Source organism: Nocardioides sp. NPDC127514 (assembly GCF_040302125.1).
Taxonomy (GTDB): Bacteria; Actinomycetota; Actinomycetes; order Propionibacteriales; family Nocardioidaceae; genus Nocardioides.
Map to the genome: position 1 here is coordinate 57672 of NZ_JBEORF010000024.1, position 55206 is coordinate 112877.

The following is a 55206-nucleotide window of genomic DNA, read 5'->3' on the forward strand; positions in this document are numbered from 1 at the left end:
CAGATCGGCGCACGTACGACGGCGCGGGTCCGCAACAGCCGGGACACGACCGAGTCGACCATGGACGCCACCGAACCGACCTTACTCACCGGCTTGGTCGATCCAGCCCGATCGCGCAGCGCCACGAACTACGCTCCAAGCATGGCAACGCTCCAAGACGTGGCTCGGATCATCGGTGAACTGCCGGAGGTCACCGAGGGCGAGCGCCACGGACACCCGACCTGGTCCGTACGCGGCAAAGGCTTCGCCTGGCTACGCCAGTTCAGCAAGGCCGACCTCAAGCGCTTCGGCGACCAGACCCCGCCCGATCCCCCGATCCTCGCAGTCAACACCGCCGACCTGCACGAGAAGGAAGGCGTCCTCGCTGCCGGCATCGACGGCGTCTTCACCATCGAGCACTTCAACAACTACCCCGCCGTGCTCATCGAGCTCAGCGTCATCGCCCCAGGAGACCTCCGCGATCTTCTGGTGGATGCCTGGCTAGCCGCCGCTCCGGCCGAGCTGGTCGAGGCGTTCGACGGCTGAGGCACTGAGTCGAACGACGATCGACTGTTCTCGGCATCGAAGCCTAGCTGTCGCCAATCACTTCTGACCTCATCGCATCTAGCAGGGCCGATTGCGCATCGTCGAGCTCTATCAATCTCCCGGTCAGTTCGGCGTCCAGCGAGTCTCGTCCAGCGGCCAACTCCGCGAGTGGCTTCGGGTCAGGGGAATCGACACCTGAGACGAGCTCAAGGGTTTCAAGTTGCGCGCGGAGACGTCCCGCGGTCGCGTGGACGCGCCCGGCGGCCGCAAAGAAGCTGTGACGAAGGTGCTTGACGCGATCAGAGACGTAGAGCTCCCATTGCTCGGGCCTGGGCTCCGGCCAGTTCTCGTAGTCGACTTCCTCGGCGCCTCCATGCCGACCTTGCTCCGCCTGAAGTCGGGAAGCTAGGGACACGGCTCGAACCCACTGCAGGGTCACCTCGTACGTCCCGCGCCTGGCTTCGTGCGCCGCTTGGAACTTGAGTTCCTGCAACTTCCGACGGTACGACCACCGAGCTCCTAGCCACGTTGTGACCGACCCCGCTAAGAGACCTAGCAACGTCGTCAGCAGCACTTCGGAGAGGTTCATCGACTAGCTCCTATCGTGACCGCCGCGTGGGTCAGGATGGCCTTAGCGCTCTCAAGTGCTAGGGCCAGGATGCGCACTCCGAGCACCTCGTTCGCGCGGCCGAATCCTTGCGTCGGCGAGGCCTGCCCATGGTCACGTCAATCGCGTCGAGATCCGTGGAGCCACGTGCTCGATCGCCCAAGTTGGGGATCCCTGGTCCCCCGGTCTGAGAGGACACTGGCCCTAAGGGGAGTCCTTTGAGACGAGGAGCCGAGGATGAGTCGCCAGATGACCATCACGATCCACGATCCTGATGTGGAGCGTCTCGATGAGCTCAGTTCGGTCTTGCGCCGGGAGTTGCTGGACCTCGGCGTCGATGATGTCGAACGCGCGAGCGCGGGCGAGGCGCCTGCTGGCACCCGTGGCATCGACGTCGCGGCCATCGGGGTTCTGCTCGTGGGCTTCCAGGAGTCGCTGGTCGCCGTGACCGCCATCGTGGGGGTGATACGGGGGTGGATGTCCTCTACTCGCGGGGCCAACGCGGTCGAGCTCACCATCGGCGACCAAACACTCAAGATCGACTCGGCGTCGCGGGAGCAGCAAGATCGACTCATCGATGAGTTCGTCGCAGCGCTGCACGGGTCAGGGAAGCCGGAACCACCTACGTCCTCACCGGTGCCATGACCGCGGGTCGGCGCAGCGCACTGGTGGTCGCGAACGACACTTACGACGACCAGCGGTTGAGCAGGCTTCGCGCGCCCGCCACCGACGCCGAGCAACTGGCACGCGTGCTCCGGAACGCCGAGATCGGGGGCTTTGAGGTCGAGGTGTCACTCAACGAGCCGGAGCATGTGGCCCGACGCAAGGTCTCTCGGTTCTTCGATGACCGCGGGCCTGACGATCTCCTCCTGCTGCATCTTTCGTGCCACGGGGTGAAGGATGAGGACGGGAGGCTCTACTTCGCTACGCCGGACACCGAGATCGACCACCTGGACGCCACGTCCCTGCCTGCCGACTACGTGAACAGGCAGATGACGAGGAGTCGATCCCGGCGCATCGTGCTGTTCCTGGACTGCTGCTACAGCGGCGCGTTCGCGCGCGGGATGATGAATCGCGGCGACGAGCGCATGGACATCATGGAGCGTTTCGATGGCCGCGGGCGGATCGTGCTTACGGCGTCGAGCGCGATGGAGTACTCATTTGAGGGCGACCAACTCGCCGGCCAGGGCAAGCCGTCGGTGTTCACCTCGGCTCTGGTCGAGGGTCTGGCCACCGGCGAGGCGGACCGGGATCGTGACGGTTTCGTGTCAGTCGACGAGTTGTACGACTTCGCCTTCGACCGGGTGCGGACCGCCACGCCGTCGCAGACTCCGGGCAAGTGGGTCTTCGACGTGCAGGGCGACTTCTACATCGCCCGCAGCAACCGCCCACCTGAACCGGTGGACCTGTTGGCCGACCTGCGTGGTGCCATCTCGAGTCCGTTCACCAATGTGCGTCTCGGCGCAGTGGAGGAGCTGGCCGCGTTGCTGGACGATGCGGACTCCGCTCGCGCCGCTGCGGCCCGCATGGCGCTGGACGACATGGCTGAGCATGACAAACAGTCTGTCGTGCGAGGGTCGGCCGAACGAGCTCGCAGGCCCGCCGAGGCCCCGCCCGAACCGACACCGGCCGCCCCGGAGCAGCCGACAGTCGTGCCGCCCCTACCGGACACATCCACACCGGCGGCTGAAGCCGCTGTCGCGCGCGAGCCCGAGCACAGCCCGCGGCCGGTGGCAGCGACCGAGCCCCCGCCGCCCGCGTGGGTGCCGGCCGTCGCGTCAATAGCTGCCGTGGGGCTCCTGGCTGCGATTCCGTTGCCGTTGCTGGCCGAGACCCCGTCGTCCTGGGACTCGTTCGCGGTCGTTGCGCCCTTCGAGGCAGCGCTTGCCGCCCTTGCTCTCCTCCTCGCTGCGTTCCGGCTCCGCCTTCAGCAGTTGGCCACCGCCGACGCGGCAGGACTGTTCATCGTGGTCGGGGTCCTCATGGGCGCCGCCGGTATCGGGCTGGCGAAGTTCTCCCTCGAGGAAATCGGCGCGATCGGTGTTGTTCTGAGTCTTGTTGTCGTGTGCGGCGGGGTGGGGGCTGTCGTGGCAGGCCGGGCGTGCTTGAGCGTGTCATCGAGGGATCGCGACCTTGGTCCTGTCGAGCCCATCTGGCTTATATCGGCCATGGCGGGCGCTGGACTGGCCACCCTCGCGCTGTTCATCCCCTACGACGGCTTCAGCTCGTTCTGGACCGAGGTCGAGGAAGGCGCAAGCGCCGAGTTCATCTTCGAGCCAGTGGCAGTGGTCGGTTGCCTGGCCGTCGGCTTGCTGTCTCTTTCCTCCCGGCGCCGGTTCGCCACCGCCGTCCTGATCTCTGCCGGTGGCCTCACCGCAGTCCACTACATCGGGGTCGTCATAGCGGCTTGGCAGGCGATCGGCGAGGAAGGCGAGGTGCGTGCCGCCGGGTGGCTCGGCATTGCCGGGGGCCTGCTGATCGCCTTCGCCGCATGGCAGGTCCAGCAGACACTGACACGGGGCGGCGCGGTGATAGAACGGAGCTAGGCACCCGAGACGGGAGACAGGACATGCCAGGTCGAGTCAGGGTCGGCAGCGTGGCGGACTTCGCCGATGGGAAGCTGCACGCCGTAGATGCGGCGGGGACGTCGATCGTGGTCGGTCTCGCCGGAGACTCGTTGTGCGCGGCGCGCAACCGCTGTCCCCACCTGGGCTTCTCCCTCACCGCGGGGCCAGGTGGTCTGAGGTACGCCGACGGCCAGGTCGTCTGCCCGTGGCACAACTCCCGCTTCGACCTCGCGTCGGGCGAGAACCTCGACTGGACGCCCGGGTTCGCCGGGAGGGACATGCCCCGCTGGTCGCGGAGGATGATCGCGCTCGGCAGGAAGCCGTCGCCGCTGACTACGTACGACGTCATGATCGAGGGCAATGACGTGTACGTCGAGCTCTGAAGAGAGCTGTTCAGCACCATCATGATGGGCCGGGGTGCGCTGGCCCGAGGTAGGCCCGGGACCCGACGAAAGGGCTATTGCATCCTCGCGCCGGAAGGCGTAGGCAGGGAATCAACCGGCAGTGCCGGACCGGGCGCTGCCCTGTCCCGAGAGGAGTGGGCCGTGTACGCACGCTCCACAACGTTCCAAGGCAGGCCCGCCAACATCGACGCGGGCATCGCGTTCATCAACACCGAGGCCGGGCCCATGCTCGACCAGATCGAGGGCTGTCGCGGTCTCTCGCTGCTGGTCGACCGCGAGACCGGACAGTGCATCGCAACGAGCTCCTGGGAGGACGAGGCGGCCATGCGCGACAGCGATGAGCGGCTCCGCCCGCTCCGCGACCGCGGGCGAGACATCCTGGGCGGCCCCATGCAGGTCGACGAGTGGGAGATCGAGGTCATGCACCGCACCCACCACGGCGAGTGCTGCCGAGTCAGCTGGGTCCAGGGCGACCTCGACGCCATGACGGAGACCTTCCGCGTCGGAATCATGCCCGAGCTCGAGCGGACTCCCGGATTCTGCAGCGCCAGTCTGCTCCTGAACCGGTCGAGCGGCCTGGGCTGCGCGACCACAGCCTGGGAGACCCGCGCCGCGATGGAGGCCAGCCGCGCGTCGACTGACGAGATGCGCAAGCGGGCCGCCAGCGACGCGGGCGGCACGATCGTCGACGTACACGAGTTCGACCTCGCCTACGCGCACCTGCACGTCCCCGAGATGGCCTGAGGACCTCCTCAGCCGGCCGAGCCCATCCGCGGGCGGGCTCGGCCATGACCATGGGCATTCCTCGGATCACAGGTCGATCTCGCGCCCGACGCCAGCCTGCTACTGCGTCGGTAACGCCAAATCCTGAGTGCCGAAGGGGTTGATCGCGCCAGCACGTCGGCGCATGCTCGGAGAAGGAGGTTGCGATGAAGCCCTCACGCATTCCCGACGGCATCCCGGTTCTGTCACGTGGTCGGCATCGAACGCCACGACGCGGCGCATGCTTCATGGAGCTCGCCTCGGTACTCGCCGGTGAGCGGTGGAGCGATCATCCCTCCTGCACTCATCCCTTGCTCGCGGATCTGGCAAGGCTGGTGAACGATCACACCAGCGACGACGGACGCCAGCAGCTGGTGCCACTCATCCCCTCGGTCGTGGGCCGGCGCGGGAACGACCGGACATGGCTCACGGTCGCGGTGGCGGTAGCGGCGCAGACCATCCTCGACGTCCCCGAAGGGACGCAGCGCGCGCTGGCAGCTGGCCTGCTTCAAGCTGAACGCTTGTGCGCGGAGGCCGAACCCGACTTGGCGGCCACCCGGCGGGATGCCCAGTTAGCCCTCGGGATGGTCCCTGGCGCGGTTGCCTGGGTCGATCGACTTCGGATCAGACGCCGGATCGACGCAAAGACCTTCGCCAAGCGTTCCGCGCCGACGATGGTCAGGTGCGCCGTCAACGGGGTCGTGGCGAGCGCCAGTCCCGACCGTGACAGACGGCTAGCCGCTTTGCTCGAGGCCGGCATCGCGGCTTGTGCCGCACCAGACTCCGAGAGCGACGCACCTACTTCGGGTCGGCTGGCTCAGGCAGTGCCGACCAGCCCGCACTAGTTCGCTCCCAGCGGGCGCGACTGGGAGCGATCAGTGACGTGCGACGGCAGCATCCGTCAGACTGATCGTCGCCACCTCTTCGATCTCGACCGGCTGGTCGCCGCGGACGCGATGGATCTTCACCACGACTTCGGTGGGTGAGGTCTCGAACTCGAGGAAGTGCTTGAAGAACGGGGGCTCGTCGAGGGAGTAGATCTCGGAGACGAACTTCTGGATCGGCCCGAACGGCGGGTTCAGTCCGGGGAAGGCGATCTGCGCCCGACGTCTGGTCCGCCGGCCGACGCCCTCGACCAGTGCCGCTTGGCCACCCTCCTGCTCGGCCTCGATGATGGCCGTCGCGTCCGCCTCGCTGATGAAGTCGTAGTGCGTCGGGCCGCCCGGGCGATAGCGGGGACTCACCCACGCCTTGGGGTCCACGATCAGCGAGTACGCACCGATGAACACCAGGTGGGCGAGGAGGGCGGCGGCGCCGATGGCGACGGCGGTGAAGACGGCCGCGCCGACCGCCATGGCCGGCCACCACGTCCTGAGCTCGTTCGCGAGCCGGCCGGGCGCCTCGAAACCGGGCATGTCGAGCAGGCCCGGCACCGCCGCCCCCAGCAGGAGCAGCCCGAGGGCGAGGACGGCGAGGACCAGCAGCGGCATGTACAGGCGCTCGTGCTCCCGACGCACCCAGTCGATGACCAGCATGCCGATCACAGTCACCGTGATCAGCGCCGGCAGGGCGAAGGCGGCCCGCATGCAGGCGGAGTCGACGGCGTCGGCAACCCACGCCCAGAGCACCAGCGTCACCGGCGCCGCGAGGAAGACGAGGGGCTGAACCAGCCAACGCCGCCAGCGGAGCCACGCTTGCGCCCGGCGTACGGGCTCAGCGTGCAGGCGGCGGGTGAGGAGGCCCGGGGCCAGGATGGCCGCCAGCACCACCACGGCGATCACCGCCAACGGCACGAGCCCGAGCAGGCCGCTGAGGAACAGCAGGGTCAGGCCCTCGCCGCTCATCACGCGCAGCATCTCGCCCGCCACGACGGCGGCCTGGGCGAGCACGGCCCACACCACCGAGCGCTCGAGCCAGCTCGCGGCCCGCGCGCCGTTCACGGTGGTGACGATCCGTTTCCGCCACCCGATGATCGCCAGGACGGCGTACAGGTCGACCGCGACGACGAGGACCCAGGACACCGTACGTCCCTCGTCCGAGCCGCCCGCGTCCAAGACCATCGGCAGCAGCGCCAGGATCACGAGAGCCGCCAGCACGCACCCGAACGCGACGTGATGCCAACCGGGCACCCGCTCGACGGGGCTCCACCACCTCGACCACCGCACGCACCAGGCGTTGAGGCAGATCCACAGGGTGCACGACCCGAACAGCACCAGCAGCTCTCCGGCCGCATCCGGCAGGTAGTGGTACAGGAACAGCGTCGCCAGCACCCCCGCGACCAGCGCTTCGAGACGCAGGAGCAGGCGGCGTACGAAGTGACTGCGCCCGGGACGCTGCGGCATCAGGTGCAGCAGCATCAGCGCGATCATCGCGGCGATGGCCACACCCCCGGACCCGGTGCCGGCGAGCGAGTGACCCAGGACCACTCCCCCGCCGAACAGCACGACGGTCAGCAGCAGCCGCCAGATGCTGGGGACCAGCTGCTGGGCGAAGTACGACAGGGACTCGGCCGAGCGCGGAAAGAGCTTGGTCGGCCGGAATCGCAGGTCGCTCCGTGCGTCCGCGGTGGCCGTCCGGATGGGATGGGTGGCGTGGGTGTACGCGCCGCCACCGCCGCTGACGATGTGCCACAGGCCGTCGCGCGAGCTGTCCGCCACCGTCGGGTCGTACAGCTGGAAGTTGTGCGTGTCGCCGCCCACCGTCGCGACGTAGCCGCGCTTCTCGTCGGCCACGATGTCGTACACGGTCTCGTCAGGGCTTCCGGACACCCTTCCCTTCCGGCGCTCACCGTTGACGAACAGCGGCTTGCCGGTCATCAGGATCTTCGGATTCTCACCGCCGAGCGAGCTCAGCCAGGCGAACTGCCGGCCGTCGATGGTCCCGTCGATGCCGGTGTCGATGCACACCAGGTCCACATGCTTTGTCTTGATGACGAAGTACGGCGCCGGCTGCAGCGTGGCTTCCGGTGCCGGCGTGCCGTCCGAGGCTGGTTCCCCCCACCGCGCCGGGGCGGACCTGTCCGATGGCTCGCTCGGTGTGCGCCACATGATGCGGCCGAAGCGGTCCCGGATCAGCTGCCATCGCCCCAGCGGCTCCCCGAACGACGGCGCCAAGACCTCGCTGGGCCAGGTCGGTGGCGCGTCCGCCGGATAGAGGAACTGGTGGGCGAAGCCGTAGAGGCCGTCGTACCAGTCGTGATTGCCCGGCATCGCGTAGACCGGGACGTCCTCCGGAAGCGCGAACCTGTCCCGTACGTCAGCGGGCGCCTTGAGGCCCTCGACCCGGTTCGACCGGTACGGCTTGTAGAAACCGTCCACGTAGTCGTTGACGTTGCCGGACGGGTAGATCACATCGCTCAGGACGAGCACGAAGCCGGCCTGTTCCGCGGCTCGCGCCAAGGCGGGCGCGACGACGTACTGCGACGCGTCCTGCTCGCCGGTGTCGCCGATGACCAGGAACCTCGAGACCTCGGAGCGGTCGATCGTCGGCTCGTCCGACTTCGTCCAGCGCGCACGCAGGTCCTCGACGAGCCCCTGCGTCCCGCGTCCCAAGACGTCGTTGACCGAGTCGATGAGGGTGCGCGCGGCGATCCAGGAGAGGCTGTCCCACTTGGTCGGGTCGTTCTGCAGATAGTCCCGCGTGCGAGCCCAGTCCTCGCTCCCGGTCTCGGTGTCATCGCCCAGAGTCATGGACATCCCCTTTGCAGGACGGACCGGCCGCCGGACCCGCGCGACCGCATGCAACAGGTGTAGACAGATCCCGGCACGGCGCGACGGTAGCGCAAGCCAGCTACCCAAGACGCGGTAGTGGCCCTATTCCTTCACCCGCTTGGTCTCGTACGCCCACATCGCGACCTCGACGCGGTTGCGGGCGCCGAGCTTGTTCATCAGCGCGGCGACATGGGACTTCACCGTGCTCAGGGTGATGTTCAGCTCCTTGGCGATCTCGGCATTGGTGCGGCCGCGCGCGACGGTGAGCAGGACCTCCTCCTCGCGCTCGGTGAGCGGCTCGATCGGCTGGGCCGGCGGGGTGGCTCGCTCCAGGCCGGCTAGCGTGGTGAGGAGGCGGCGGGTGATGTTGGGCGAGATGAGCGCGTCGCCGTTCGCGGCTGCGTGGATCGCCTGGACCAGCAGCTCGGGGCCGGCGTCCTTGAGGAGGAAGCCCCGGGCGCCGGCCTTGAGAGCACCATGGACGTACTCGTCGAGGTCGAAGGTCGTGATGACCACGATGGCGAGGGGGTCCTCGACGCCGGGGCCGGCGAGCCGGCGGGTGGCCTCGACGCCGTCGATGCCGGGCATCCGGATGTCGAAGAGGCAGACGTCGGGACGCAGCTCGCGTGCCACGGCCACAGCCTCGTGACCGTCCGTGGCCTCCCCGACGACCTCGATCCCTGGCTGCGCGTTGAGGATCATCGTCAGGCCGGTACGAACCAGGAGCTGGTCGTCGGCGACCACCACCCGGATGGTCATCGCGAGACCTCGCGCGGCAGGGTCGCCTCGACGGTCCAGCCACCAGCCGGGTCCGGCCCGGCCTGGCACACGCCGCCGAGGAGCTTGGCCCGCTCCGCCATCCCGAGCAGGCCATAGCCCACGCTGGCCGGAGGGCGGGTCGCTTCTCCGTCGTCGTGCACACGCAACCGTACGACGCCGGCCTCGCCCCGGACCTCCACACTGACCCTCGTGGGGTAGAAGGCGTGCCGGATCGCGTTGGTGACCGACTCCTGACAGATCCGGTACACCGACATCTCGACCGGCTGCGGCAGGTCGGAGAGATCGCCCACGCACTGCACCTCCACCAAGGGGCTCATCCGGGTCAGCTCGTCCAGGTCGCCGATGCCCCGCTGCGGTGCGTACTCGACCGGCGCTGCGTCGGCCGCCTCGCCATCGCGGAGCACCCGGACCATCGTGCGCATCTCGGACAACGTCTGGGAGGCCTCGGCCTCGATCACGGCCAGTGCCTTGACGGCCGCGGCCGGGTCGGTGGCCGCCACCGCCCTCCCTGCCTGCGCCTGGATCGCGATGGCGGAGACATGGTGCGCGACGGTGTCGTGCAGCTCGCGGGCGAGCTCACCGCGCTCGAGCGTACGGACCTGCTGGACCTCGCGCTGGCGCGCGACCGCGCGGTAGCGCATCGCTGCCCCCAGGGCGAAGGACGCGACCACCACGGTGGCGCCGCCGATCAGGTCCCCGAAGGTCTCGGTCGCGGCGAGTCCCAGAGTCACCGGCACAGCGACGATCGCCGTACCGATCAGAGCCTCGCGTCCCGACGCCCAGCGGTAGAGGGCGTAGGGCAGCATCAGGACGCAGACCATGGTGTAGAGCCCCGCATCGACGACGTCGTCGACGATCAACGGGATGTGCAGCACCATCGCGCCGCCGAAGCCGACCGCGGTCGCCAGGAGCGGATGCGTACGCCGCCAGAGCAGGGCCGGGATCACCACGAGCGCGACCACGGTGGCCAACGCCCGCCACGGTACGTCGGGGCGGAAGATCGCCTCGACCGCGGCCGTGACCAGCAGCGCGCCTACCAGGGCCCAGTCCCACCACGCCCGCGCCGGCGGGTCCGGGGCACGGGGCTCGGCCAGGACTGAGCGGACGAAGGCGGTCACCACCCCTCGACCCTAGCGAGCGGACAGCCTCGCCGTACGGGGCACAAGCACGAGCGTCTCCTCGTACTTTCGGCCGAGGAGCCCACTGCTCCTTGGCCCGATGTGGATCGCTCCTCGCCCGGCCACGGTAGAGACATGTCTGAACTCCTCTACCGGCTGGGCCGGTCCGCCGCGACCCGTCCCTGGACCGCCATCGGCGCCTGGGTCGTTCTCGCGCTCGTCGTCATCGCCTCCTCCGCCGCCTTCGGGCGCGAGCTCGAGGAGAGCTTCGAGGCCCCCGGCCTCGACTCCTACCAAGCCGCGGAGCTGCTCGCCGAGGCCCAGGCCGACGAGGGCGGCGTCACCGCCCACGTCGTGCTCCAAGCGCCGGACGCCACGACGCAGGTGGTGCCTGTGGAGGCGGCCCTCGCCGAGCTCCCGCACGTGCAGGGCACGACGAGCAGCGTCTCGCAGGACGGCGATATCGCGCTCGTACGGGTGCAGTACCCGGCGATCGAGCACCTCGAAGCCTCTGACCTGGACAACCTCAAGGAGGCCGTCGCCGACCTGCGTGAGGATTCGTCGCTGACGCTGGAGACCGGCGGCGACCTGTTCTTCGCGTTCGAGGAGGCCCCCACCGGGCTCGGCGAGGTCGCGGGGATCGTGGTCGCGATGATCGTCCTGCTGATCGCCTTCGGCTCCTTCGTCGCCATGGGGCTGCCGATCGGGATGGCGCTGTTCGGCCTGGTCGTCGGCATCACCTCGATGAAGCTGGTGACGTACCTGATCGACATCCCGGCGTGGGCGCCTGAGCTCGCGGCCATGGTCGGTCTCGGCGTCGGCATCGACTACGCGCTCTTCCTGGTCACCCGGCACCGCGAGAACCTGGCTGCGGGGATGGCGGTCCCCGAAGCGGTGGGCCGCGCCCTGGCGACCGCGGGACAGGCGGTGATCTTCGCCGGCGGCACGGTCGTGGTGGCGATCCTGGGGCTGCTCGTCGCGGGGATCCCGTTCGTGACCGGCGGCGGGGTCGCCATCTCCGCGATGGTGCTCGTGATGGTGCTCGCCTCGGTCACCCTGCTGCCGGCCCTGCTCGGACTGGCCGGGCACCGGATCAACGGACGCCGGCGACGGGGCGCGGACGGGGCGCGCCGGCCCAACCATCGACCCAGCACGGGTTGGTACCGGTGGGGCGCTCACGTGACCCGCAACGCGACCGCGTACCTCGTCGGAGCAGCGGTCCTCATGATCGCCCTGGCCGCACCCGTGCTCGCGCTCGACCTGGGCTTCCCCGACGACGGGACCAAGCCCGAGTCGAGGACCGAACGCCGCGCCTACGACCTGATCGCCGACGGATTCGGGCCCGGGGCCAACGGGCCTCTGGTGATCGCCGTCGACATCTCGCAGGACAAGTCCGTCGTGGCGCCGCTGGCCGAGGCGGTGGCCGCCGACCCGGGCATCACCGCGGTCGGCGAACCGGCCATCGATGACTCCACGGGCGTGGCCACGCTGGTGGCGCAGCCGACCACGTCGCCCCAGGACGTCGCCACGCAGGAGACCGTCTTGAGGCTGCGTGGCGATGTCATCCCGGCCGTCCTCGACGGCAGCTCGGCGACCGCCCACGTCGGCGGACAGACCGCCACTTTCGCCGACCTCGGCGACCGGGTGCAGGAGCGGATGCCGCGCTTCGTGGCGGCCGTGCTGCTGCTGTCGTTCCTCCTGCTCGCCGTGCTGTTCCGGTCCGTGCTGGTGCCGCTGAAGGCGGTCGTGCTCAACCTGCTGAGCGTCGGTGCGGCGTACGGCGTGCTCGTCATGGTCTTCCAGTGGGGCTGGGCCGCCGACCTGATCGGCGTGGAGTCGACGGTGCCCATCGTATCGTTCATCCCGCTGTTCATGTTCGCGATCCTGTTCGGGCTCTCCATGGACTACGAGGTGTTCCTGCTGTCGCGGGTGCGCGAGCAGTACCGCCGCCACGGCGACAACACCCGCGCCGTCATCGAAGGCATCGCCGGCACCGGTCGCACCATCACCGCAGCCGCGCTGATCATGGTCGCGGTCTTCTCGGGCTTCGTCCTCGGCAGCGACCCGGTGGTGAAGATGATGGGCGTGGGCCTGGCCACAGCAATCTTCCTCGACGCCACCGTCGTACGCCTGATGCTGGTCCCCGCGACCATGAAGCTTCTGGGCAACGCGAACTGGTGGCTGCCGCAGTGGCTGAATCGGCTCCTCCCGGAGCTCGACTCCGCCCCGGTGGAAGAGCCGGTGGAAGTGGGAAGCCCCCAGATTGGCGTATAGCAACACGTCCAGGCCGGACTGATGATGAAAGTGCAAGCCCACACGACATCTCGGCCTTCCTGGCCATTCGGTTCGGTGCCACGGCAGGTCAGGTCAGGGGCATCGAAGACGGAAGGAACAGAGGTCATGAAGCTGTTGATGAAGAGCTGTGCCATCGCGGCGGGGCTCGTGCTGGCCGGAGCCGGTGCCGCGAGCGCGGCAGAGGTGAACGGCAACGGCGACGACATCCCCGCGCCGGACCGCGCCTCCTCGGAGTGCGTGTTCTCGGGCCAGGACACCGCAGACGCCATCGAGGGCAACCCTCCAGGTTTCGATGACGACGCGCTGGGCGAGCGCGGCAACCAGAGCCCGGGAGGCAACGACCGCTACCACGGGGTGCAGAGCTACGGCATCTTCGTACGCGCCGGACTCAAGGAGTTCGTGCCGTCACCCGGCGAGGCATGCAGGGGCAACTGACACCCCCAGCAACGCGGGATCACATCTGTCCGGCTGGGCGAGGCAACGCTCAGGGTGCCTCGCCCAGCCGCTCGCACGTGTCGTCGCTCAGCTGATGCCGAGCATGGCAACATCCAGCTCGGGCAGGCTGGACATCTCCGTGGCGACCTCAACCGCGCGGGCTCCGACCGTGTCAGAGGCCATCGTCTCGGCGACGAGCATCCGCAACCTGTCCACCTCACCGTCCTGAGGAACGTGGAACGCGGCGCCTCCGGAGTCGACCAGGGCGGTCCCCAAGCCTGCCTTCATGACGACGGCGCCGTTCGCGCCCTGATCGGCGAAGAGGGGCACGATCACCTGCGGGACGCCGGCGCCGAGGGCGTCGAGCACCGTTCCCGAGCCGCCGTGGTGGACGATCACCGCCGCACGGGAGAGAACCTCGGCGTGCTCGGCCCAGGTTTCGATCCGTACGTTCGGGGCGGCTGCGATCTGTGCGGGGTCGAGGTCGCGGCCGACGGTGAAGACGGCGTCCACCGGAAGCGCGCCCAGGACCTCGACGACGATGTCGAACCACGGCCGCATCGGCGGCATCGTGGGCGCGACGGTGCCGAGGGTCGCGTAGACGAAGCTCGGATCGACCTCACGCGTGCGGGGCTCGCCGATCCGGTATCGGGCCGTGGCGGCGAACGGCGAGGGGTCGAGGCTGGCCGGGAACCTGGTCAGGATCGGCGACTCGACGATCTCGCGGTGCAGGCCTGACCGCCAGTCCTCGAGGACCGGCGCCGCCACGCTTTCGAAGAACGCGATCTCCGAGCACAGGCTGACGCCGAGCCGTACCTGGGGAACGCCCGCTTCGGCGGCCGCCAGTGCCGATGCGTACTCAGCGGGATCTCGCAGCACCAGGTCCGGGCGGAGATCGTCGATCGCTGCGCGCACTGCCGGGATCATCGCCCCGGAGTTGATGCGCGCGAAGAGCTCCCGCAGCACCAGATCCCGCGCCACCTCCATCGGCGATTCGGCCACTCGCTGCCAGATCGGTGCGACCGACGCGGGGTCAGGCGCGGCGCCCTCTCGGAAGTCGAACCCCTTCGCGGCCGCCGCCAACCCGGGCGGCCCCACCACGGTGACCTCGTGCCCCTGGCCGGCGAGGCGCTTCAACCAAGGCTTCATCGGGTTGAAATGGCCGGCGCCCGCCGTCGATACCCCCAGGATGCGCATGCTGCGCACTGTGCCTGCGCCGGCCGGACCCGGCAAGCGCCTTGTCCCCACATTGCCCAGACGACGGTACGTCCGGGGCGCTCATGACGTGCCGACCGGGCACCACCAGTCGGGGATCGTGGGGCTGGTGTGGCCCTCGAGCAGGCCGGGATCCGCGAGCACCTCGTCGCGATGCATCCCGGGCACGATCCGGAAGTCGATCGACCCCGGCTCGCTCACCAGCGCGAGCACCCTCCACAGGGACCGGGCGTAGTTCTCGGCGAGGTCTGCTCCGTCCCACTCGTAGAAACCCCGATAGCGCCCCTGCTCGTCGGCGGCGAGCCAGAGCTTGGAGACGAATCCGGGGAACCCCACGAACAACGGGGTGTTCAGCCAGCTCTCCCACCGGAACAGCAGGTGGCCGCGACCCCGGACCCGGCGGAGCCGGAAGCACACCACCAGAACGCACGGCTCGGCAGGTGGCAGTGCGACCGCGGTCTCTCGGTACACCTGACCGGTGGTCCCGTCGGCGAACCGGAGTCGGCGCCCCACGTTGACGCGCGGCCAGTGCACGACCCCCGTGGCCAGCATTCGCGCCGAAGCGACGACACAGCGAGCCACCGCACGCCACGCCTTCGTGGCTGGCAGCGGTCCTGCTCGAGAGCCGTCGCGGTCAGATCTCGGCTCGTTCGTGCTCATCGGCGGATCCTCTCGTCCGAAGGGTGGCGACCTGGTGCTTCCAGGCAACCCGACGGCGTCGCGGCCGACGAGGGGCCTTCGTCCTCGCACTCGGTGACGGACGCCCTCGGACCATCGGACGGGGCCGGCCCTTCCGACCGTTCAGGCACTCAGGAGCAACGCGCCGTCGGGCACCGTGGTCCAGCCCTGCGCCTCGGACAGCTTGCGGGCGCTGCGTCTGAGCACATCGAGACCGGGATGGTCGAGATCCGCGCGCCAGCGCATCGTCCAGGGAAACAGCGCGACGGGATCGACGAGCGGACGCGTGACGATGCCGTCGAGCGGCGCCTGGCTCTCCAAGGCGAGCCCGGGCGCACCGTGCAGCCGCAGGTGCGCGGCGAGCTCGGCGCCGCCGAGGACATGGGGATGCCCGTCCCCCGGGTCCACGCCGAACGGCGCGAGGAGCTGAGCCATCGCCCGGGCCCATGCGGGAGTCACGTGGTCGCCGGAGCGCGTGCACACCCGGGCCGTACGGAGAGCCTCGAGCGGTACGGCGTCGAGCACGGTCAGCTCGTGATCGTCGGGGAGCAGCACGATGACCCGCTCATGACGGACCGCCTGCGCACGCGGGGCCGAGACGCCCTGTGGGGTGGCACCGAAGCCGACGTCGGCCCCGACCACCGTGTCCGCGGATCCGCCGCCGTAGCGGACGATGAACTCGATGTCAGGGGCCGTACGCCGAGCCGCGTCCAGGACACGAGCAGGCGTCGTTCCCGGCGCGACGGCGTCGATGACCAGGCTGCCGGTGTCGGCACGCAGGTCGCGTACGGCGCGGTCGTGCAGCGCGATGAGCTCGCGGGCTCGGTCCAGGAGACGCCGGCCCTCCGGCGTGAGTGCGACGCGGCGCGAGGAACGGTCGAGGAGGCGGACGCCCGCGGCGTCCTCGAGCCGGCGTACGTCTCGGCTGAGCGCCTGCTGGGCGATGAAGAGCCGGTCGGCCGCGCGCCCGAAGTGCAGCTCCTCCGCGACCGCCACGAAACGGCGCAGGAGCCTGATCTCGAGGTCGCCTGCCACGGGCCCATTCTGTCCGGTCGGCGAACGTGGCGAGGGCGGATCGACAACAGAAGTGCGTCGATCCGCGCTGCACCGGTGTTGGACGCGCATCCGAGGCCGCGAGCAACCTGGAGGCATGTCCTCGTCGAGCCCCGCGCCGGAGAGCCCGTGCGTGATCACCGCGCTGCACGGAGGAGTGGGCATGCTCACCGCGGTCTGGGGCGCGGGGCTTCCCGTCCTCGACGCCCGAGTCGGTCTCGGCCCCACTCGACTCGGGCTCCTGCTCCTCACCCTCGCGCTGGGCGCGGCGATCGCGATGCCGTTGGCGGGACACCTCGCCCACCGCTGGAGCGACGCCACCGTGCTCCGCGTCGCCCTCCCCACGGCTGCGCTCCTCCTCGCCACGATCAGCGCGATGACTGCCGCCGAGCCGATGATCGCCCTCGCCGCCGTCTTCGGCCTCTGCTGCGGCGCCATCAACGTCGGGCTGACCTCGCAGGCGACGGCGGCCGAGCGCGCAGCGGGACGACCCGTGATCGCCCGGATGCACGGATGCTGGACGCTCGGCGCCGTCCTGGGATCGTCCGCACTGGCGGCCGCGCTGCGTGCCGGCGGGGACAGCCTCCTGCTCCTGCCCGCCGCCGCACTGAGCGCCGGCGCCCTGCTCGCTCTGCTGGCGCTGCGGCTTCCGGCCGGCCGCGCCGGCATCGAGCCGGGCACCGCCGCGAACGCGGCAGCTTCTCAGGGGCCGACGCGCGCGCTGAGCCCCATACTCATCGGCGCCGGTGCTGTGGCCGCTGCCGCCTTCGTGGTGGAAGGCGCGGCCACCGACTGGGCGGGGATCCACACCACTCGCGTCCTCGGCGCCGAACCGGCCGCCGGAGCGACGATGTACGCCGCCTTCTTCGCTGCGATGACCGTGGTCCGCTTCGCGGGAGACCGTCTGCGCGGCACGGTCGCCGCACCGATCCTGGTGGCGGCGGCCGCCGGGGTGACGCTGCTCGGATTCGTACTCGTCCTCCTCTCCCCCATCGTCGCGGAGGGTGCGCGGGTCGTGGTCGCCGCCGGAGGATGGGCGCTCGCCGGCGCGGGCACGGCCCTCGTCTGGCCGATCGTGATCGGCAGCCTGGGCGCGTCCCGGATCGATCCGCGGCGGCTCTCGGTCGTCACCACGATCGGATATCTCGGCGGGTTCGTGGGGCCGGTCCTCATCGGCGGGCTCGCCGCAGGGGTAGGGCTGGCCGGCGCGATGGTGCTACCCGCCGCGCTCACCGTCCTGCTCGCGGCCGCCGCGCCGCCCCTCGTCTCCAGGCTCCTGCGCCTGGCCCCGACCCGACCATCACCGACACCGACACCAAGGAGAACGCCATGTACGCACCCGTCCAGATCGACCTGCCCGAAACACGCCTGAGCTACGAGCTACGCGGATCCGGGCCCACCATCGCGCTCGTCGGGTCTCCGATGACCGCCGAGGAGTTCGCCCCGCTCGCCGAGGCGCTCGCCGCCGACCACACCGTCCTCACCCACGACCCGCGCGGCCACGGCGGGAGCGTTCTGGCCGATCGGTCCGTCGGCTCCACACCCGAGCAGCGCGCGGACGATCTCGCCGAGCTCGTACGCCGCACGGGCCTCGGCCCCGTCGCCATCCTCGGGTCCAGCGGCGGTGCGGTGACGGCCCTCGCCTTCGCTCAGCGTCATCCCGAGCTCGCCACGACGGTCGTGGCGCACGAGCCCCCGCTGCTGGAGCTTCTCGACGACCGGGAGGAGCAGCGCGCCCTGACGGAGGCGATGAGACGTCGCTACGCCGACGGTGACGTGGTCGGCGCATGGGGCATGTTCTTCGACCAAGCGAACATCGTCGTGCCGGACGGCATGCTCGAGGCCATGTTCGGCGGCGAGCGCAGCCCGAGCGCTCTGGCGGAAGAGGCGTTCTGGTACGCCCAGGAGCTGCCGGCCTCCGTGCGGTGGGAGCCGGACGAGGAAGCGCTGCGCCGCGGCCCTCGCATCGTCCTCGGCATCGGCGAGGAGTCCGCTGGTCAGCTGTGTGAGCGTACGACCGAGGCGCTCGCCACGCGGCTCGGACTCACCGCCACCCGGTTCCCGGGCGACCACACCGGTTTCGTGGACCACCCGAGTGCCTTCGCCGCCAGGTTGAAGGAGGCGTTGGGCCAACCTCAAGCGCTCCGCTGAGCAGCCGGGCGAATGACGATCTCGTTGACATCGACGCCGGCCGGCTGGGTGATCGCATAGCTGACAGCACCCGCGATGGCATCCGCGGGGATGCTGGCGGCGCGGTACGCCTCCATCGCGGCTGACGCGACTGGATCCGTGATGTGCTCCGCCAGCTCGGTCTCCACTACTCCGGGCGAGATCGTGGTGACTCGGATGCTCGGATCGGACTCGAGTCGTAGGCCCTCGGTGAGCGCCCAGGCCGCGTACTTCGTGGCCGAATAGACCGCCGAGGTGGGAACGACCTCATGGGCACCGATGGACGCGATGGTCACCACATGGCCGCCGCCCTGCGCCTTGAAGTGCGGGAGGACGGCAGCGATGCCGTGCAGAAGGCCCCTGACGTTGACGTCGAGCATGCGGTCCCACTCGTCGACCAGCAGCGCGTCGAGCCGCGACAGCAGCATCACGCCGGCGTTGCCGACCAGGACATCGAGGCGTCCGTGGCGCGCCACGACGGAGTCGACCAGACCGGCAACCGCAGCCCGGTCGCTGACGTCGAGACCGTGGGCCTCCGCGCTGTGTCCGCTGTCGCGGAGCTCGGCGGCGACCATCTCGAGGCGCTCCGTACGCCGAGCGGTCAAGATCACGTGGTGGCCCTCGGCAGCAAGCCGCCGAGCGGTTGCCTCACCGATTCCACTGCTGGCTCCGGTGACGAGGACCGTCTTGGATGTCTTCGTTTCTGTCATGCGTCAACCGTGCTGCCTTCAACGGCCGCCATGAAGGCCGCGCTGTCCCTGGGAGCACCGCACCCACCCATCGATGACTCGTTCGCCCTAGCATCGAAGCCGTGGCCTCTACTCCCCTTGGTGACTATCTGCGCAGTCGGCGCGCCCTGGTGAGCCCCGACGACGTGAACGTGCCCAGCATCGGAGTACGCCGTGTCCCGGGTCTGCGTCGGGAGGAGGTTGCGATGCTGGCCGGAATGAGCGTCGACTACTACGTCCGCCTCGAACAGGGCCGCGAACGCAATCCGTCGGCCCAGGTGCTCGACGCCCTCAGTCAGGTCTTCTGCCTCGACGACGAGGCCCGGTTGCATCTCTACCGGATCGCCGGCCTGGCACCGGCGTCCTCCCGTGCGATCCTCCCCGAGCGCGTCGATCCCCAGCTGCTCCAGCTGCTGGACATGTGGCCGGACACCCCCGCCCTCGTGCTGGGTCGTGCCTACGACGTCCTGGCCGGCAACCGTCTGGCCTACGCGCTCTTCGACGGGTTCCGTCACGACGCCAACCTGGTCTTCAAGCTGTTCCTGGATCCCACAGCGCGTACGTTCTACCCCGACTGGGAGCAGGCTGCGGCGAACACGGTGGCGGGCTTCCGTCTCCTCCACGGCGACGCCCCGCACGACCCGCGCATCCTCGAGGTACTACGCACCGTCAGCGAGCAGAGCGCGGACTTCGCGCGTTTGTGGGCGCGGCAGGATGCCCGCGGCAAGCGCCATGAGTCAAAGCGGTTCCACCACCCTGACGTCGGCGAGGTGACGCTCCGGATGGAGGCCTTCGACGTCCGCTCCAGCCCCGGGCAACAGCTCGTCGTGTACCACGCCGACGTCGGCTCACCCAGCGCCGAGGCGCTACGACTGCTGGGCACGCTGGATGCAACCAGAGCTGAGGAACAGAAGACCAACTGACCTCCGCGACCAACTGGTCGACGGCCGAAGCGCTAGTTCGGCGGGGAGTTCCGGAACTGGAACTGCACTCGTACGTCGTCATCGAGCCGGACCAGGATGCACCGTCGCACGCTGCGTCGGTCGGCTCGAAGACCTCCGGCTCGACCTCGTAGCCGGTGACGGTGACCGAGACGCCCTCGGGCACCGACGGGTCGTCACCGCTCGGCCAGAGCCAGCTGACGTCGGCGCAGACCACACCGGGGCTGCCGTCGAGCGGGTACGACCCGCCGCCGATCGGCAGCGTCGGCACGGCCACAGCCGGCTCGTCGGGATCGGTGGGATCGTCGGGATCAGGATCTCCCTGCCCGGTCTCGGCAGAGCTCGCATCCGTGACGTCCACCTCCGACTCTCCGTCGGACGATCCGCACGCGGCGAGGAGCAGGAGTGCGCAAGGGATCACAGCGAGGAGCGAACGGTTCAACACCATGATGAACACCTCCTGAGATCAAGGAGGTACGGCCGCTCACCACTGATACCCGTCCGAGGTGGCAGGTGACGGGCATCCGGGCCGCTCATCACGCGCTCAGCTCAGCTGGGCCAGCTGCGCGAGAGCAGGCTTGGTGTGCTTCGCCAGCCGTTCGCGAGCGTCGTCGAGGGCGGCCGACGCGGGATACCCGGGCGGGACCCGAGCCGGGTTGAGCGCGACCCCGTCCGACCACGCCTTGATGTCCGGTTCGGACGAGAACGACATGGCCGCCTGGGTGCCCAGGACGTTCATCATCGCCCAGGTCGCCATCGTGTCGGGGAACGGGCTCGGCGGGCAGAGCCGGTTCTTCTCGGTGTCGGCGTCGCGGGTGGCCTCGACGTAGCCGGTGACCGCGGCGCCGAAGCACGGGAAGCCGGCACGGATCGGCTGCAGCGTGATCGCCTCGGGGCGCCAGACCGGGAGCAGGGGCGGATACTTCAGGCCGTCCGCGGCACAGTGCACGACCAGGGCGTCGTCCGCGACGGCGAGCGATCCGTCGGCGAAGGTGAGGCTGCCGCGGTCGACGTGCTGGATGTGGCCGCGGCGTACGACGTTCTCGAGGGTACGCAGCTGCTCGAGCTCCCACGTCGCCAGCGTCGGCGCCTTGGCCATCGTCGGCATGACCGTTCGATCGATGCGGAGCATGATGCCGGCGTCCTCCAGCCCGAGGAACAGCTCCTCGGGCGACGTCGACCTCTCCGCGATCTGCATCATGTCGGCGGCCATGCCGAGGAAGATCGCGGGATCGGGCTGGATGAGGGCCCGGTTGAGCATCCACGGATCGCGCGGCCGCACCCAGCAGATCGCGTCCGGGTCGACGCCGCGCGACAGCAGCCAGATGCACGCGTCGGTCGCGGTCTTGCCGGAGCCGACGATGACGTACTGGCTCGGCGCCTCCTCAAGGCGCGCGAGCTCGTTGACCGGCAGCACCCGGGCGCCGTCCGCGACCCCGAACGGCGGCGGCTTCTCGGCGGGGATGCTGGGCGCCAGGTAGCGGGCGTCGACGATCCGGGCTCCGGGCATCTCGAAGCGCTCCCCCGAGATGTGCGAGACGACGGTGCCGTCGCCGACGTACTCGCTGTTCGGGAAGAACTCGACCTTGCCCGACTCCACCATCTGCTCGAGGATCCGGGCGTAGTAGGCGCAGATCTCCGCCTGGGTGGCGCGCTCCTGAAGGCCCTTCTCAGGCCCTCGCTGCTGCAGCTGCCCACCACCCAGCAACGTCGAGGCGACGCCGTAGAAGGCGGAGGCCTGATGCAGGCGTACGAACGGGTACGCCTCCAGCCAGTGCCCGCTGACACCATGGCGCCGGTCGGCCAGTGCCACCCGCACGTCGGCGTGCTCGATCAGAGCGTCTGTGAACGCCATCCCCATGGCGCCGGCACCCACCACCAGGTAGTCGACATCGACCGTGCGGCTCATGCCTCCACGAAAGCACGCCGAGGACCTTCGCGGTCAAGAGGCAGGTGGAGCTATACCCGGTCTCGGGCACACGCGATGAGCGCTCCGAGGTCGAGGCCATAGGTGGGACCGCCACCCTGTTCGTACGTCTCCAGCCGTCGCGCTGCGCGCTCGATCAGGCGTGAGGCCCCGACGGCGTTGCCGCGCTCGTGGTGGGTCAGGCCGACACACAGCTGCGCCAGCCCCTGCCACAGCTCACGCTCCTCCTCCGGGCACGACTTCCACCGCACCTCGAGCGCCTCGTGGGCCGCGAACGGGCGCCCCGCGTCCAGGAGCTCGCGGGCGTACGCCAGGGTCTCGGCCGGTGGACGCGGCTCCTCGGAGATCGGCTCGACGCCGACCTCGCCATAGGGCAGCGGGCGGCCGAGCGCGTCGCGCGGGCGGGCCTGCTGTGCCCGCCCTTGCTCGTTTCGGTCGCGATCCATGTCAGCCCTCCTCGGCTCCCACCCTAGGACCCGATGAGATGAACCGACGCGTGCGCCTCGCTCCGTAGCGGTCGCCGTCGCACGCGATAGCCTGGGCGCATGACCGGCACACCAGGGATCAACGTCGCTGCCCCGCCCTCCGGCACCGGATGCGCCGAGTGCCTCGCGAGCGACTCCGGATGGTGGTTCCATCTTCGGCGGTGCGCCGAGTGCGGGCACGTCGGCTGCTGTGACAGCTCCCCGGCGCAGCACGCCAGCCGCCACTTCCGCGAGACGGGCCACCGCTACATGCAGAGCTTCGAGCCCGGCGAGACGTGGTTCTGGGACTTCGAGAACCAGGAGGCGCTCCAGGGTCCGGCGTTGGCCGAGCCGATGAGCCGGCCCGAGTCTCAGTCCGCACCGGCGCCCGCGGATCGCGTCCCGCAGGACTGGCAGGCACACCTGCACTGACCGGGTCGCCGGACGCACGAAGGGCCCCGACCGCAGTTGCGGTCGGGGCCCTTCGTTGAAAATCAGGCGACGCGGACGTTCTCGGCCTGCGGGCCCTTGGGGCCGGCGGTGACGTCGAACTCGACCTTCTGGTTCTCGTCGAGCGACTTGTAACCGCTGGTCTGGATGGCGGAGAAGTGAACGAACACGTCCTCGCCGCCGCCGTCCTGCGCGATGAAGCCGAAGCCCTTGTCAGCGTTGAACCACTTGACGGTGCCCTGAGCCATGATCTTTTTCCTCTGTTCGGTGCAAGGGACACTGTGTCCCAAGCCGCTGAAGACATCCATCTGTGCTGATGTCCAGCGAACCGAAAACCAGATAAAAGATACAAGCCGCGACGTGGTGTGCGGCCAGGATGGCTTACAGAGCCATCCCTTCAACGAGATCAACAGTACGCCATCGGGCCCGGGATCGTGGTTTCCACGAGATCCCGGGCCCGGCGCGTCAGACGCGCACCGACTCCTCGCGCGAGCCGTCGGCGTCCAGCAGCCGGATCGCCTCGTCGAACTCGGCCTCGATGGCCGGGTTCGCCCGGTAGGTCACCAGGCTGACCACCACCGCGACGACGGTGTTGAGCACGAAGCCCGGCACGATCTCGTACATCTGCGAGCTGAGCGCGTCGATGTTGCCCCACACGACGACGGTCACCGCACCGACCACCAGGCCGGCCAGCGCGCCGGCCGCGGTGAGCTTCCGCCACCACAGCGCCAGCAGGATGATCGGGCCGAAGGAGGCGCCGAAGCCCGCCCAGGCGTACGCGACCAGGTCGAGCACGGTCCCGCTCTTGGGCCAGGCCAGGACAGCGGCCACGACGGCGATCCCGAGCACGGCGAGCCGGCCGAACAGGACCAGCTGGCGGTCGGAGGCGTCGTTCTTGAAGACCGCCTTGTAGAGGTCCTCCACCAGCGCGGAGGAGGTCACCAGGAGCTGGGAGGAGATCGTGCTCATGATCGCGGCGAGCACGGCGGCGAGCATGATGCCCGCGACCAAGGGGTGGAAGAAGATCTGTCCCAGGACGATGAAGACCGCCTCCGGGTCGTCGAGCTTCGCGTCGGGGTTCTGCTGGTAGTAGGCGATGCCCACGAGAGCGGTGCCGACGGCGCCGAAGAGGCTCAGCATCATCCAGCCGATGCCGATCCGCCGCGCGGAGGCGGCCTCCCCCGCCGTACGCAGGGCCATGAACCGGACGATGATGTGCGGCTGGCCGAAGTAGCCCAGCCCCCACGCCACGGCCGAGATGACACCGAGCGCCGTGGCGCCCTCGACCATGCTCAGCCGCGACGGGTCGACGGCGCGGATGCTGTCCAGGGTCTCGGCGGGCCCGCCGGTCACGAAAACACCGACGACGGGCACCAGGACCAGCGCGAGCAGCATGATCGCGCCCTGCACGAAGTCGGTGTAGGAGACGGCGAGGAACCCGCCGAAGAGGGTGTACGCCACCACGACCCCGGCCACCACCAGCATGCCGGTGTGGAAGTCCGTGCCGAAGGAGCTCTCGAAGAAGACCCCGCCGGCGACCATGCCCGAGGACACGTAGAAGGTGAAGAACACCAGGATGACGGCACCGGAGGCCATCCGGAGCAGCCGCGAGGAGTCCTTGAGCCGGTTCTCCAGGAAGCTGGGCACGGTGATCGAGTCGCCCGAGACCTCGGTGTACGTCCGCAGCCGCGGTGCCACGACCTTCCAGTTGAGCCAGGCGCCGACGGTCAGACCGACAGCGATCCAGCCCTCCATCAGCCCGGTCGCGTAGATCGCGCCGGGCAGGCCCATGAGCAGCCACCCCGACATGTCCGAGGCACCCGCGCTCAGCGCACTCACCATCGGGCCGAGATCGCGCCCGCCCAGCATGTAGTCGTCGAGGTTCGAGGTGCGCCGGTACGCCCAGGCGCCGATGCCGAGCATGGCGACCATATAGGCCACCAACGCCAGCATTTGATAGGTCAGGTCTGACATCAAAAACTCCAAGATCGGGGGAATGCCGCCGCAGAACCTAACCCGTAGACCACGTTTGACCGTGATCGGCACCCCACGACTGCGCTACCCCACGCCTGGGGCCGCTTGACGCCGGCTCCTGCAACAGCCAGTCGCGGGTTCCGGTGCGTGGCAACGCCCGCATGCCCTACGGTCTCCCGACGTGACTACGACTGTGGTTGTGACCGCGATGGGCATCATCGCCACCCTCCTCGGAGCCTGGTGGGGCGCGTACTGGCAGCACCGGAACTCCCGCGACCTCCAGCTGCTGGACGCCAGGGTCCGCGTCTACGGCGAGTGCGCCGCGAGCCTGTACGAGTTCGAGCGCGTCACCTACAGCCGCGTCAAGGCCCGCCTCGCCGACCTCCCCGCAGCCGAGCGGGAGTCGCTGCGCCAGGAGGCGTACCGCAACAACTCCGCCGCTCGCGCGGCCATCGGCCAGCTGAGCATCCTCAGCGCGGGCGGCAAGATCCCCAAAGGATTCGAAGCCCTCCGTCAGGCGATCGGCGACCTCAACGACGCACCTGGTCTCGACGAGCTCCGGGAGCGGCACGACGACATCTACGTCGAGCTCGACCGAGTCCTGGAGCAGGCGCGCGCCGACCTCGCGCGCTAGCTCGGCTGAAGGTGCTGACACAGGGTCCCGCCGGGCGAGGGCGCAGGCGGCGCCCCGCCCGGCGGTGTCCATTGCTGGTCGCGGCGCCGATCGTTCACGCACAGCAAACGGCAGGCTGCTGTCGCGGTGAGCGATGTGCCGCAGATCGGGCCGCGGCGACGGCTCGGGTGATTGCCTTCGCCCAGGTGCCGGGGCGGCAACAGCGAGCGATCGCGGCCAGGCGCGCCTTGCGGACCTGCTCCATCCGATCGCTGATCTGCTGTTCCGCAACCGCGCTGGTGAGGTCTACTGGTCTCACGGGATCTCCTCCTTTCGGACGATCGTCGTTTCCTGTCCGGCCTACAGTCAGCAACAGGCGGCCGCAGCCGGCTTCGACACAGCCTCGGCAGACGAGCCACAGCACGTCGGTCCGCCGACGTCGTCGCCGTCAACGGCCTCCGTCGCGTTGAAGGTGTCGCTGTCGGCGAGCACGGTGTAGACCTCCCACCGCTCACCGTTCGGGGCGTTCTCGACCCAGAACTTGTCCTGCTTGGCATAGCAGCAGGTGGTGGCGCGCTCGTCGACCGAGGCGAACCCGGCGGAGTGCAGACGGTTCTGCTCGGCGTCGACCGTGTCGGTGTCGGCCACCTCGACGCCGAGGTGGTTGATGGTGCCGCCCCGCCCGGCGTTCTCGACGAGCACCAGCTTGAGGGGCGGCTCGGCGACCGCGAAGTTGGCATAGCCGGGCTTGGTCTTCGCCGGCTCGACGCCGAACAGGGTCGAGTAGAACGCGACCGACTCCTCGAGATCGTCGACATTGAGCGCGAGCTGGATGCGGGACATGGCTCCTCCTGAGTGACACATCGATGACTATCAATATGAGATCTTGCGCCTCGTATCGATAACTGTCAATGTTTTAGGGGAGATGTAGTTCGAACCGCCTCCAGGCGACGAACGCCGGGCCCGCGTAGTCGCGGCGCCAGCGATGAGCACCACATCCCGCAGGCCGGGAGCAGGGCCAGGACCGGCAGGCTGAGGCCGAGGATCCCGATGGGCTTGACCGTTGCGACGAACGTGATGCCGGGTTCAGCCGTTGATGACCGATAACCCCGGAGACCTCACGATCGCCACGTGTCATTCCGGTGTGAATGCTTCGTTGCGAGCGCTGGCGAAGTTGCCGCCCACCTCGGTACCCCCGCCGAAGGTGTAGATGACATCACCGACCGTGGCGGCGCCGAGCCCGTGCCGCGGCGTGGGCAGGTTGCCCGCGGCGGTCCACTCATCGGCTTCCGGGTCGTATCGCCAGACGTCGTCGTAGACCAGCGGGTCAGGGTTGTGCTGCTCGCCACCGAACACGTAGATCGAACCGTCGTGCACGGCTGCAGCCAGTCCGCCGCGTGCTTCGGGGAGCGGGGCGAGCGTCTCCCACTCGTCGGTGGCCGGGTCGTACGCCTCGACCGTCGCGACGTTCTCCTGGACGGCGGAGCCGTCCTCGGCCAGCGAGAACTCCCTGCCACCGATCACGTAGATCCGGTCGTCGACGACGGCGGACGCTGCGCTGTTGCGCGCGGTGGGAGCCGGAGCAAGCGCGGTCCACGTGCCGGTGGCCGGGTCGAACATCTCGTTCCTGTCGCTGTCGACATGGGTCGTGAACGTGGTGGCGTCAGGTGTCTCCCGGACCCGGCCACCCATGACGTACACCTGGTCACGCACGCTCTCGATCACGAACTCGGCTCGCGGCTCCGGCAGGTCGACCCCGGTGGACCAGGCATCGTCCTCCGGCGAGTAGACGAAGGTGTCGGGCTCGGCCCGCCACCGGGGAAACCCACCGCTGAACCCACCGACCGCAAACAGGGAACCGTCCGCCTCGGCAAGGCCGATGTGGTGCCTGGCCTGCGGTAGCGTCGCCAGCCGGTTCCAGGTGTCCGCAGCGGGGTCATAGGCGTCGAAGTGTGCCGACACACCGGTGTTAGGACTGAGCAGTCCCCCGGCGACGTAGATCCGGTCGTCGACGACCTCGGGGTAGAGCTCCTGCCGTTCCAGAGCCATGGGCGCGCGCTCCTGCCAGGCACCTGTCCGACTCGAGGACGCCGGTGACGACGAGGCGGGCGCGGCGGCGCACGCCGTGGTCAGCATCGTGCCGACGACGAGTACGGCAACGACCGAGCGGGTGCGGGGAGCAACAAGTTGTCTGTCCACGGTGAATCCTTCTTCTGTACGTCGGGAGTTCCCACGTTCCAGGACCTCGAAGACGGGAACCAGGGGTTGTCATCCCCTGTGACGGCGGCCCCGCTGACGTGATACTTGAGGAATGAGAACCGCCGGGTACGCCGAACTAGGCGCATTCCTGCGCTCCCGCCGCGAACGAATCCAGCCCGAGGAGGTCGGGCTCGTGCCCGGTCCACGGCGCCGGGTGCCCGGTCTGCGGCGCGATGAGGTCGCCCAACTGGCGGGCGCGTCGGTGGACTATTACAACGAGCTCGAACGCGGTGCGGGCTCCCAGCCGTCCGAGCAGATGCTCGCCGCGCTCGGCCGGGCGCTGCGGTTGACAGACGACGAGTGGCGTCACCTCTTCCATCTGGCCGAGCGGCCCGTGCCTCCCGCGGGCAGTGCGGCGTCGCACGTACAGCCCGGGATGCTGGACCTGCTCGATCGCCTGGCCTCGACGCCAGCGAAGGTGATCACCGATCTGCACGTGACGCTGGTCCAGAACCCGCTCGCCGTCGCGCTGGTGGGCGATCACACACACTTCACCGGCAGGCACGCCAGCTTCGCCTACCGCTGGTTCATGGACCCAGCGGCCCGCGCCATCTACCCCGAGGCCGACCACGACGCCCAGTCACAGGCATTCGTCGCCGACCTGCGTGCGGGAGCCGCCCGCCGAGGCAGCCGGGACACGGAAGCACGGTCCATGATCACCGAGCTGCGAGAGGGATCCACGGAGTTCGCCTCACTGTGGGACCGCCACGATGTCGCCTTTCGCCGTCGAGACCGCAAGCGCGTCAACCATCCCGAGCTCGGCCTGATCGATGTGAACTGCCTCAACCTGTTCAGCGAGGACGGTCGGCAACGACTGCTCTGGTTTACCCCCACGCCAGGGACCGACAGCGCTGACCTGCTCGAACTGCTCGCCGTGATCGGAACACAGTCGCTCACCGAGCCGTCCTGAAGCTGCCGACGCAAGGCCACGGCCTAGCCGTTCGCCTGACCGTGTGTGGTGAGGGCAGGCGCAGTGGCCGGGGTGTTGCGTGAGCGGGCGCCGAACTGCCCGGAGATGATCACGGCGCGGCGGCGGGTGAAGAAACGGCCCGCGGCGGCTGCGATGCCGTTGACCCGGCCCGAGACGATGCTGGGCCGGCGGTTGCCGCGGTCCAGCGAGCGCAGGCCCGCCTCGACGACCTGCTCGGGGGTCTGGTAGCTGCCGTTGTAGGCGCCGCCCGCCAGGTCATCGAAGAACTCGGTACGGGTCAGTCCGGGGGCGAGGGACAACACGCGCAGACCGCTCGACCGCGACTCGTACCAGAGCGCCTCGGTGAAGCTCAGGACGAAGGCCTTGCATGCCCCGTAGACCGCCATGTCGGGCCCGGGCATGTAGGCGGCCATGCTCGCGACATTGACCAGGATGCCGCGCCCTGACTGGCGGAGCGGCTCGATGAAGGCGCGCGAGATGTCCACGAGATTCGCCACGTCGACAGCAATCTCGTCCTGCAGGCGATCGGGGTCCTCCTCGTGGAACGGCCCATCGGTACCGAAGCCGGCGTTGTTGACGAGGCTCGTCACGGTGAGGCCGCGGGCAGCTATCTCACCGGCAAGGGCCTGTCCGGCTCCGCGCTTGCTGAGGTCGAGGGCGATCGGGGTGGCACGGACGCCGTGGTCGCGTTCGAGCTCGCTCGCGAGCTCCCGCAGGCGGTCGAGGCGGCGGGCGACCAGGATCACGTCGGAGCCGCGCTTCGCGAGAGCCCGTGCGAAGGCGGCTCCAATGCCCGAGCTGGCGCCGGTGACGATGGTGGTCTGAGAAGTGAAGTCGACGGAAGTCATACTGCACTGTAGGCAGCTTCTTGCACCGAATGCAAGGAACGTACTAAGGGTAAGGTTGGTGCATGGATTCACAGCCCAATGCCCCGACGCTGCGCGAACGCACGCGCAGGGCCGTCCATGCCGAGATCACCAGCACCGCTTTGCGCTTGTTCGTGGAGCAGGGCTATGAAGCGACGACCGTCGACCAGATCGCGGCTGCCGCCGGGATCTCGCGACGGTCGTTCTTCCACTACTTCGGAAGCAAGGAGGACGTCGTGATGGGCGACCTCGAGGCGCTCGGGGCGCGTGTGCGCGAGACCCTCGAGGCGCGCCCCGCGACGGAGACCGCATGGGAAGCGCTCCGCGAGACGTTCATCGGCCTGCAGGAGCAGGCCACCGATGCCGCGACCCCGCTGCAGATCGCCGACATGTACGCCGAGGCACCGTCGCTGCGTGCACGACACCTCGAGAAGCACCTGCGATGGCAGGAGCTGCTCGCCCCGAACATCGAGCGGCGTCTGGGCATCGAGCCCGGCGCGACGGCCGACCCGCGAGCCCGCGCCGTCATCGCCGCGGCGCTCGCCTGCCTCGACGTGGCGGTGGAGGCGTGGCGCCAGTCGGGCGGCACGAGCGATCCCGTGGACCTGTTCGACAAGGCCGTGGCCGCCCTCCGGGCCTGACCCGCAGTCCCAGGAGCACAGAGTTCGGACCGAGATCGAACGAAGAGCGACCAGGAAGCCCTCCTGTGGTCGTGTGGGCCATGTAGTCAGTCCCTGTCACGGGGCAGCCCTGGCATGGTCTTGATAGACGACGTCGGCGAGAGGTCTCTCCCACGTGCAGCATTAGCAACATGAAGTCGGCACGATCGCCGTGCCTGCTCCGGGCTGAGGCAATGCCGACAACGCGGTCAGGCACCAACGAATCAGTGTTCGAAGAGGTCATGACGTAAGAAACACACACATCGTGTCCCCGACCCGCTCGATGCCCGCTCCAACCCTGTCTGCTCGGCCCCAGCCTCGGATCGACAGAGCCTGGATAGTCCCGCTCCCAGCGGCCAGCCTTGGAGCAGCACCGACCCCGGAGACCACACGAACGGTCGCGGCGCTGTCCTGCCCCTGCCCCTGCCCCTGCCCGAACGTGCTACCAGCCAGGAGACTCGATGAACCAAGACGACGACGCCGGACCGAACCGCTGGGGTGTGTCCCGGCGCAACTTCTTGGGTGGCAGCTTGGCCGCCGCTGCCGCCGTGACCCCGCTGACGAGCGGACACGTCGAGGCAGCGGAAGCTGCCTCGGCACTCACCGTAGACGGCGTGGCCCAGGTGACGGTGAGGGCCGCCGTCAACGGCGACCCGGTCACGCTGCGGGTGGACCCGCGGGCCACCCTGCTGGACACGCTGCGCGAGCGGCTGGACCTCAAGGGCACCAAGAAGGGCTGCGACCGCGGCCAGTGCGGGGCCTGCACCGTGCATATCGACGGGCAGCGCGTGCTGTCCTGCCTCACCCTGGCCGCCACCACGACCGGCCGGAAGATCACGACGATCGAGGGCCTTGCCGACGGCGACCGGCTGCACCCGATGCAGCAGGCGTTCATCGACCACGACGGCCTCCAGTGCGGCTTCTGCACCCCCGGGCAGATCATGTCCGCGGTCGCGATGGTCGACGACGAGGGCGGAGCGGACTCGGACGACGAGATCCGCGAGCGCATGTCGGGCAACATCTGCCGGTGCAGCGCCTATCCCCGCATCGTCGACTCGATCCGGGACGCCCAGCAGGTGATGCGCTGATGCGGCCCTACACCTTCACCCAGGCCCGCTCCGTACGCGAGGCCCTGCGGGGCGCGGGACCGGACACCGCGTTCCTGGCCGGGGGCACGACCCTGGTCGACCTGATGAAGCTCGAGGTGATGACCCCCGAGCGCGTCGTGGACATCAACCGGCTGCCTCTGGACGGCATCACGCTGGACAGCAAGGGGCTGCACATCGGCGCGCTGGAGCGGATGAGCGACGTTGCCGACCACCGCACGGTGCGCGAGCACTACCCGATGGTCGCGCAGGCGCTGGAGCTGAGCGCCTCGGCCCAGCTGCGCAACATGGCCAGCATCGGCGGCAACCTGTTGCAGCGCACGCGGTGCGGGTACTTCCGCGACGTGACCACCCCGTGCAACAAGCGTGAGCCGGGCAGCGGCTGCGCGGCGCTGGAGGGGATCAACCGCGGCCACGCGGTCCTGGGCACCAGCGATGCATGCATCGCGACGCACCCCAGCGATCTGGCCGTACCGCTGGTCGCTCTGGACGCGGTGGTGCACCTGGGCTCGGCCCGCGGCACCCGAACCGTGGCGCTGGACGACTTCTACACGCTGCCCGGGGCTACGCCCCACATCGAGAACACCCTGCGACCGGGCGAACTCATCACCGGGATCACGGTGCCCCGCTCCCCCTTCGCGGCACGCTCGCACTACCTCAAGATCCGCGACCGGCAATCCTACGAGTTCGCGCTCGCCTCCGCCGCCGTCGCCCTCGAGCTGCGCGGGAGCACCATCACCCAGGCCCGGATCGCCGTCGGCGGCGTCGGGACGCGGCCGTGGCGGTTGCCAGCGGTCGAACGCGCGCTGACCGGGCGGCCCGCGACCTCCGCCACGTTCGAGGCCGCCGTCACCCGCGCGGCGGACGGCGCCGAGCCGCGCCAGTACAACGCGTTCAAGCCCGCCCTGCTTCGCCGCACCCTGGTGCGGGCGCTGACCGAGCTGCTGGAGAGCCGATGAGCGACCGGCCAGACGGCGCGAGGCGGGCGGTCGCCGTGCTTGAGCTCGCCGCCCACCGGCACGGCGGCTCGGGGGCACCCCTGAGTACCGGGGTCCCCATCCACCACAGTGCGCCGTCGACCGGTGCACTCGCACTCAGTAGCTGAAGGAGTCACGATGCCCAGTTCCCCTGTAGGCCGCGAGACCGACCGCGTCGACGGCAGACTGAAGGTCACCGGCGCAGCCGAGTACTCCGGTGACTACCGCGCCACCGACCTCGCCCACGCCCACCTCGTCACCAGCACCATCGCACGGGGCACCATCACCAGGATCGAAACGACAGCCGCCCGTGCGGCGCCGGGTGTCCTGCGCGTCTACGCCGCTCCGGAGTCCCGGCTCAACCTGTATCCGATCACCGGCCCGCTCGCCGGCTTCGTAGAGAACTACGTCCCCCTGAAGGACACGGAGGTCCGCTTCCACGGCCAAGCCATCGCGATGGTCGTCGCCGAGACCCCCGAACAGGCACGCGACGCCGCCGCGCTCGTCACCGTGACCTACGACACGCGGCCGCCGCGCACCTCCCTCGCGGACGAACCCCACGAGCCCGCAGGCCCCACCCTCAGCGGGACGCCGAGCAGCCTCGAAGTCCTGGCCCCTGGCGTCGAATCTATCGACGCCGCGCTCGCCGCCAGCGACGTCGTCGTGAAGGCCGAGTTCCACCAGCACATCCAGCACCACGTGGCCATGGAACCCCACGCGATCCTCGCCGTCTGGAACGGCGACCGGGTCACCATCCACGCCGGCGCGCAAGTCCCCGCAGCGTTCGCACTCGGGATGTCACAGCGGCTTGGCGTCCTGCCGCAGAATGTCCAACTGAACACCAAGTACGTCGGCGGCGCGTTCGGCGCCCGCGTCATCCTGTGGAGCGACACCCCGCTCCCCGCGGCCGCGGCCCGTGAGCTCGGCCGGCCGGTCCGATTGGTCCTCACCCGCGAGCAGATGTTCACCCTCACCGGCCACCGGCCCCAGCTCACCCAGACCGTTCGGCTGGGCGCCTCCCGCGACGGCGTCCTCAACGCCGTCAGCCACCAGAGCGTCTCCGAGCGCCCGACCACGGTCACCTTCCCCATGACCCCGGCCCACAACACCACGGACGCCCTCTACCGCACGCCCAACCTGCGCGTCCATGCGGAGCTGGCCGTCCTCGACATCCCCGGGAGCCGGGCGATGCGCGGACCCAATGAAGCCCCCGGATCCTTCGCCCTGGAGACGGCCATGGACGAGTTGGCCGTAGCCACCGGTATCGATCCGGTCGAACTGCGGCTGCGAAACAACGCCACCGTCCACCCCGTCTCTGGGCTGCCTTGGTCGAGCAAGCACCTTGAGGAGTGCTACCGCGTCGGCGCGCGGCGATTCGGCTGGTCCGCCCGCAGCGCCACGCCCCGCGCACGCATCGACGGGCAGTGGCTGTACGGCACCGGGATGGCCACCGGCATCTACCCTGCGCACCGCCGTCCCGCGAGCGTACGCGTCCGGTTGCTCGACGACGGCACGGCCGTGGTCTCGACGGGGATCTCGGACTTCGGCACCGGCGGGGCGACCATGGTCGCGGTCTCCGGTGCCGATGCCCTGGGGATACCCCTGGACCGGGTGACGCCCGAGATCGGCGACTCACTGCTGCCTCAGGGAGCACCCGCCGTCGGCTCCAGCGCCACGCACGCCACCGTGCCCCAGGTCGTGAACGCTGCCCGCGATGTGATCGACGAACTCAAGCGGGTCGCCGTCACCGACGACGGGTCGCCGTGGCACGGCGCCAGCGCGGACGACCTGCGCTACGAGCGAGGGATCCTGCACGGGCTCGGCCGCTCGATGACCTTCGGCCGCCTGCTCCGAGCTATCGGTTCACCGGGCATCACCGCGACCGCCGAGTCACCCGGTGCCGCCGACCCGGAGTACGTGCACCACAGCTTCGGCGCCCACTTCTGCGAGGTACGCGTCAACCGATTCACCGGCGAGACCCGGGTCACCCGGTTCACCACCGTCGCCGACGTCGGCCGCGTCATCAACGCCAAGGCCGCCCGCAGCCAGCTCGTCGGCGGCGTCATCTTCGGCATCGGCCACGCTCTGCTGGAGGAGAACCACCTGGAGCTCGACACCGGACGCCTGGCCAACAGCACCCTCGCCGACTACCTGGTTCCCGTCAACGCCGACGTCCCCGATATCGACGTGGTCATGCTCGACCGGCCCGACCCCATCCTCACCGGACCGCTCGGCGACGGCGGCGAGGACGTCGGGACCCGGAGCCTGGGCGCTAGAGGCCTCGGCGAGATCGGCACCGTCGGCTCGGCGGCCGCGATCGGCAACGCCGTCTACAACGCCACTGGCATCCGGGTACGCGACGTTCCCATCACCCTCGACAAGCTGATCGAGCACCTGTAGTCGGTGACGAGGGCCATGTGCTGCGAAAGGCCTGGTCACGGGCATCTCGCGGTGGGGAGGTCGTCGCCCGCACCCGGCCGGACAGTCACCACGCCATAGGACCAAGGAGTATGAAGTGAGAGTACTTGTGACGGGTACGTCGAGCGGCATCGGCAGCGCGATCGCCGTCAGGCTCGCTGAGCACGGCCACGAGGTCATGGCCGGAGTGCGGCGCCTCGCGGACGCCCCGGCCCACCCGCGGGTCACAGCCGTAGAGCTGGAGGTGACCGACACCGCGCAGCTCGCCGCGGTGGCAGAGGAGATCGGCCCACTCAACGGGGTGGTGAACAACGCCGGGATCACCATCGCAGGGCCCCTCGAGCACCTGCCCCTCGACCGCCTCCGGGAGCAGCTGGAGATCAACGTCGTCGGGGTCGTCGCCGTGACCCAGGCGTTCCTGCCCGCGATCAGAGCGGGGCGCGGGCGCCTCGTCATGATCGGTTCAGCCGGCGGTCTTGTCACCACACCGTTCCTCGGCGCCTACAGCGCCTCGAAGTTCGCAGTCGAGGCAGTCGCTGACGCGCTCCGTCAGGAGCTGGCGCCGTGGAGCCTTCCCGTGGTGATGATCAATCCCGGAAGCTTCACCTCGCAGAACCGGGCCAAGACAACGGCGATGGCGGAGGCAGAACGCGCGGCCATGGCGGAGCCCGCGGAGCGTCAGTACGGACTCGCCCTGGACGCGTTCGTCCGGTTCAACGAGTCCGTCGAGGCTGGAGCCGGTGACCCGGAGCAGGTCGCCGCCGTTGTCGAGCGAGCACTCACCGTGCGTCGGCCCCGGACGCGCTACCTCGTCGGCGCCGACGCACGCATGGTCGTCACCATGAAGCAGCTCCTACCTGCCCGGACGGTGGACGTAGTGCTGTCCAGGATCATGGGTCTACCGCGACGACCCACGGGCTGATGGAGCGAGGGGCGGTGACGAAGCCCTGAGGTACACCGCCCGCTGTCGACGCATCACGACGGCCCACCACCGACGGCCTCGGGCGACACCGACGGCGACCTCGTCGCGACGCTCTCCTGTCCCGTGGCGAACGCGAGCTCGGAGACCGTCTGCGCGCTCCGCCGAAGAGCGTCGCGCGCCAGGCTCATGCGCATCTCGATCGCAGGCTGCGAGACGAAGTGACGATGTGCGGCTCAGTACTAGTCGAGAAGGAAAGTTGACATGACATACGCCGAACTCCGCGAGTTCTACGAGCGCTACATCGCGGCACTCAACGCCCACGAGTTCCACCGCCTGGACGAGTTCGTCGCCGACGAGCTCACGCACTTCGGTGACGCCGTCACCCGCGACCAGGTCCTCGCCGCACTGACTGCCCAGGTGGACGCCGTGCCGGATCTGAAGTGGCGCCTCGACGACCTCAGGGTCAGCGGCCACGACCTGGCCGCGCGCCTGACCAACACCGGCACCCCGGTCAAGGAATGGCTCGGCGTCGCCCCTACCGGCGCCTCGTTCGAGGTCACCGAGTACGCCCTCTACCGAGTCCGCGACGGACGGTTCATCAACATGACGAACCTGCAGGACTCCGACACAGCCAGAGAGCAGCTGGGCGGCTGACCACGAAGGCGTCGGACGGAGGAACGATTCAGCGCAGAGCCTGTGCTCCGATGACTGACAGCATCTGCAGCTTCTCGTAGCTCTCGGAGCCGGGAACCGCGGTGTAGACCATCAGGGAGTGGGCCTGGTCCGGGTCGACCAGGCGCTGGCAGTTCAGCTCCAGCGCACCTACCTCGGGGTGCACGAAGTGCTTGACATCGTGGGGGCGGATCCCGATCTCATGATCCTCCCACACCCGCCGGAACTCCTCGCTGCGGTCCAGCAGCAGGTCCGCGAGGTAGGCCGCCCGGGAATCGGGACCCCGGAGCGTGACGAGCCCACGCAATCCGGCGGCGTACATCCTGGTCAGGAAGGCGTGCTCCTCGGGCGCATAGAGTTCCCGGGCGTACGGGTCGGTGAACCACCGGTAGCCGCTGCTGCGAGCCGGCCCGGTGTACTGGGTCGTATCACCCGTGAGCGCCACCCCCATCGGCGTCTGCCGCAGGGTCTCACCCAGCTCGGTGACGATCTCCGCAGGAGTATCCTCGAGGCGGTCCAGGATCCGCAGCAGCCCAGGGCTGATGTGCTCGCTGGAGCTGCCCCGGGGTGGCGGGTTGTGCCCGGCCAGCCGGAAAAGGTGGTCACGCTCGTCGATCGACAGGTGCAGCCCCTGAGCGATCGAGGCAAGCATCTGCGGCGACGGCTGCGGGCCTCGCTCCCGCTCCAGGCGGGAGTAGTAGTCCGCCGACATGTTGCACAGCGCCGCGACCTCCTCCCGCCGCAGCCCGCTGGTCCGGCGCCGCTGCCCGCGAGGCATGCCGACGTCCTCCGGCTGCATTGCCTCACGCCGATTGCGGAGAAACCCCGCCAGCCCGGTGCGATCGATCACGACGCTTCCCCTTCTGAGAGTTCTGACTTGGTTCTATCCCAAGCGGGCGAACGTATCCATGCTCTGGCGATCCCCCTTATGGCGGAGCCGTGACCTCGACGACTGTGATCGGGAGGGCCTGGATAAGGCGCTGTCCCGCTGAGGATCTGGACCAGGGCCGGGTCAGGCTCGGGCCGGCATTGCTCTTCGAGGCTCGTGGAGGCACACCTCACCACGGCAGGGGCGTTGCCTTCCAGGTGGTGAAGGTGCCGCCGGGATCGCCCGGTCCGAGCCGGACGCACCTCAAGATCTCCTGGGCTGCATCCTCGATGGTCTCGGTGCCCATGAATCCGACGAGGGCTGTGCGGGCAAAGCCAGGAGACACGAGGTTGACTTTGATCTCGGACCCCGCCAGTTCGTCCATCATCGTGATCGTGAGGGCATTCAGTGCTGCCTTGGATGACGCGTACACCGGGTCGAACATGCGACGTACGTCCGACGCCGGGTCGGAGGCCAGGGCCAGCGAGCCGAGCGCGCTGGTCACGTTGACGACGCGCGCATCCGAGGACCCCCTGAGGAGCGGCATGGCGGCCTGGAACATCGCGAGCGACCCGAACACGTTGACGTCCCACACAGCGCGCATCTCCGCAAGATCCACGATGCTCGGCCTCGCGCGCTCTCGCGCGTCGTCGAGGTCCTGCGGAGGGCTGCCGACCCAGGCTGCACCTGCGTTGTTGACCAGGATGTCGAGCCGTCCGGAGATGTCACGGATGCTGTCGACTGCGGACGTGATGGACGCTGCATCCGTCACGTCGAGCTTCACCGCGTGCGCGTTCGGTCCCGCCCCGGCGGCGGCCTCCTCGCCGCGGGCGAGGTCTCGCGACCCGAAGAAGACCGTATGGCCGTCCCGGGCGAGCGACGTTGCGACGTACCTCCCCATGCCCTGGTTCGCTCCAGTGACAAGTGCGACACGTGTGGTCGTCATGCTCATTTTACCCTCCAGTTGGTGTTCCGAGCGCCTTCTGGTGCCTCCGTCATCTTCGCTCGACCCCAGCGCCGCAAGGAGGGCCTTGCGATCCCAGGACCGGTTCGGTCGTATCGCCACGCGTTCCCCGGGGATGTCGCCCAAGAGCACGGAGACGGGCGCACGAATCGACATCGTTGAGCCGGGTGAGGATCGTCCACGTGTGCCGATCTCTCGCGAGCGAGGTCGGACACGGCTGGATTGGTGCCTCATTCAGGCTGTGGGGTGCGTGGTCACTAGCGGTGTAGTCGGCAACGCCGCCCGGTCGATCGCTCGGCCTGCTTGATACACATCAGTGATCGCACGCAGGTTGCGGATGTCGTCAAGTGGGTTCTTGTCCAGCAGGACGAAGTCTGCGAGCTTACCGGTCTCGACTGAGCCAATCAGGTCGTCTTTCCCGTATCCACGGGCCACCTGAAGGGTGGCGCTGGTGATGGCCTCCAGTGGGGTCATGCCCTTCTCGACCATCGACTGGGTCCAGTGGAAGTGGTCTCCGCCGATGGTCCATGGTCGGTCTTCGCGTTCGAGTGGCGAGAGGTCGTTGAGGTGGTCGTTGCTCGGGCACCCAGCATCCGTGCCCATCAGGATCTTCGCGCCGGCGCTGACCAAGGTGCGCTCGTTGTCCGCGAAGGCGCCGCCACCCATCAACGCGGCCCAGCTACCAGCCTCTTCGAGACCCTTGCGATGCGCCTCGTGGATGGTCTGCAGTTCAGCGTAGGAGTTGCTGGCAACGATCTTGTCGACCAATGAGTGCGGATAGGGCTGGCCCATTGTGTAGTTGGCGTGAATCAACACATTCGCGCCAAGGTCCACGGACGTTTCGAGCGACTCCACAGACAGACTGTGACTCAGCACCGGCACCCCGACGGCGCGAGCCTCCTCGATCATGACGTCGAGCACCGGCCGGGTGAAGGTCTGGTAAGACCGATCCAGCCCGACAGTCATGAAAATGTGGTCACTGACGGCGATCTTGAGCATGTCCACACCGCGGGCAAGGTAGTCGCGGACGCGGGCGCGAACCTCGTTGCGGGGCAACAAGCTCAACTGGTGGCCGACTCCTGCCTCGAACATCTCGTCGATGCGATTGACGAACGTCTGCGAGGCCGCCTTGCGCCCGCCGAAGTGAAAGTCGGCGCTGAACGGTCCCCCCATCCCGACGATGGCGCCAGCGGCGAAGATCCGCGCACCCTGTGAGGTACCGGCGTTGATGCGATCACGGGCGCTGAGTACCGGTTCGATGGCGTTGTAGGTGTCGAACACGGTGGTGACCCCGTTGCGGAGCACCAGTTGGGCAGCTTCTTCTATGACCTCGACATAGCGACCTTCCCAGCGAGCGAGGTACTCGATCGTGCCCGGACCCACCATGAACATCCACGCGTCGAGCAGGTGGACATTGCCGTTGACGTACCCCGGCACCATCCAACGATTACTGCCGTCGACCACAGTCGCATCGACGGGAACCTCCGTACTCGCAGAAGGACCGATCGTGGTGAACCGGTCGCCCTCGACCAGCACTGTCATGGCCGGCCGCGGCGCGCCTCCGCGGCCATCAATGAGTTGCACGTTGGTGATGGCGGTAGGGGTTGTGGTCATCTCATTTTCCTTTGTGATCGAGGTCTCAAAAGTGGAGAGTACCCGAATCGATCGTTTCGGTAAATGGGTACGGCCGCCTGTAGGGTCAAGGCCATGGCAAAGGCAGGTAGCGGCGCAGTGGCCACCGTCGACGGGCGAGCACTCCGGTGGGAGCACCGCAAGCCCGAACTACTCCGAGCGGCAACCGATTACGTGCTCAGGACCGGGGTGGCTGATCTGACCTTGCGACCCCTTGGTGCGGCGATCGGCGCATCCATCACCTCGCTCAATCGCCAGTTCGGAAGCAAGGATCAGTTGATCCGAGCAGTGTGTGAAGAGATCCATGGGCAAATGGCGACGGCGTTTGACGAATTCTGGGCGAGCAGCAACGGGCGACCGGTCGAAGTACTACGAGCCCTGTGGAACCTCTGGCTCGCCCCTGAGTACGAGCGACAATTTGCTTTCCTCTTTGAGCTCCATGGGCTCGCGCTCCGTCAACCTGAGAAGTACGAATGGTTCGCACGGTCCGTCGTCAAGGACTGGAAAGCCCCGCTTGAGAGCGCGCTCCGCCAAGATGGCATCCACCCAGACCAGGCCGAGGCGCTGTCGACCCTCGTTGTGGCCATCATCCGCGGCCTATATCTGGACAAGACCATCACCGGCGACGTCGACCGCGTTGGTGCCGCCTACGAACTGTCGCTGAACCTTCTGGCGTCGACACTGGAAGCGACGAGAGCCAACCAAGGCAAATGAAACGCAGCCCCCTTCGGACCTCGGTCGGCCCGTCCGAGGTTCACCAGGGCCGGGTGACCGAACAGGTCTACCGTCACGAACTCCGGCCCGTCATGCACACCGGTGCACAGGTCATGGACAGCCTGTTCGGCGATGACGGTCAGAAGAAGTCCGCGTGACCGTCTAGTCAGGCACTTCGTCAGGCGCTCCCAGCAGCGCCTCGAATCGAGCGAAATGAGAACCGGCCGCCGATTAGGTAAAAACCCTGGTCAGCGGCCGTGTCTTCGTTGTGCGTGATACTGGGTTCGAACCAGTGACCCCTTCGGTGTGAACGAAGTGCGCTACCACTGCGCCAATCACGCGTTGCGGGTGAAACATTAGCGCATCCGCTCGCCGGACCCACATTCGGGCCACGCCGGGACGTAGGCTCCCGGCCATCGGCAGGACACGTGGACGCAACGGAGGAGCGAAGATGCTCGCGTACGAACGGACCGGCAGCGGAGAGCCGCTGCTCCTGATCCATGGCATCGCGCACCGCAGGCAGGCGTGGGGCGGGGTGGTGGAGCGGCTGGCCGACGAGTTCGAGGTGATCACGATCGATCTGCCGGGGCACGGCGAGTCACCCGCGTTCGATCTGGCGGGGCGTACGGTGCGGGAGGCGGTTGCGCACGAGCTGAACGAGCTCCGAGAGGAGCTCGGGATCGAGCGGCCGCACGTCGCCGGCAACAGCCTCGGCGGCCTGCTCGCGCTGGAGATGGCCGACGCCGGGCATGCGCGGTCGGTGACGGCGCTCTCCCCCGCCGGGTTCTGGATGAACGACCTCGACTACCTCTACGTCAGGGGCCTGTTCGCCGGGATCCAGGCGGTGGCGCGGCCGCTGGCGCCGGTGGCGGGGTCGCTGCTGCAGTCGCGGGTGGCGCGTGCGGTCACGATGGGCTGCTTCTTCGCTCGCCCAGGGCAGATCGACCCCGCCGTCGCGGCCGCCGACACCGCCAACATGGTCGCCTCGCGCGAGGGGATCAGGACCTTCTTCAGCGGTGTCTACCGCTACAGCTACCCGGGGCCGACGCAGAGCTACGTCCCGACCACCATCGCCTGGGCCTCGCGCGACCTCACGCTCCTCCCCTACCAGGCGAAGGTGGCCGCCCGGCGTCTCCCGCATGCGACCCACCGGTGGCTGGCGGGCTGCGGCCACGTACCGATGAACGATGACCCCGACCTGGTGGCCGAGGTCATCCGCGAGACGGCCCGGACCCAGCCGCGACGAGCAGGTCGCCTAGGCCGCGAGGATCCCGCGCGGGTCGAAGGCGACCCGGATCTCGGTGATCAGCCCGTCCTCGACGCGCATCCAGTTGGCGGTGGGGGCGGGTTCGGCGACGGTGGTGTGCAGGTCGAACCAGGTGATCACGCTCGGCCCGTCGGCGAGCCGCTCCTTCACCTCGATCTTGTCGAGCACCTTCGCCATGCCCTCCAGTCCGGCGACGCACTCGTCGGCACCCTCGATCGTGGCGAGCGGGCCGGCGAAGCTCACGTCGTCGGCCAGCAGCGCGCGCAGGCGGGTGAAGTCACGCTCCTGCCAGGCGGTGAAGTACGCCTCGGCGAGCTCGGCAGCGGATGCGGTCATCGGGATCTCCTCAGGTCGGTTCGGCTTTCATCTCCCAGCCTGACCCGACTCCAGCGAACACTCAAACAGATAGTTCTGCTGCTTGCTAGCATCAACGGTGATGGAAATCGGTCAGCTCCGCTACTTCGTCGCCGTCGTCGAACACGGATCGTTCACGGCCGCGGCGCAGCGGCTCCATGTCAGCCAGTCGGGCATCAGTGCCCAGCTGGCCAAGCTCGAGCGCGAGCTCGGCCATGACCTGCTCGTCCGGGGTCCCCGCAACGTACGTCTCACCCACGCCGGCGAGACGCTCCTCCCCCGCGCTCGCGACGCGATCCGGGCGATCGAGGGTGTGCGGCAGAGCGCCGACGAGCTGAGCGACCTGATCCACGGCCAGGTACGCCTCGGGATGATCGCCGGCTGCACGATCCCCGGCTTCCTCGACGCCGTCGCAACCTTCCACCGGGAGCATCCCGGGGTCAGCGTCGAGCTCGTCGAGGACACCTCCGACCGCCTCCAGCGACGTACGCTGGCCGGCGAGCTCGACCTCGGCCTGATCTCCCACGCGGGGCCCGTCATCGACGGCCTGGCCACCGAGTCCGTCAGCGACGAGCGGCTCGCTGTGATCACGCCGGCCGGCCACCGCCTCGCCGGCGCCCGGCCGAGGCTCGCCGACCTCCACGAGGAGACGGTGCTCTGCATCCCGCCGGGCACGGGGATCCGTACGGCCCTGGAGCAGTCGTGCGCGCGGGCGGGCGTGGCACCGAAGGTCGACCTGTCCGGGTCCAACCCGGAGACGCTGCTCGGACTGACCGCCCGCGGGCTGGGCGTCTGCGTGCTGGCCGAGTCGATGGCGGCCGGGACCGACCTGGTCGCGACGCCGATCGTCGACGCGGAGGTGCGCGCCGGGCTCGCGCTCGTGGTCCGTGACGGTGACCAGCAGCGCGCCACCCGGCGGCTCTACGACCTGCTCCGCAGCGCCCTGACCTGAGGGCTCAGGCGGCCTGCGGGTGGCGCAGGCCGGGATGGTCCTCGGGCAGCGAGCGCCGCAGGACGACCCAGCTCACCAGCAGGCACAGCGCGACCAGCGGCCAGCTGAGCGCGACCCGGGCGATCGCCAGGGCGACCACGTCGCCCGACCACCACAGCGGGCCGAAGACGGCGACCCGGATGACGTACTGACACACCCAGACCCAGCTCGCCAGCGCATAGCCCCGCAGCAGGACGGGGTCGCGCCGCCAGGCCCCGCGCTGACGCAGCACCAAGCCGACGACCACGCCGAGCAGCGGCCAGCGGAACGCGATGCTGACCACCCACACCAGGGCGCTGGCCGCGTTGGCGGCGAGCTGGACCACGAAGAAGTCCTCCGCCCGGCCCGTACGCAGCGCGATCATCGCCGCGACCGCGACTCCGGCCACGCCCAGCAGCACCGCGCGCGGCTTGCGACCCTTCCGCCACTGCCACACGGCCACGATCGCGGCCACCGCGACCGCCACCACGGTCGCGATCCACAGCTCTCCGCTGACCAGCCAGCCGGCCGCGAACGCGACCGGCGGGACGGTGGCGTCGATCGCACCACGCGCGCCTCCGAGGAGGTCGGCGAGCGTCTCGGCGTCTTCGTTGCGGCGGTCGGTGGTCATCACGGGAGTAAGGCTAGCCTTACTTGCAAGGATCCGTGACGCCTCGGTCGGCGTCAGTGACTTCTCGGCCGACCCGAGCGACGCCTCGGCCGACGGGGCTGACGCCTCGGCAAAACTTCACCGGGAGGGCAACCGGTGGACGTACGTCGGCCATCCGGCGCCGCTTTGCTCTGAGCGCCGCTGCTCGGGCACGCGGGAGACGCCCTATCCAAGCGGAGGATTCAACGTGTCACACGAGCACCACCCCCACTCGCACGGGCCGGAGGGGCACCACCACGCGCACGGCCACGACCACACTCACTCCCACGAGGTCGACGAGATCACCCTCGCCGCCTCCTCGGACGCGTCCGACAGCGACCTGCGTCCCGCCGAGGTCACCCGGCGCAACCTGCTCCGCGCCGCCGGCATCGCGGGCGCCGTGACCGCCGGGATGGCGGGCATGACCGGGGTGACCCCGGCGATGGCCGAGACCGCCACGACCGCCACCGCGAAGAGCGGCAACCGAGCCACGATCCGGCACTGGCTGGCCGGCGACCACCACATCCACACCCAGTACAGCTCGGATGCGATGTACCGGGTCATCGACCAGGCACAGCACGGCGCCGCGTACGGCCTGGACTGGCTGGTCATCACCGACCACGGCGGCGCGACCCACGCCAAGCTCGGCGTCGACCTGGTCAACCCCGACATCGTGGCCGCGCGCAAGGTGCTCAAGGACACACTGATCTTCCAGGGCCTGGAGTGGAACATCCCGGCCGCCGAGCACGGCACCGTCTTCGTCGCGCCCGGCGCCAACGAGGTCGCGGTGCTCAAGCAGTTCGAGAACGACTACGACGGCTCCGTCAAGGGCGCCAGCGGCAACTCCCCGCAGAACGAGGCGCTCGCCGTCGCCGGCATCCAGTGGCTCGGCAAGCAGGTCGACAAGCGCCGCGTCGCGGACGCGCTCTTCCTGGCCAACCACCCCGCCCGCAACGGCATCGACAGCCCTCACGAGGTGCGGGCCTGGCGTGACGCCGACCCGCGGATCGCGATCGGCTGGGAGGGCGCGCCCGGCCACCAGGCGGCAGGACTGCCCGCCGGCTACGGCCCGGGCAGTGCCCGCGGCTACTACGGCAACTCCGCCGGCCCGAACTCCTTCCCCGGATACCCCGCGGAGTCCTACCGCTCCTGGGGCGGCTTCGACTGGTTCACCTCGACCGTCGGCGGACTGTGGGACTCGCTGCTCGCCGAGGGCAAGCCGTGGTCGATCAGCGCCAACTCCGACTCCCACGTCAACTGGGGCACCACCTCGCGCCGCCCCGACGGATCGGACTCGGCCGCCTTCAACGCCAACGGCCGCTACGGCGACCCGGTCTACGCCGGCTCCCTGAACACCACCGCCGGTGACTTCTGGCCGGGCTACTACAGCCGCACCCACGTCGGCGCCTCCGAGCGCAGCTACGGCGCGGTCATGAAGGGCCTGCGCAACGGCCGCGTCTGGGTCGACCACGGCGCGCTGGTGAAGTCGGTCGACGTACGCGTCGTCTCCTCCGACGGTGGCTCCGAGAGCCTGGGCGGCACCCTGAAGGCGAAGAAGGGCAGCCGGATCTCGCTGGTCGTCACCATCGCTGCCCAGGACGTACCGAACTGGTCGCAGTTCGTCCCGAGCCTCAACCGGGTCGACGTGATCCGGGGCGCGGTCGACCCGACGTACGTCTCCGACCGCGACACCTGGAAGGCGCCCGACACGAAGGTGATCGAGCAGACCGACACCTCGGGTCGCACCGGCACCTTCCAACTGCGCTACGACCTCGGTCGTGTCGAGGAGGCGTTCTACGTACGTGTCCGGGGCACCGATGCGAACCGGTCCCAGCCCGGCTACCTCGGCGCCGGCATCGACCCGGCCGGTCCCGCCATCGACGTCGTCGGCGACGCCGACCCGTGGGTCGACCTGTGGTTCTACACCAACCCGGTCTGGGTCGTCCCGACTCGATGACCACCCGACGCCTGGCCGTCGATGCCGACGCCCGGGACCTCGCCGCCGCCGAGCACCTCGTCCATCGCCTGGACGAGGTGCTCGGCGCGGGGCAGCCCGAGGATGCGTACGTCATCAGCACCCATGTCGTGCGCGAGCCGACCGGCCGCCTCGTCGCCGTCCTGGACTGGCCCGACGGCCCGACGGCCGAGGAGCTGACCGCGCTTCTCGCGGACCGACTCCCCGAGGCGTACGTCACCACCGACTCCCCCGCGATCGACGAGGCCGCCGCGCGCAGCGCCGGGCGGCTGGCCCGCTACCCGGGACGCACCACGATCGAGACCGTGACCACGGTGGCCGCCGTCGAGGCGGACAGCGTCGTCGATGTCGTCGAGGGCCTGGCCGGAATCTCGCTGGAACCCGGCGACACCCTCGATCTCACCGGTTTCGCGCGGCCGGTGTGGCGCGAGGGGCGCTGCGTACTCCTGGTCCAGCGCTCCGCCACCGGTCTGGTGCCGTTCGAGATGCGCCACCAGATCCCCTGCTGCTCGGACCACTGAGGCTCAGACCGACGCGGAGCCTCGCGGCAGCGGCGCCTCCCAGTGGCGCCACATCGCCAGCAGGCGCCAGCCGGCGCAGACGACGAAGGCGACGGCCATGACCAGCGACTGCGGCAGCGCGAGGACCAGGCCGAAGGCCACGACCGCGGCCCCGGCGAAGGCGGGGATGGCGTAGAAGACGCTGCGGCGCAGGATGATCGGCACCTGGCCGGCGAGCACGTCGCGGATCACCCCGCCGCCCACGCCGGTGGCCAGCCCCATGATCGCGGCCGCCATCGGGGAGAGCCCGTAGTCGAGCCCCTTGACCGCCCCGGCGATGACGAACAGCCCCAGACCGAGGGCGTCGAAGACGTTGATCATCGGCCCGAGCCGGCCCAGCGCGGGGTGGAAGTAGAAGGTCAGCAGACCGGCTGTCATCGGCACCACGAGGTAGCGCCAGTCGGAGAGCGCGGCGACCGGGGTCGCGCCGATGGCCATGTCACGCAGGAAGCCGCCGCCGAGGCCGGTGACGCAGGCGAGGACGATCACGCCGAAGATGTCGAGCTCCTTGCGGACCGCCATCAGGCCGCCGGAGAGCGCGAAGACGAAGCACCCGACCAGGTCGAGCACGAGGAGGGTCAGCGTCTGTTCCACCGACAAATGGTCGCCTCGCTCGCCCCAAAAACCCCAAATGCCACGGCCACGCGGCATGGGCACCCCATACGATGAAGGTCCGTGGCGTAGGGTCGTCACAACCCGTATCTAGAATTGAGAAGAGGATGTCAGCCGAAGGATTGCCCCTGACTCCGGGCCAGCTCGAAGAGCAGGCACCGGATGAGGCTGGACCCGTCCTTCTGCGGCTCATCTCGGTCAGTGACGATGGTTTACGCATGCTTCTCGTCGATGACGAGGACCGTGAATACACCGCCGACATCGACGACCGTCTCCGTGCAGCACTCGAGGCTGTGTCGACCCGCCGATCGGAGCAAACCGTGAACAAGACCCCGAGCAGCAGCCTGCGGCCCCGTGACATTCAGACCCGTATTCGTTCGGGCGAGAGTGCCGAGGAGGTCGCCGCTGTCGCCGGCACCACGGTCGAGAAGATCTTGGCCTTCGCCGGCCCCGTCCTCGCCGAGCGCGAGCACATGGCACAGCGCGCCCAGCAGGCTTCCGTGCGCCGTCGGCCCGGTGAGGCCGCCAGCACCGCCCGCACCCTGGGCGAGGCGGTCAGCGCCCACTTCCAGACGATGTACGTGGACCCCGAGTCGGTCAACTGGGACTCCTACCGGCGCCCCGACGGACGCTGGAAGCTCACCGGTGAGTACGAGACCCCCGAGCGCTCCGGCATCGCCGAGCTGACCTACGACGCCCCGGGCAACTTCGTCGAGCTCGACAACGACGACGCCCGCTGGCTGACCGGCGAGAAGCTCGAGGCCGCAGCGCCCGAGCCCGAGCCGATCACCGACGACATGCTCGCCGCGCGGCGTCGCCGCGCCCAGAGCTCGACCCCTCCTGCCCAGGCCCCGGCCGCGCAGGCTCCGGCAGCGCCGGCCGCGCCCGTCCAGGCGCCGGCTCCGGTCACTCCTCCCCCGGCTCCCCAGCCGGTCAAGGAGGCCAAGGCCGCCAAGACGGCTCACGTGGATGTCGACACCCCGCTCGAGGCGTTCTTGGGCGACGAGTCCCCGACCGGCAAGCAGGCGCCGGTCCCGGCCGAGCCCGAGCTCGAGCCGACGGTCGTCGAGCCCGCGGCCGCCGAGGCTCCTGCCGAGTCCGAGCAGCCCGACGAGGCTCAGCAGAAGCCGGCCAAGAAGTCGTCTGCGCGCCGCAAGCGCGCCTCGGTCCCGAGCTGGGACGAGATCATGTTCGGCGGCGGCAAGTCGGAGTGAACCGACTGGTGTGAACCCGTTCACGGACCGGCCATCGGCCGGTCCGTGTTACGTCGGCGACCCGACCCGACAGAGTCGGCAGCGGGTCGGGCGCAGTTCACGCGCCCCCGATGAAGTGAGTGGAGGCAAGCACTTCCACCCTTCTCGGAGGCCCCCCGATGCTCCTGCCCGACTCGCTGAGCCGACGCTCCCTCCTCTCCAGCACCGCCACGACCGGCTTCGCCGCATCCGCAGCCATGCTGCTCGGCACCGGCTCGATCCCCGCCGACGCGGTGTCCGTCAAGGGCGCCACGTCGCTCTCCGGCTACCCGTTCACCATGGGCGTCGCCTCCGGCGACCCGCTCCCCAACTCCGTCGTCCTCTGGACCCGCCTCGCCCCCGAACCGCTCGCCGCCGATGGTCTCGGAGGCATGCCGCCGGAGCCGGTCAAGGTCCGCTGGCAGGTCGCCGAGGACCCGCGCTTCCGCAAGGTCGTGAAGTCCGGCACCGTCACCGCGACCCCCAACTTCGGCCATTCGGTCCACCCGGAGGTCTGGGGCCTGCGTCCCGGCCGTGACTACTGGTACCGCTTCCTGGCCGCCGGCGAGGTCAGCCAGACGGGGCACACCCGGACCGCCCCGGCGTACGGCTCCTCGCTCTCGCAGATGAGCTTCGCCTTCGCCTCCTGCGCGCTCTACAGCCACGGCTTCTACACCGCTTACCGGCACCTGGCCGACGAGGACGTCGACGTCGTCTTCCACCTGGGCGACTACCTGTACGAGTCCGGCGTCACCCCCGAGAACAACTGGCGCAACACCCCGGTCTCCCCCGCTGTCAGCGGAGAGACGCTCGACCTGGCCCGCTACCGCCTGCAGTACGGCCTCTACAAGTCCGACCCGGACCTGATGGCCGCCCACCAGTCCCACGCGTTCGTGGTCGCACCCGACGACCACGAGATCGAGAACAACTGGGCCGACGAGACGCCCGAGGAGCGGAGCCAGTCCCAGGGCGAGCTGTGGATGCCGCGGCGTACGGCTGCCTTCCAGGCCTACTACGAGCACCTGCCCTTCCGCGCCAGCTCGCTGCCGGACGGTCCGGACATGCAGATCTACCGCAGCCTGCGCTACGGCGACCTGGTCGACTTCAACGTGCTCGACACCCGGCAGTACCGCGACGACCAGGCGTACGCCGACGGCAGCGACCCCGCCAGCCCGGAGCTGACCCCGGACATCTACGACCCGTCGCGCTCGATGATGGGCTTCGAGCAGGAGGCATGGCTCCAGCGCAGCTGGCGGCAGTCGACCGCCCGCTGGCAGGTGCTCGCCAACCAGGCGCCGATGGCCGAGACCGACCTCGACGAGACCGAGGCCAAGACCCTCTACATGGACCCGTGGGACGGCTACATCGCCAACCGCAACCGGCTCCTCGAGGGTGCTCGGACCAGCGGGATCGAGAACCTCGTCGTCATCACCGGAGACCGCCACCACAACTACGCCAGCAACCTGCTGGCCGACTACGATGACCCCGAGTCGGCCGTCGTCGGCAGCGAGTTCGTCGGCACCTCCATCGCCAGCGGCGGCGACGGCGCCGACATGACCACCGGCGGCGAGTCCCTGCTGCGGGCCAACGACCACCTGAAGTTCTTCAACAGCCAGCGGGGCTACGTACGCGTCACGGTCACGCCCGAGGAGCTCTCCAGCGACTTCCGGGTCGTGCCGTACGTCCAGCGCCCGGGCGCCCCGATCTCCACCCGCGCGACCTACGTCGTCGAGAACCGCCGCCCCGGCGTCCAGCTCGACACCCAGAACACCCCCGTCGGGACGAGGTACGCCGACGTGCCCATGCCGACGCTCAACGGCAAGCGCTAGCCGAACGGCAGCGGCTCGGGCACCAGGGAGACCGACTGGGCCCGGGCCGCGGTCAGCCGGCGGCGGTGGTGCTGGCGGCAGAGGACCTCGTAGGAGACCGCGCTGGGGGCCTCGTCGGTGTCGCCGACGACGACCTGGTCGCCCTCGGTGACCATGACGCCGTCCTCGACGCGGGCGTTGTGGGTCGCCCGCTTGCCGCACCAGCACAGCGCCTCGACCTGCAGCACCTCCGTACGGTCGGCGAGCTCGACCAGACGAGCGGCGCCCGGGAAGAGCCGGGTGCGGAAGTCGGTGAGGATGCCGAAGCAGAAGACGTCGATCTGCAGCTCGTCGGTGATCTTGGCGAGCGCCTCGATCTGCTCGGGCGTGTAGAACTGCGCCTCGTCACAGATCATGTAGTCGATCCGGGCGCCGTGGGTCAGCGAGTCGACGGCGTGGCGCCAGAAGTCGAAGTCGTCGGTGACCTCGATCGCGTCGTGGGTCAGCCCCAGCCGCGAGGTGACCACCGCCTCGCCGGAGCGGTCGTGGGCGGTGAAGATCAGCCCCACCCTGCCGCGAGCGGCGTGATTGTGGTTGGTCTGCAGCGCGAGGGTCGACTTCCCTGCGTCCATCGTCCCGGTCCAGAAGGTCAGCTCAGCCACTCACGGAAGCCTAGTGGTCCGCGCCCCGGCTCGTGGCAGGACCCTCATGGCTGGACTTGTTCCGTCGATAGTGGCGCGCGACTCGTGCCCGGTTGCCACAGCCCTCGGAGCACCACTCGCGCCGTGGGTGGTCGCGCACGAAGTAGAGGACGCAGCCGGGGCCACCGCACGCGCGCAGCTGGTGGGGCGCCTGCTGGGTCAGCACCTCAGATCCTTCCAGCGCGACCAGGTTCAGCTCCCGCTGCAGGCCGGAGCCGTCGGTGCGCCACCCGCGCTCGTAGCCGCCCTGCCGGCCGTGGCGCAGGGTGGGTGCGCAGTGGGACACGAACTCGTTGAGCACCGCGAGCGCCGCTTCGGCGCTGAGCCCCTCCGAGACGCTGTGCGGCCGGCTGTCGCCGGTCACGTCCGCGGCCAGCCGGCGCAGGGCGTCCCGCAGCGCCCGAGCCCGGCCATGGTCGTGCTCGTCCAGGTCCGGATGGCACCCGAGACCCGCCACCTCTGCCCAGGCGCGGAGATGCGCCACGCTCTCCAGCGAGTCACGGACGGTGGTCCGCTCGGCCCAGATCGTGTTCATGAGGCGTACGGCCCGGGGTTGGGTCGGATACAGCACGGGCACCTGCAACTCCACGGCCACCTCTTCCGTCATCGATCTAATGGTCAGTCTAGGTCTCAGTCGTTATGTGGTCACGCGCGACGGCCAGCTGGGCCTCGAGCTGGCTGATCCGTTCGGTCAGCTCCGCGACGGTGTGCCTGGCGGCCGCCAGGGGCACCAGCTGCGGGATGTGCTGCTTGCAGTTCCAGTCGTACGCCTCGACGTCGATCAGGATCCCGCGCTCGACCCGCGCCGAGCTTCCGACCGGAGCCAGCGAGTCGACCAGCTCGGGGTCGTCCTCGAGCTCGACGACCCGCGCGCGGCCGAAGATCTTCATCCTGGCCTGCAGCTGGTAGTCGATCAGGAACAGGGAGACCCGCTCGTCGTGATCAAGGTTGCCGCGGGTGATGTACTGCCGATTGCCCCGAAAGTCGGCGAACCCCAGCGTGGTCTCGTCGATCACCTTCAGGAACCCGGGCGGCCCTCCGCGGTGTTGCACGTAGGGCCACCCGGTCTCGCTGACGGTGGCCAGGAAGAAGCTGTCCCGCGACGAGATGAAGGCGGCCTCGCCCCTCCCGATCCGGTCCGGCACGCTGTCGGTCCCAGCCATGCGTGCGTACGCCGCGGCGCTCCCGTGGATCGACTGATGCTCTGCCACCAGCGGCGTGAACGCGACCTGCCCGTAGTGCCCGGTCATCGCCGGCCCTCGACTCTGTGCTCACCCATGACAAACCCTTCCGTCCGGAAACAGCGAGTCGCTGCTAATGGATATACATGATGTAACCATTAGCAGCGACCGGCATTCCCGTCCGGCGGAGGTTTTCGCGCCGGGGCGCCTGGAACAGGGCTAGGAGACCAGCAGTGGGATGAGCATCTCGTCGGGCGTCAGTGATCCGTGCAACCCGACCAGCGTCGTCTCGTACTGGAACAGGCTCGTCGAGACCACCGCGTGCTCGCCGTGGGAGGCGACGATGACGTCGCCGAGCCGCGGCAGCACCGACGGGGTGACCGGCCCAAACCAGCCGCGCCGGATCGCGGTCTCCCGGGTCATCACGTCGGCCTTGTCCCCCAGCGTCTCCGACCAGGTCGCGACCACGTCGTCGACGGCGCCGCGCGAGCAGTAGAGATGCCGGAAACGCGCCTCGCCGCCGACCAGCGCGACCCCGTGGCGCAGCTCGGGGAAGTCGTCGATGTCGGTGCGGGAGGTGGCGGGCGAGTCGACCATGCCGTGGTCGGCGAGCACCAGGAGGCGTACGGACGGGTCCAGGGCGTCTCGCAGCTGCTCGGCCTCGGCGTCGATCATCGAGAGCTGCTGCAGCCAGGGCGAGGAGGCGACGCCGTACTTGTGGCCGGTCCAGTCCAGGTCGCCGTCGTAGAGGTAGGTGAGCGACCCAGGCACCCGCGAGAGCGCGACCGCCGAGGCGATCCGCTCACCGACCCGGTCGGCTCCGACGAACTCCGCGCCCCGGTGGGCGGCGATGGTCAGTCCCGAGCCGCCGAAGACGCGCTTGTTGATCACGGTGACCGGCACGCCGGCCTCGCTCAGGCGCTGGAAGACGGTCTGGTTGGGCTGCCACTCGACCGGGTCGATGTCCTTGCGCCACTGCAGCGCGTTGAGCAGGTGCTCGGTGCCCGGGATCCGGGAGGTGTAGCCGACCAGCCCGTGTCCGCCGGGCGTCAGCCCCGTCCCGAACGAGGTCAGGCTGGTCGCCGTCGTCGACGGGACCCCGGCCGTACCGTCCTTCTGGTTCTCGCTCAACGAGGCCAGGAACGGCGCCGCGTGAGCGTAGCGGCGCAGCAGGTTGGTGCCCATCCCGTCGACGAGGAAGACGACGTACGCAGCGGCCGACGGCAGCTCGAGACCGGATCTCGCCTCGGAGGTGCCCAACGGGACGTCCATGGCGGCGGCGACCGCCGGCAGGACATCACCCAGTGAGCGCTCCCCGTAGGCGGGGGCGAGAAACCCGGTCACCGGCCCCTCACCGGCTGTGGGTGCGAGCCGAGAGCGATTCCGCGAAGGAGAGCAGGCGGTCGACCGAGTCGTGACCGTCGGCGGCGGCCGAGACGCGCAGCGAGAAGTCGTCAGGGGTGAGCACGCCGGTGTAGCCGTGGTCGGCGTCGCAGTTGGGGTCGGAGCAGCCCGCGGGCTCGAGGTCGACGCGGTTGACGCCGCCCCAGCCGATGGTCATGACCACCTCGGCCGGCTTGCTCGATCCCTTCGTCGGGTTGGTGATCATCCGTGTCACTACAACGGAGTTCACCGAGTCGATGCGTACGGCCTCGGTCGAGGTCGAGGTGTAGGGCTCGGGCAGGAGGTCGTCGCCGGCGTGCTCGTCGGTGTGGGCCAGGATCAGCCGCGTCGGGGTCAGCACCAGCACGGAGAGGTGGCGGCGCACCTCGTCACGGTCGAACGTCGGCTCGTGGTGCAGGAAGAAGGAGGACACCTTCTCTCCGGCCACTGCGGAGGCGACGCAGTCGGCCACCACCTCGGGGTAGTAGCCGGTGCGGTCGATCTCGGCGCGCAGGTCGTCGGCGCGGTCGAGATCATCGGTGCGGGTGCTCATGACACCCATCCTTCCACGGCGTCCCACGGTGGCCTAGCCGGGCAGTGTGTCGCCCACCGCGGGGTTGAGGCGGCGTACGAACCAGTCGGAGCGCGGATCGGCGACCAGGTCGACCCTGGCGCCGGCGGTGAGGACGGCGGATCCCTCGAGCCCGACGAGGACCAGCGAGAGGTCGAGCGAGGAGATCTGGGGCAGGTCGTTCTGCAGCTGGGCGACCCTGAGGACGAGCCGCTCGATCTCGTCGACGTCGACCATGTCGCCGCCGCGGTAGCCGAAGAGCATCGGCGCGGCCTTGATCTCGCGCACCATCGAGGCGGCATCGCGCTCGGACAGCGGCGGGATCCGGTAGGCCTTGTCGGCCACCAGCTCGGTGATCGGGCCGGCGATGCCGAAGGAGACCACCGGGCCGAACAGCGGGTCCTCCATCGAGCGGATCGCGACCGGGACGCCCGGAGGCGCGGTGCGCTGCACGGTGAACCCGCCGGTCTCGGGCGGGATCCGGCTGGTGATCAGGTCCCAGGCCTCGGTCATCTCGTCGACGTCGTCGATGTTGCGTACGACGTGGGCCTGGTCGGGCCGCTCCCGGACGCTCTCGACGGTCGCCTTGAGGACGACACCCCAGCCGAGGTCCTCGCCGGCGGCGATCGCCTCCTCGAGGGTGCTGACGCTGTGGGTGTTCCACAGCTTGATGCCGTAGGCGGCCAGCACCATGCCGAGGTCCTCGCGGCTCAGGTCGCCCCCGGCCGGGCGCGCGGCGAGCACGTCGGTGACGATCTTGCGCGCCGTGCGCGGGTCGCACTCGTCGGTGCTGAGCCACGGGGTCTCGCCGTCGGCGGACCGCAGCCACACGGCGTACTCGACGACCTTGGCCAGGGCGCGTACGGCCGACTCCACCGAGGAGTAGGACGGGACCGAGCCACGACCGGCGGTCGAGCCGGCGACGTCGGGGACACGGAGCAGTTCGGGGACACCCTCGGCACCCAGGAAGCTGGTGACCAGCGGCTTGTCGGACTGCTCCCCCACCGCGGCGAGCACGTTGGCGATCTCCTCGCCGGAGACGTTGAGCGGCGGGATGTAGACCGAGATCACCGCGTCGACCTCGGGGTCGTCGATGGCCGCGTCGAGCGCGTCCTCGAAGTCCTCGGCGCTCGGCTCGGTGGGCAGCGGGACCTGCTTGTTGACCTGCAGACCCGCCGAGACGGCGGCGTCGGCGGCCAGCAGGCCCAGGGCGTCGGAGTTGCCGACGATGGCGACCCGCCGGCCGCGCGGGAGCGGCTGGTGGGCGAGGAGCTGGGCGACGTCGAACATCTCGTCGAGGGTGTCGACCTGGATGATCCCGGCCTGGCGGAACATCGCGTCGACTGCCGCCGGCGGGGCGCTGATCTTGCGGACCGCGTGACCCATCGGCACACCCTGGGTGGTGCGACCCGAGCGGACCGCGACGATCGGCTTGCGCAGCGAGACGCGGCGGGCGATGCGGGAGAACTTCCGCGGGTTACCGATCGACTCCAGGTACATCATCACGACCTCGGTCGAGACGTCCTCCTCCCAGTACTGC

56 protein-coding genes, 1 tRNA gene and 1 pseudogene (2 of these 58 running past the window's edge) are annotated in these 55206 nt (G+C 69.3%); 28 read left to right on the top strand and 30 right to left on the bottom strand.

Annotated features, from left to right (window positions below; all coding sequences use genetic code 11):
• Window positions 1–62 carry the beginning of a nitroreductase family deazaflavin-dependent oxidoreductase gene (locus tag ABTX24_RS19375; RefSeq protein WP_350841956.1) on the bottom strand. It extends 394 nt beyond the left edge of the window, so the window shows 62 of its 456 coding nt (coding positions 1–62); its start codon is at window positions 60–62; its stop codon lies off the left edge, out of view.
• A gap of 79 nt (window positions 63–141) precedes the next feature.
• On the opposite strand from ABTX24_RS19375, the gene ABTX24_RS19380 reads away from it, so the two are divergent.
• Window positions 142–525 carry an MmcQ/YjbR family DNA-binding protein gene (locus ABTX24_RS19380; RefSeq protein ID WP_350841858.1) on the top strand — a complete coding sequence of 128 codons (384 nt, stop codon included), beginning with the start codon at window positions 142–144 and terminating at the stop codon, window positions 523–525.
• Window positions 526–568: 43 nt separating this feature from the next.
• Here ABTX24_RS19380 and ABTX24_RS19385 read toward each other — a convergent pair whose 3' ends face one another.
• Window positions 569–1114, bottom strand: a complete 546-nt coding sequence (locus tag ABTX24_RS19385; RefSeq protein WP_350841860.1) for a hypothetical protein — start codon at window positions 1112–1114, stop codon at window positions 569–571.
• Between the two features lie 267 nt (window positions 1115–1381).
• Here ABTX24_RS19385 and ABTX24_RS19390 point away from each other — a divergent pair, with 267 nt between their 5' ends.
• The 5 genes from ABTX24_RS19390 (at window position 1382) to ABTX24_RS19410 (ending at window position 5710) form a co-directional block, all read left to right on the top strand.
• Window positions 1382–1777, top strand: a complete 396-nt coding sequence (locus ABTX24_RS19390) for a hypothetical protein (protein ID WP_350841862.1) — start codon at window positions 1382–1384, stop codon at window positions 1775–1777.
• Window positions 1774–3678: a caspase family protein gene (locus tag ABTX24_RS19395; RefSeq protein ID WP_350841864.1), complete on the top strand. Its 1905-nt coding sequence runs from the start codon at window positions 1774–1776 to the stop codon at window positions 3676–3678. Before ABTX24_RS19390 ends, ABTX24_RS19395 begins: the two co-directional genes overlap by 4 nt.
• Before the next feature lie 23 nt (window positions 3679–3701).
• Entirely contained in the window at window positions 3702–4082 is a 381-nt protein-coding gene (locus ABTX24_RS19400; RefSeq protein ID WP_350841866.1) for a Rieske (2Fe-2S) protein, read from the top strand.
• Window positions 4083–4244: 162 nt separating this feature from the next.
• The gene (locus ABTX24_RS19405; protein ID WP_350841868.1) at window positions 4245–4847 is read left to right on the top strand and encodes an antibiotic biosynthesis monooxygenase; all 603 of its coding nucleotides are present in this window, start codon (window positions 4245–4247) and stop codon (window positions 4845–4847) included.
• Between the two features lie 185 nt (window positions 4848–5032).
• Window positions 5033–5710 carry a hypothetical protein gene (locus ABTX24_RS19410; protein WP_350841870.1) on the top strand — a complete coding sequence of 226 codons (678 nt, stop codon included), beginning with the start codon at window positions 5033–5035 and terminating at the stop codon, window positions 5708–5710.
• A 30-nt stretch (window positions 5711–5740) separates the two neighbouring features.
• Here the strand turns inward: ABTX24_RS19410 and ABTX24_RS19415 are convergent, their stop codons facing one another.
• From ABTX24_RS19415 to ABTX24_RS19425, 3 genes are all read right to left on the bottom strand, one after another.
• Window positions 5741–8554 (bottom strand): metallophosphoesterase, encoded by a 2814-nt coding sequence (locus tag ABTX24_RS19415; RefSeq protein WP_350841872.1) that lies wholly within the window; start codon window positions 8552–8554, stop codon window positions 5741–5743.
• A 123-nt stretch (window positions 8555–8677) separates the two neighbouring features.
• Complete coding sequence (locus ABTX24_RS19420) at window positions 8678–9334, bottom strand: response regulator (RefSeq protein WP_350841874.1); 657 nt, start codon at window positions 9332–9334, stop codon at window positions 8678–8680.
• On the bottom strand, window positions 9331–10473 hold the full coding sequence (locus ABTX24_RS19425) for a sensor histidine kinase (RefSeq protein WP_350841876.1): 1143 nt from the start codon (window positions 10471–10473) through the stop codon (window positions 9331–9333). Before ABTX24_RS19425 ends, ABTX24_RS19420 begins: the two co-directional genes overlap by 4 nt.
• 135 nt (window positions 10474–10608) lie before the next feature.
• Here ABTX24_RS19425 and ABTX24_RS19430 point away from each other — a divergent pair, with 135 nt between their 5' ends.
• The gene (locus ABTX24_RS19430) at window positions 10609–12747 is read left to right on the top strand and encodes an MMPL family transporter (RefSeq protein ID WP_350841878.1); all 2139 of its coding nucleotides are present in this window, start codon (window positions 10609–10611) and stop codon (window positions 12745–12747) included.
• A gap of 126 nt (window positions 12748–12873) precedes the next feature.
• Window positions 12874–13203 carry a hypothetical protein gene (locus ABTX24_RS19435; protein ID WP_160024165.1) on the top strand — a complete coding sequence of 110 codons (330 nt, stop codon included), beginning with the start codon at window positions 12874–12876 and terminating at the stop codon, window positions 13201–13203.
• A gap of 87 nt (window positions 13204–13290) precedes the next feature.
• Here ABTX24_RS19435 and ABTX24_RS19440 read toward each other — a convergent pair whose 3' ends face one another.
• The 3 genes from ABTX24_RS19440 to ABTX24_RS19450 all read right to left on the bottom strand — a co-directional run bounded on the left by ABTX24_RS19440 (window position 13291) and on the right by ABTX24_RS19450 (window position 16131).
• Entirely contained in the window at window positions 13291–14400 is a 1110-nt protein-coding gene (locus ABTX24_RS19440; RefSeq protein ID WP_350841880.1) for a glycosyltransferase, read from the bottom strand.
• 81 nt (window positions 14401–14481) lie between these two features.
• On the bottom strand, window positions 14482–15078 hold the full coding sequence (locus ABTX24_RS19445; protein ID WP_350841882.1) for a hypothetical protein: 597 nt from the start codon (window positions 15076–15078) through the stop codon (window positions 14482–14484).
• Between the two features lie 141 nt (window positions 15079–15219).
• Entirely contained in the window at window positions 15220–16131 is a 912-nt protein-coding gene (locus ABTX24_RS19450) for a LysR family transcriptional regulator (protein WP_350841884.1), read from the bottom strand.
• Between the two features lie 115 nt (window positions 16132–16246).
• On the opposite strand from ABTX24_RS19450, the gene ABTX24_RS19455 reads away from it, so the two are divergent.
• Together ABTX24_RS19455 and ABTX24_RS19460 are read left to right on the top strand one after the other, a co-directional pair.
• The gene (locus tag ABTX24_RS19455) at window positions 16247–17521 is read left to right on the top strand and encodes an MFS transporter (protein ID WP_350841886.1); all 1275 of its coding nucleotides are present in this window, start codon (window positions 16247–16249) and stop codon (window positions 17519–17521) included.
• The gene (locus ABTX24_RS19460) at window positions 17479–18300 is read left to right on the top strand and encodes an alpha/beta fold hydrolase (protein ID WP_350841888.1); all 822 of its coding nucleotides are present in this window, start codon (window positions 17479–17481) and stop codon (window positions 18298–18300) included. Before ABTX24_RS19455 ends, ABTX24_RS19460 begins: the two co-directional genes overlap by 43 nt.
• On the opposite strand, the gene ABTX24_RS19465 is transcribed toward ABTX24_RS19460, so the two are convergent.
• A complete protein-coding gene (locus ABTX24_RS19465) occupies window positions 18285–19028 on the bottom strand; it encodes an SDR family oxidoreductase (protein ID WP_350841890.1) in 744 nt (247 codons plus the stop codon). The genes ABTX24_RS19460 and ABTX24_RS19465 overlap by 16 nt on opposite strands.
• A 101-nt stretch (window positions 19029–19129) precedes the next feature.
• On the opposite strand from ABTX24_RS19465, the gene ABTX24_RS19470 reads away from it, so the two are divergent.
• Window positions 19130–19969, top strand: a complete 840-nt coding sequence (locus ABTX24_RS19470) for a helix-turn-helix domain-containing protein (RefSeq protein ID WP_350841892.1) — start codon at window positions 19130–19132, stop codon at window positions 19967–19969.
• A gap of 562 nt (window positions 19970–20531) precedes the next feature.
• Here the strand turns inward: ABTX24_RS19470 and ABTX24_RS19475 are convergent.
• Window positions 20532–21896, bottom strand: coding sequence for a pyridine nucleotide-disulfide oxidoreductase (locus tag ABTX24_RS19475; protein WP_350841894.1), 1365 nt, complete (start codon window positions 21894–21896; stop codon window positions 20532–20534).
• Between the two features lie 50 nt (window positions 21897–21946).
• Window positions 21947–22360 (bottom strand): DUF309 domain-containing protein, encoded by a 414-nt coding sequence (locus tag ABTX24_RS19480; protein ID WP_160024176.1) that lies wholly within the window; start codon window positions 22358–22360, stop codon window positions 21947–21949.
• A gap of 99 nt (window positions 22361–22459) precedes the next feature.
• Between ABTX24_RS19480 and ABTX24_RS19485 the strand changes: the two genes are divergently transcribed.
• The gene (locus tag ABTX24_RS19485; RefSeq protein ID WP_350841896.1) at window positions 22460–22810 is read left to right on the top strand and encodes a UBP-type zinc finger domain-containing protein; all 351 of its coding nucleotides are present in this window, start codon (window positions 22460–22462) and stop codon (window positions 22808–22810) included.
• A 62-nt stretch (window positions 22811–22872) separates the two neighbouring features.
• Here the strand turns inward: ABTX24_RS19485 and ABTX24_RS19490 are convergent, their stop codons facing one another.
• On the bottom strand, window positions 22873–23076 hold the full coding sequence (locus tag ABTX24_RS19490; RefSeq protein ID WP_141804077.1) for a cold-shock protein: 204 nt from the start codon (window positions 23074–23076) through the stop codon (window positions 22873–22875).
• A gap of 217 nt (window positions 23077–23293) precedes the next feature.
• Window positions 23294–24802 (bottom strand): sodium/proline symporter PutP, encoded by a 1509-nt coding sequence (putP, locus tag ABTX24_RS19495; protein ID WP_350841898.1) that lies wholly within the window; start codon window positions 24800–24802, stop codon window positions 23294–23296.
• Window positions 24803–24983: 181 nt separating this feature from the next.
• Here putP and kilB point away from each other — a divergent pair, with 181 nt between their 5' ends.
• Window positions 24984–25436 (top strand): plasmid transfer protein KilB, encoded by a 453-nt coding sequence (gene kilB / locus ABTX24_RS19500; RefSeq protein WP_350841900.1) that lies wholly within the window; start codon window positions 24984–24986, stop codon window positions 25434–25436.
• Between the two features lie 345 nt (window positions 25437–25781).
• Here kilB and ABTX24_RS19505 read toward each other — a convergent pair whose 3' ends face one another.
• Together ABTX24_RS19505 and ABTX24_RS19510 are read right to left on the bottom strand one after the other, a co-directional pair.
• Complete coding sequence (locus tag ABTX24_RS19505; RefSeq protein ID WP_350841902.1) at window positions 25782–26258, bottom strand: ArsI/CadI family heavy metal resistance metalloenzyme; 477 nt, start codon at window positions 26256–26258, stop codon at window positions 25782–25784.
• 291 nt (window positions 26259–26549) lie between these two features.
• Complete coding sequence (locus ABTX24_RS19510; RefSeq protein ID WP_350841904.1) at window positions 26550–27614, bottom strand: Kelch repeat-containing protein; 1065 nt, start codon at window positions 27612–27614, stop codon at window positions 26550–26552.
• Window positions 27615–27726: 112 nt separating this feature from the next.
• Here ABTX24_RS19510 and ABTX24_RS19515 point away from each other — a divergent pair, with 112 nt between their 5' ends.
• Window positions 27727–28584 carry a helix-turn-helix transcriptional regulator gene (locus ABTX24_RS19515; RefSeq protein ID WP_350841906.1) on the top strand — a complete coding sequence of 286 codons (858 nt, stop codon included), beginning with the start codon at window positions 27727–27729 and terminating at the stop codon, window positions 28582–28584.
• 23 nt (window positions 28585–28607) lie between these two features.
• Here the strand turns inward: ABTX24_RS19515 and ABTX24_RS19520 are convergent, their stop codons facing one another.
• Complete coding sequence (locus tag ABTX24_RS19520) at window positions 28608–29453, bottom strand: SDR family NAD(P)-dependent oxidoreductase (RefSeq protein ID WP_350841908.1); 846 nt, start codon at window positions 29451–29453, stop codon at window positions 28608–28610.
• A 62-nt stretch (window positions 29454–29515) separates the two neighbouring features.
• Between ABTX24_RS19520 and ABTX24_RS19525 the strand changes: the two genes are divergently transcribed.
• From ABTX24_RS19525 to ABTX24_RS19545, 5 genes are all read left to right on the top strand, one after another.
• Window positions 29516–30112 carry a TetR/AcrR family transcriptional regulator gene (locus tag ABTX24_RS19525; protein WP_350841910.1) on the top strand — a complete coding sequence of 199 codons (597 nt, stop codon included), beginning with the start codon at window positions 29516–29518 and terminating at the stop codon, window positions 30110–30112.
• A 479-nt stretch (window positions 30113–30591) separates the two neighbouring features.
• Complete coding sequence (locus tag ABTX24_RS19530) at window positions 30592–31218, top strand: (2Fe-2S)-binding protein (protein ID WP_350841912.1); 627 nt, start codon at window positions 30592–30594, stop codon at window positions 31216–31218.
• Window positions 31218–32195, top strand: a complete 978-nt coding sequence (locus ABTX24_RS19535; RefSeq protein WP_350841914.1) for an FAD binding domain-containing protein — start codon at window positions 31218–31220, stop codon at window positions 32193–32195. The genes ABTX24_RS19530 and ABTX24_RS19535 overlap by 1 nt, the downstream gene beginning before the upstream one ends.
• A gap of 156 nt (window positions 32196–32351) precedes the next feature.
• Window positions 32352–34613, top strand: a complete 2262-nt coding sequence (locus tag ABTX24_RS19540; RefSeq protein ID WP_350841916.1) for a xanthine dehydrogenase family protein molybdopterin-binding subunit — start codon at window positions 32352–32354, stop codon at window positions 34611–34613.
• A gap of 115 nt (window positions 34614–34728) precedes the next feature.
• Window positions 34729–35553: an SDR family NAD(P)-dependent oxidoreductase gene (locus ABTX24_RS19545; RefSeq protein WP_350841918.1), complete on the top strand. Its 825-nt coding sequence runs from the start codon at window positions 34729–34731 to the stop codon at window positions 35551–35553.
• Between the two features lie 53 nt (window positions 35554–35606).
• On the opposite strand, the gene ABTX24_RS19550 is transcribed toward ABTX24_RS19545, so the two are convergent.
• Window positions 35607–35741, bottom strand: a complete 135-nt coding sequence (locus ABTX24_RS19550) for a hypothetical protein (RefSeq protein WP_350841920.1) — start codon at window positions 35739–35741, stop codon at window positions 35607–35609.
• A gap of 73 nt (window positions 35742–35814) precedes the next feature.
• Between ABTX24_RS19550 and ABTX24_RS19555 the strand changes: the two genes are divergently transcribed.
• Window positions 35815–36207, top strand: a complete 393-nt coding sequence (locus ABTX24_RS19555) for an ester cyclase (protein ID WP_160024190.1) — start codon at window positions 35815–35817, stop codon at window positions 36205–36207.
• A 28-nt stretch (window positions 36208–36235) separates the two neighbouring features.
• On the opposite strand, the gene ABTX24_RS19560 is transcribed toward ABTX24_RS19555, so the two are convergent.
• The 3 genes from ABTX24_RS19560 to ABTX24_RS19570 form a co-directional block, all read right to left on the bottom strand.
• Entirely contained in the window at window positions 36236–37075 is an 840-nt protein-coding gene (locus ABTX24_RS19560) for a helix-turn-helix transcriptional regulator (protein ID WP_350841922.1), read from the bottom strand.
• A 208-nt stretch (window positions 37076–37283) separates the two neighbouring features.
• The gene (locus tag ABTX24_RS19565) at window positions 37284–38213 is read right to left on the bottom strand and encodes an SDR family NAD(P)-dependent oxidoreductase (protein ID WP_350841924.1); all 930 of its coding nucleotides are present in this window, start codon (window positions 38211–38213) and stop codon (window positions 37284–37286) included.
• Window positions 38214–38291: 78 nt separating this feature from the next.
• On the bottom strand, window positions 38292–39671 hold the full coding sequence (locus tag ABTX24_RS19570; RefSeq protein WP_350841926.1) for an amidohydrolase family protein: 1380 nt from the start codon (window positions 39669–39671) through the stop codon (window positions 38292–38294).
• Between the two features lie 93 nt (window positions 39672–39764).
• Between ABTX24_RS19570 and ABTX24_RS19575 the strand changes: the two genes are divergently transcribed.
• On the top strand, window positions 39765–40403 hold the full coding sequence (locus tag ABTX24_RS19575) for a TetR/AcrR family transcriptional regulator (protein WP_350841928.1): 639 nt from the start codon (window positions 39765–39767) through the stop codon (window positions 40401–40403).
• On the top strand, window positions 40400–40561 hold the full coding sequence (locus tag ABTX24_RS19580; protein ID WP_350841930.1) for a hypothetical protein: 162 nt from the start codon (window positions 40400–40402) through the stop codon (window positions 40559–40561). The genes ABTX24_RS19575 and ABTX24_RS19580 overlap by 4 nt, the downstream gene beginning before the upstream one ends.
• A 111-nt stretch (window positions 40562–40672) precedes the next feature.
• Here the strand turns inward: ABTX24_RS19580 and ABTX24_RS19585 are convergent.
• A tRNA-Val gene (locus ABTX24_RS19585) sits at window positions 40673–40744 on the bottom strand.
• Window positions 40745–40854: 110 nt separating this feature from the next.
• Between ABTX24_RS19585 and ABTX24_RS19590 the strand changes: the two are divergent.
• Window positions 40855–41556: pseudogene (locus ABTX24_RS19590) on the top strand (alpha/beta fold hydrolase); the annotation flags it as partial.
• 102 nt (window positions 41557–41658) lie between these two features.
• Here ABTX24_RS19590 and ABTX24_RS19595 read toward each other — a convergent pair.
• Entirely contained in the window at window positions 41659–42006 is a 348-nt protein-coding gene (locus ABTX24_RS19595) for a nuclear transport factor 2 family protein (RefSeq protein ID WP_350841932.1), read from the bottom strand.
• Window positions 42007–42106: 100 nt separating this feature from the next.
• Between ABTX24_RS19595 and ABTX24_RS19600 the strand changes: the two genes are divergently transcribed.
• Window positions 42107–42976: a LysR family transcriptional regulator gene (locus tag ABTX24_RS19600; RefSeq protein WP_350841934.1), complete on the top strand. Its 870-nt coding sequence runs from the start codon at window positions 42107–42109 to the stop codon at window positions 42974–42976.
• Between the two features lie 4 nt (window positions 42977–42980).
• Here the strand turns inward: ABTX24_RS19600 and ABTX24_RS19605 are convergent, their stop codons facing one another.
• Window positions 42981–43625: a DUF3159 domain-containing protein gene (locus ABTX24_RS19605; RefSeq protein ID WP_350841958.1), complete on the bottom strand. Its 645-nt coding sequence runs from the start codon at window positions 43623–43625 to the stop codon at window positions 42981–42983.
• A gap of 226 nt (window positions 43626–43851) precedes the next feature.
• On the opposite strand from ABTX24_RS19605, the gene ABTX24_RS19610 reads away from it, so the two are divergent.
• Together ABTX24_RS19610 and ABTX24_RS19615 are read left to right on the top strand one after the other, a co-directional pair.
• Complete coding sequence (locus tag ABTX24_RS19610) at window positions 43852–45600, top strand: histidinol-phosphatase (RefSeq protein WP_350841936.1); 1749 nt, start codon at window positions 43852–43854, stop codon at window positions 45598–45600.
• The gene (locus ABTX24_RS19615; RefSeq protein ID WP_350841938.1) at window positions 45597–46139 is read left to right on the top strand and encodes a hypothetical protein; all 543 of its coding nucleotides are present in this window, start codon (window positions 45597–45599) and stop codon (window positions 46137–46139) included. The genes ABTX24_RS19610 and ABTX24_RS19615 overlap by 4 nt, the downstream gene beginning before the upstream one ends.
• A 3-nt stretch (window positions 46140–46142) precedes the next feature.
• Here the strand turns inward: ABTX24_RS19615 and ABTX24_RS19620 are convergent, their stop codons facing one another.
• Entirely contained in the window at window positions 46143–46772 is a 630-nt protein-coding gene (locus tag ABTX24_RS19620; protein ID WP_160024201.1) for a trimeric intracellular cation channel family protein, read from the bottom strand.
• A gap of 125 nt (window positions 46773–46897) precedes the next feature.
• Between ABTX24_RS19620 and sepH the strand changes: the two genes are divergently transcribed.
• Both sepH and ABTX24_RS19630 read left to right on the top strand, forming a co-directional pair.
• Window positions 46898–48004, top strand: coding sequence for a septation protein SepH (sepH, locus tag ABTX24_RS19625; protein ID WP_350841940.1), 1107 nt, complete (start codon window positions 46898–46900; stop codon window positions 48002–48004).
• A 158-nt stretch (window positions 48005–48162) separates the two neighbouring features.
• Window positions 48163–49851, top strand: coding sequence for an alkaline phosphatase D family protein (locus ABTX24_RS19630; protein ID WP_350841942.1), 1689 nt, complete (start codon window positions 48163–48165; stop codon window positions 49849–49851).
• On the opposite strand, the gene ABTX24_RS19635 is transcribed toward ABTX24_RS19630, so the two are convergent.
• The 6 genes from ABTX24_RS19635 to ABTX24_RS19660 all read right to left on the bottom strand — a co-directional run.
• Window positions 49848–50492 carry a thymidine kinase gene (locus ABTX24_RS19635; RefSeq protein ID WP_141794014.1) on the bottom strand — a complete coding sequence of 215 codons (645 nt, stop codon included), beginning with the start codon at window positions 50490–50492 and terminating at the stop codon, window positions 49848–49850. The genes ABTX24_RS19630 and ABTX24_RS19635 overlap by 4 nt on opposite strands.
• A gap of 10 nt (window positions 50493–50502) precedes the next feature.
• On the bottom strand, window positions 50503–51138 hold the full coding sequence (locus ABTX24_RS19640; protein ID WP_350841944.1) for a CGNR zinc finger domain-containing protein: 636 nt from the start codon (window positions 51136–51138) through the stop codon (window positions 50503–50505).
• A 16-nt stretch (window positions 51139–51154) separates the two neighbouring features.
• The gene (locus tag ABTX24_RS19645; protein WP_160024205.1) at window positions 51155–51781 is read right to left on the bottom strand and encodes a pyridoxamine 5'-phosphate oxidase family protein; all 627 of its coding nucleotides are present in this window, start codon (window positions 51779–51781) and stop codon (window positions 51155–51157) included.
• Between the two features lie 150 nt (window positions 51782–51931).
• Window positions 51932–53056 carry an alkaline phosphatase family protein gene (locus ABTX24_RS19650; protein ID WP_160024206.1) on the bottom strand — a complete coding sequence of 375 codons (1125 nt, stop codon included), beginning with the start codon at window positions 53054–53056 and terminating at the stop codon, window positions 51932–51934.
• Window positions 53057–53063: 7 nt separating this feature from the next.
• Window positions 53064–53648 carry a DUF5998 family protein gene (locus tag ABTX24_RS19655; RefSeq protein ID WP_160024207.1) on the bottom strand — a complete coding sequence of 195 codons (585 nt, stop codon included), beginning with the start codon at window positions 53646–53648 and terminating at the stop codon, window positions 53064–53066.
• A 33-nt stretch (window positions 53649–53681) separates the two neighbouring features.
• A protein-coding gene (locus ABTX24_RS19660; protein WP_350718052.1) for a bifunctional acetate--CoA ligase family protein/GNAT family N-acetyltransferase crosses the window boundary here: on the bottom strand, window positions 53682–55206 show its 3' portion. The gene runs 1178 nt beyond the window's last position; the window shows 1525 of its 2703 coding nt (coding positions 1179–2703); its start codon lies beyond the right edge, outside the window — the gene reads right to left on this strand; its stop codon occupies window positions 53682–53684.

Coding starts and splice junctions, on each gene's coding strand:
- ABTX24_RS19380 (WP_350841858.1), top strand. CDS start 142: ATGGCAACGCTCCAAGACGTGGCTCGGATCATCGGTGAACTGCCGGAG.
- ABTX24_RS19385 (WP_350841860.1), bottom strand. CDS start 1,114: ATGAACCTCTCCGAAGTGCTGCTGACGACGTTGCTAGGTCTCTTAGCG.
- ABTX24_RS19390 (WP_350841862.1), top strand. CDS start 1,382: ATGACCATCACGATCCACGATCCTGATGTGGAGCGTCTCGATGAGCTC.
- ABTX24_RS19395 (WP_350841864.1), top strand. CDS start 1,774: ATGACCGCGGGTCGGCGCAGCGCACTGGTGGTCGCGAACGACACTTAC.
- ABTX24_RS19400 (WP_350841866.1), top strand. CDS start 3,702: ATGCCAGGTCGAGTCAGGGTCGGCAGCGTGGCGGACTTCGCCGATGGG.
- ABTX24_RS19410 (WP_350841870.1), top strand. CDS start 5,033: ATGAAGCCCTCACGCATTCCCGACGGCATCCCGGTTCTGTCACGTGGT.
- ABTX24_RS19415 (WP_350841872.1), bottom strand. CDS start 8,554: ATGACTCTGGGCGATGACACCGAGACCGGGAGCGAGGACTGGGCTCGC.
- ABTX24_RS19420 (WP_350841874.1), bottom strand. CDS start 9,334: ATGACCATCCGGGTGGTGGTCGCCGACGACCAGCTCCTGGTTCGTACC.
- ABTX24_RS19430 (WP_350841878.1), top strand. CDS start 10,609: ATGTCTGAACTCCTCTACCGGCTGGGCCGGTCCGCCGCGACCCGTCCC.
- ABTX24_RS19435 (WP_160024165.1), top strand. CDS start 12,874: ATGAAGCTGTTGATGAAGAGCTGTGCCATCGCGGCGGGGCTCGTGCTG.
- ABTX24_RS19440 (WP_350841880.1), bottom strand. CDS start 14,400: ATGCGCATCCTGGGGGTATCGACGGCGGGCGCCGGCCATTTCAACCCG.
- ABTX24_RS19445 (WP_350841882.1), bottom strand. CDS start 15,078: ATGAGCACGAACGAGCCGAGATCTGACCGCGACGGCTCTCGAGCAGGA.
- ABTX24_RS19455 (WP_350841886.1), top strand. CDS start 16,247: ATGTCCTCGTCGAGCCCCGCGCCGGAGAGCCCGTGCGTGATCACCGCG.
- ABTX24_RS19460 (WP_350841888.1), top strand. CDS start 17,479: ATGTACGCACCCGTCCAGATCGACCTGCCCGAAACACGCCTGAGCTAC.
- ABTX24_RS19465 (WP_350841890.1), bottom strand. CDS start 19,028: ATGACAGAAACGAAGACATCCAAGACGGTCCTCGTCACCGGAGCCAGC.
- ABTX24_RS19475 (WP_350841894.1), bottom strand. CDS start 21,896: ATGAGCCGCACGGTCGATGTCGACTACCTGGTGGTGGGTGCCGGCGCC.
- ABTX24_RS19480 (WP_160024176.1), bottom strand. CDS start 22,360: ATGGATCGCGACCGAAACGAGCAAGGGCGGGCACAGCAGGCCCGCCCG.
- ABTX24_RS19485 (WP_350841896.1), top strand. CDS start 22,460: ATGACCGGCACACCAGGGATCAACGTCGCTGCCCCGCCCTCCGGCACC.
- ABTX24_RS19490 (WP_141804077.1), bottom strand. CDS start 23,076: ATGGCTCAGGGCACCGTCAAGTGGTTCAACGCTGACAAGGGCTTCGGC.
- putP (WP_350841898.1), bottom strand. CDS start 24,802: ATGTCAGACCTGACCTATCAAATGCTGGCGTTGGTGGCCTATATGGTC.
- ABTX24_RS19505 (WP_350841902.1), bottom strand. CDS start 26,258: ATGTCCCGCATCCAGCTCGCGCTCAATGTCGACGATCTCGAGGAGTCG.
- ABTX24_RS19515 (WP_350841906.1), top strand. CDS start 27,727: ATGAGAACCGCCGGGTACGCCGAACTAGGCGCATTCCTGCGCTCCCGC.
- ABTX24_RS19520 (WP_350841908.1), bottom strand. CDS start 29,453: ATGACTTCCGTCGACTTCACTTCTCAGACCACCATCGTCACCGGCGCC.
- ABTX24_RS19525 (WP_350841910.1), top strand. CDS start 29,516: ATGGATTCACAGCCCAATGCCCCGACGCTGCGCGAACGCACGCGCAGG.
- ABTX24_RS19530 (WP_350841912.1), top strand. CDS start 30,592: ATGAACCAAGACGACGACGCCGGACCGAACCGCTGGGGTGTGTCCCGG.
- ABTX24_RS19535 (WP_350841914.1), top strand. CDS start 31,218: ATGCGGCCCTACACCTTCACCCAGGCCCGCTCCGTACGCGAGGCCCTG.
- ABTX24_RS19540 (WP_350841916.1), top strand. CDS start 32,352: ATGCCCAGTTCCCCTGTAGGCCGCGAGACCGACCGCGTCGACGGCAGA.
- ABTX24_RS19550 (WP_350841920.1), bottom strand. CDS start 35,741: ATGAGCCTGGCGCGCGACGCTCTTCGGCGGAGCGCGCAGACGGTCTCC.
- ABTX24_RS19555 (WP_160024190.1), top strand. CDS start 35,815: ATGACATACGCCGAACTCCGCGAGTTCTACGAGCGCTACATCGCGGCA.
- ABTX24_RS19565 (WP_350841924.1), bottom strand. CDS start 38,213: ATGTCGATTCGTGCGCCCGTCTCCGTGCTCTTGGGCGACATCCCCGGG.
- ABTX24_RS19570 (WP_350841926.1), bottom strand. CDS start 39,671: ATGACCACAACCCCTACCGCCATCACCAACGTGCAACTCATTGATGGC.
- ABTX24_RS19575 (WP_350841928.1), top strand. CDS start 39,765: ATGGCAAAGGCAGGTAGCGGCGCAGTGGCCACCGTCGACGGGCGAGCA.
- ABTX24_RS19580 (WP_350841930.1), top strand. CDS start 40,400: ATGAAACGCAGCCCCCTTCGGACCTCGGTCGGCCCGTCCGAGGTTCAC.
- ABTX24_RS19595 (WP_350841932.1), bottom strand. CDS start 42,006: ATGACCGCATCCGCTGCCGAGCTCGCCGAGGCGTACTTCACCGCCTGG.
- ABTX24_RS19600 (WP_350841934.1), top strand. CDS start 42,107: ATGGAAATCGGTCAGCTCCGCTACTTCGTCGCCGTCGTCGAACACGGA.
- ABTX24_RS19605 (WP_350841958.1), bottom strand. CDS start 43,625: ATGACCACCGACCGCCGCAACGAAGACGCCGAGACGCTCGCCGACCTC.
- ABTX24_RS19615 (WP_350841938.1), top strand. CDS start 45,597: ATGACCACCCGACGCCTGGCCGTCGATGCCGACGCCCGGGACCTCGCC.
- sepH (WP_350841940.1), top strand. CDS start 46,898: ATGTCAGCCGAAGGATTGCCCCTGACTCCGGGCCAGCTCGAAGAGCAG.
- ABTX24_RS19630 (WP_350841942.1), top strand. CDS start 48,163: ATGCTCCTGCCCGACTCGCTGAGCCGACGCTCCCTCCTCTCCAGCACC.
- ABTX24_RS19640 (WP_350841944.1), bottom strand. CDS start 51,138: ATGACGGAAGAGGTGGCCGTGGAGTTGCAGGTGCCCGTGCTGTATCCG.
- ABTX24_RS19645 (WP_160024205.1), bottom strand. CDS start 51,781: ATGACCGGGCACTACGGGCAGGTCGCGTTCACGCCGCTGGTGGCAGAG.
- ABTX24_RS19655 (WP_160024207.1), bottom strand. CDS start 53,648: ATGAGCACCCGCACCGATGATCTCGACCGCGCCGACGACCTGCGCGCC.